This is a genomic window from Gordonia sp. BP-119 (assembly GCF_016924115.1).
Classification (GTDB): Bacteria; Actinomycetota; Actinomycetes; order Mycobacteriales; family Mycobacteriaceae; genus Gordonia; species Gordonia hongkongensis.
Window position 1 is genome coordinate 1 of record NZ_JAFFZF010000012.1, and the last position, 55916, is coordinate 55916.

Genomic DNA, 55916 nt, shown 5'->3' on the forward strand with positions numbered 1-55916 from the left:
ACGCACAGCAATGTGTTCAGGTGACTGGTACTAATCGGCCGAGGACTTACCAACAACACCCACAACATCACCAAACCTCAGGTTCGGTTGGTGTTCGCATCCACTATGTACTTCTGAAACAACACACAACAAAACAAACAAACACTGTTGTGCGACAGTTGTTTCACAAAGTTACGGCGGCTATAGCGGAGGGGAAACGCCCGGCCCCATTCCGAACCCGGAAGCTAAGCCCTCCAGCGCCAATGGTACTGCACCCTAATCAGTGTGGGAGAGTAGGACACCGCCGAACACAATTTCAGAAAGGCCCCGCAACCCTCGTGGTTGCGGGGCCTTTCTCATTGGTGATCAGCTCAGGTGGTGGACGTCCGCCAAGCCGTATACGGGCGTGGGGATTCCTTCATATCGCGCCTTCAGCTGTAGCGCGAGATACAGCGAATAGTGTCGCGATTGGTGCAGATTTCCGCCGTGGAACCACAGGCCCGGTTGCTGGGTGGGCTTCCACATGTTCCGCTGCTCGCCCTCCCAGGGGCCCGGGTCCTTGGTCGTCTCGGAACCGAGTCCCCACACCTTGCCGACACGGTCGGCGACCTCCTGGCCCATGAGGTCGGCGGCCCAGCCGTTCATCGATCCGTACCCTGTGGCGTAGACGACCACGTCGGCGTCGATCTCGGTCCCGTCGGCGAGCACCACCGAATTCTCGGTGAGGTGGTCCAGTTGACCGTGGACCAGCTTGATCGTTCCGTCGGCGATGAGTTCGCTCGCGCCCACGTCGATGTAGTAGCCGGATCCGCGGCGTAGGTACTTCATGAAGAGTCCGGAGTCGTCGTCGCCGAAGTCGAGCTCGAAGCCGGCCGCCTCGAGTCGTTCGTAGAATTCCTTGTCCTGCTCGCGGATCTGGTCGTACACCGGTACCTGGAACTGGTGCATGATCCGGTAGGGCAATGAGGCGAAGGTGAGATCCGCCTTCTTGGTCGTCATTCCGGAGGCGACCGCCTCCTCGCTGTACAGGGAACCGAGGGCGATCGACCGCAGCGAGTCGGATTTCACGATGTGGGTCGAGGAGCGCTGCACCATCGTGGCGTCGACGCCGTTGTCCACCAGCGCCTTGCAGATGTCGTGCGCGGAGTTGTTGGAGCCGATGACGACGACCTTCTTGCCGAGGTAGCCGTCCGGTCCGGGATGTGCGCTCGAGTGGTGTTGCTCGCCGGCGAACACATCCTGCCCGGGGACCGAAGGGACGGCAGGTTTGCCGGACATCCCGGTCGCAAGGACCAGCTGCGTCGGATGGAGCGTGAGGCGCTCACCGTCCCGGTCGACCTCAACCGTCCACCGTGACTCGGCCTCGTCGTACTCAGCGGACAGACACGTCGTCTTGCTCCAGTACGGAACCTCCATGACCTTGGTGTAGAACTCGAGCCAGTCGCCGATCTTGTCCTTGGGTGCGAAGACCGGCCAGTTGTCGGGGAACGGCAGGTACGGGAGATGGTCGTACCAAACCGGGTCGTGCAGGCACAGCGACTTGTAGCGTTTGCGCCACTGGTCCCCGGGACGGTCATGGCGATCGACGACGACCGACGGCACGCCGAGCTGGCGGAGTCGTGCGCCGAGCGCGATACCGCCCTGCCCGCCGCCGATCACCAGCACGTACGGTTGCGCCGACCGTCCGAGCGACAATTCCTCGTCGGCCTTCTTCTCCGCCCAGGAACGGGTGTCGGGATCGGAACCGTGCACCGCCCCGAGCGGTCGATTCGGGCCGGCCGACTCCTCGTGTCCCTTCAGTTCCTGCATTGTCGTCAACAGCGTCCAGGCCTTGTCCTCCCCGGCGTCGCGCCCGCCACCGTCGGTGCCGTCGTCGTCGCGACGGATGCGCAGGTGTCCCTCACACCGTCCGACGGCGGTCTCGAACGCGATGAACGCCGAGACGACGCCGTCCCCGTCGTCGGTGGCCGGTTCAGTGGTGGTGAAGTTCGACGGGCGGGTGTCCGCGAGACGCGCGGTCAGCATGTCGGCGATCTGCTCGTGGCCCTCCACCGTCTTGATGTTCCAGGTGAATGCTGTCAGGTCGCGCCAGTAGCTGTCGGTCAGAAACGCGTTCGTCGCGCGGGCGATGTCGTCTGCGGCGAGTGCGGATTCGAACTCACGCAGCCAGGCGTCCATCCGCTCCTGCGGGGTGCGGTCGAGATGGACCAGCGGTTCCAATGTCTGAGTCATGATGCCTCCTCGAGATGTGCCCCGCGAACGTGATGTGGAACACAGCGGGTTGTGGACAGCAGACGCCCCGGCGCCGGGTGGCGGCAAGGGTTGCAGGGGGTTGCGAGGGGCGAGGTACGTTGTCGTCGTCTGTGACGTGACGCACAATCGAAGAGATGAACGCTTACGAGTCGGCCTCCGAGCTGGAGCCCGCGGTCCACGCCGGCGACGATCCGCGCGAGTTTGCGTCCGTTCTCAGCGCGGTTCACGACGCGGCGATGTCGGGCGGGCGCATGCCGGCGCGTCCGCGGAGCGTCATCGACGACTCGTGGCGGCGACTCCGACGTGCCGGTCTCGACCCGGACGTGGACTGTGCCGGGGAACGGACGCTTCAGCTCGAGGAGCTCGAGGAACGCCGCCGACGCTCCGGCCTGGCGGAGGTCGTGGACGAGCTGGCACGTGGCCTCGACTCGCTGATCGCCGACGGCGACAACATCCTGGTCGTCTCGGATGCCGATGGGCACGTGCTGTGGCGGAGCGGATCGTCGAAGGTGCTCACGCGCGCGGACACTCTCGGATTCGTCGAGGGTGCCGACTGGGCCGAGGGCTCGGTGGGGACCAACGCGATTGGTACGGCACTGATGTCCGGTCGTTCGGTGCAGGTGTTCTCGGCCGAGCACTTCGTGCGCAGTCATCATTCGTGGACCTGTACCGGTGCACCGATCAAGGACCCGCGGACCGGTGAGATGTTGGGGGTGGTCGATGTGAGTGGTCCGGCCGCCACCATCCATCCGACCACCTTGGCGCTGGTGCATGCGGTCGCCCGGCTGGCCGAATCACAACTACGCGAGAGCCACCACCGACGACTCGATTCGTTGCGGGCGGTGGCCGCGCCGATCCTCGCCCGCATGCCCGGCCCGGCGTTGGCGGTCGACACCGACGGGTGGGTCGCCGCCGTGGACACCGTGTGTCCGCGATCGCGACTGATCCTGCCGCCGCGGCTCGGCCCCGGCCGGATCTTCGTGAATGCGCTGGGGGAGTGCGACGTCGAGGCGTTGCCCGGCGGATGGTTGGTGCGCGTCGCGGAGACCTCGGACGCATCCACCACACGGGTGATCGTGCGGGTACCGCCGGACGCGTCGGGTCTCCGAAATGTCGAGGTCACCGTCGAAGGCGCGAGCGGTGCCTGGACCCATCGCTGTTCGCCCCGGCATGGCGAGATCCTCACCCTCCTGGCGCGACGGCCCGCCGGCGTCACCGCGGCCCAGATGTCGATGCATCTGTTCGGCGTCGACGACCGGACGGTCACCGTGCGGGCCGAGATGTCCCGGCTGCGCAAGTACTTCGGTGGTCTGCTCGTGGCGGGCCCGTACCGGTTCGTCGATGGGGTCGACGTCGAGGTGATCGCCCCTGAGATCACCACCGTGCACGACTGATCTACACGGGCTCAGTCGTACTCGGCGACCACGAGCCCACGGTCGAAGGCGTATACGATCGCCGCCGCCCGGTCGCGGAGGTCGAGCTTCGTGAAGATGTGGTTGATGTGGCTCTTCACGGTCACCTGCGAGATGCCGAGGGCCGCACCGATTTCCGCGTTGGTGCGGCCGCGGGCGATCAGGCGGAGGACATCGGTCTCGCGGTCGGTGAGTCCGGGCACGGTGCTCACCTGCTCACGCCCCGACCGTCGGAAACCGTGGAGAACGCGTTCGGTCACCGCCGGGTCGAGGAACGCACCGTCACGGACCACCGCGCGGACCGCCCAGATCAGCGAGTCGGCCGGCGAGTCCTTGAGTATGAATCCGGCCGCTCCGGCGCGCAGGGCACGGGACAACAGGGCGTCGTCGTCGAAGGTGGTCAGGATCAGCACCGGCGGCGGCTCCCGCAGGGTGCGGACCATCGTGGTGGCGGTGATGCCGTCGACGTCGCGCATCCGCAGATCCATCAGGACGATGTCGGGCCGGTTTTCGGCGATCCCGGCGAGGACTCCGGAGCCGTCCGCGCACTCACCCACGATGTCGAAGCCGTCGCGCAGGCGCAGGATGCGACGCAGGCCCGTACGGATGAGCTCCTGGTCGTCGACGAGGAGAACCCGGATCGGGTCGGCCGCGGGATCGGTGGGTGCGGTCGTCGTCATGCGGGCACCCCCGCGGTGAGCGGTCGCGACGGCAGCGTCGCGTGGACCGACCAGGTGCCTGCGCGGTGCGCTGTCTGGAGCGTGCCGCCGAGCAGTGCCGCGCGCTGGGTCATTCCCTCGATACCGGTGCCGTCGCATTCTCGAGGCCGATCCTCGGTCGCCGGGTTCTCGACCGTGAGAGCCACTGCATCGGCCACCGACACCGAGACCGAGGCCTGCTTGGCCACCGAGTGTTTGACGACGTTGGCCAGGGACTCCTGGGTGATCCGATACAGCGCCGCACCGACCGGACGTGGCAGCTCGGTGAGGTCGCCGACGAGGCTGAAGTCGATGTCGACGCCGGCCTTGCGGTAGTCCTCGACGAGCCGGACGAGGTCTCCGGCGCCCGGTGACGGGGCCGTCGATCCCGTCGGCTCGGTCGTCCCCAGTACGTGGACGATGGTGCGGATCTCGGTCATCGCCTGTCGGCCTTGGCGTTCGGCGTCGGAGAGTGCCTCCAGTGCCTCCTCGATGTCACGGTCCTGTTCGAGCACGCGACGGGCGCCGGTGACGTTGAGCATGGTGATCGACAGGGAATGCGCGATGACATCGTGGATCTCGCGGGCGATCCGCTGTCGTTCGTCGCTCGCGGCGCGGTCGGCACGCTCGGCGAGCACCCGGGCCCGATTGTCGGCCAGACGCTTCTGGATCAGCATCATGTACCCGATCAGCCAACCGCACGCGACGCCGAGCGCGTAGATGGCCGGTGACTCGAGACCGCCGACGGCGCCGAACCACACGATGACGACGAGGCAGGCCGCCGTCACGATCAGTCCGCCGAGAAGGGGATACATCGCGGCGGCGATCGCCGCCACCAGGACGAGTTGGAGGGGGGCGGCGTCCGTGGGCGTCGGGACCATGAGGAAGCAGACCGTACTGGTGATCACGGCAGAGCACGGGTACGAGGTCGGCGGCAGGGTCAGGTCGAGCACCAGCGAGAGCACGGCGAGGACCAGCGCCGCGATCACCCACCCGATCTGATCGAACGAGAAACGTTGTGCCGTCGACACCAGGGTGACCACGACGCTCGACGACAGGATCACCGCGGGGTACAGAGGCGGGTAGTCGCCGCCCGCCCGTTCGATCCGCCGGCGCAGCCCCGCGCCCATCTCCGCTGTGAAGCCCGTCACCGTTCCAGGATAGTTCCGCAGAACTGCCGAACGTCCGCCTCACGGTGGATTCGGCTGTCCACCCTGGGGTGGAGAACCGGTCAACCCGCGGGATGGCGACTCGGGACTTTGGCCTCCATAGCGTTGTGAGCAGCCGATATCGCCGACCGAGGAGGACATCATGAGCACGCTGCGGACACGACCCCGGCGCTGGGAGCGCCTCGAGACCCGACCAGGGCCGACAGATCCCGCCCTGGCCCCGCCGATCGACGCGCGCGGCGTACCGGTGCCGGGCCACGCGGGGTTCGGCCGTCCGGTCGTCGTCGGAGTCGACGGGAGTGACGCCTCACTGCGTGCGGTGAAGGTCGCCGTTCGACTGCTCGGCGATTCCGGCGACCTGATCCTGATCTGCGCCACGCGGCGTCGTCGGAAAGAAGCGAGCACCACGCTGCACGACGCCCTCAAGGACGAGTCCTATCTGCTCTCCGGTCAGGCGGGAGTCGACGAGACCCTGCGGACCGCCGCCGAACTCGCGAGGTGGCACGGTGCACGGACGGTGTCGACCATGAGCGAGGTCGGCGACCCGACGTCGGTCCTGCACCGGGCAGCCCGACGTGTGGAGGCCGGCGCCGTCGTCATCGGAACCGGTGGGACACGACCGGGCTGGACCGCCCGACGTCTCGCCGGACGCCTCGACGCCGACGTCACGCTGATCGTCACCGACGGGTCGGTCCATCTGCGCCGACGGGCGGCGCGGGTCGACGATGTCCGCGACACCACCTGGACCTTCCCCTGGCCGGCGCCCGCACCGCGACCCGTGTAGCGACGGCCGCGTGACACGATGTGCAGATGCACATCACCGACGAGTCGAGGCTGCGGGAGATCGTCGGCCATCCGATGGAGCTCATCCGCGACAAGGCGCGGAACTCACTCGCCGACGTCGACCGGGAATGGCTCGCGGAGTCGCCGATGGTGTTCCTGGCGACCGCCGACGAACTCGGACGGATCGACGTGTCGCCCAAGGGCGACCCGGCCGGCAAGGTCGTCCACGTCATCGACGACCGGCACATCGCGATACCCGAGCGGCCGGGCAACCGTCGTGTCGACGGTTACCTGAACATCCTGCGAAACCCCCGAGCGGGCTCGATCTTCGTCGTGCCCGGTCGCGGCGACACCCTCCGGATCAACGGCCCGGCGCGCATCGTCGGCGACGCCGACTACTTCGACGACCTCACGGTCAGCGGTAAGCGGCCGATCCTCGCGGTGGAGATCACCGTCGACGAGGTGTTCTATCACTGTCCCAAGGCGTTTCTCCGATCCGATCTGTGGAAGCCGGACTCATGGCGACCCGACGCGCTGCCCTCGGTCGCGGAGATCACCCGGCGCGTGATGCCCGAAGCGGGCAACGAACGGTTCACCGAGGACAGCTTCCGTCCCTACCTGTACTGAACACGGAGACTACGTCGAGGCATCGTCGAGGGCGTCAACGAGCGCATCGGCGAGTTCATCCGCGGGCTCGAGGGGCAGTGTGTGGTGGGTGCCGCTGCCGAGGACGGCGACTGTCGCTGACGGCAACAGCTCTCGCACCCGCCGCGCCACGACGTTCGCTTTGTGCGCCCGGCTGTCCGGCGCGAGGATCACTGTGGCCGAAACACCTCCGTCGAGACGCGACAGCGCCTCGCGGGTGGGTCGTTTGGGCACGACGGTCGGCGGGGTGGGGAATCGGGCTCCCGCGCAGTACATGTCGTGCCATCCGGGGTCGAGTGCGGCCGCGCGAGTCTCCCATCGTAGGAATCGTCTCTGGCGTCTCGGATCGGGAGACAACAGGATCGGCAGAGCGCGCAGAAGGTAGGCCGGGCGCAGACCGGTGAAGCACGAAGTGGGGTCCACCAGGGCTAGTCGGCCCACCCGTTCCCGGGCGGGACCGACGGCGTAGGCAAGCGAGATCATGGCGCCGTAGGAATGTCCAGCGAGATCGACACGTGCCACTCCGAGTCCGTCGAGGACCGCCGACAGCCACTCGACGAGCTCGCCCATGGTCTGCGGAGGCCGGCTCACGCGGGAGCGTCCGGCGTCGCCGATGAGGTCGACGGCGTGAACCCGGCGTGTCTGCGCGAGACGATGGACGACGTTGACCCAGGACATCGAGGTCGCCCCGCCACCGGGGAGCAGGACCACCGGCGGTGCCCCCATCTGGCCGTAGTCATTGACCCGGGTGGTGCCGAAGGGGGTCTCGATGTCGAGTGGTGTTGCGCACGAACGTCGTGCCAGAGAGTCGTAGCGCGCGAAGAACATGGCGCCGTCGGGGGTAGCGGCGAAGTCGTCGATCGTCCGCTCAGGCATGCGGACCTCCCTCGGTAATATCTCGACTATCGAGAGACTAGACCATCAAACGATTCGTCGTATAGTCATCCCTGTGGCTGACGACGATCTGGTGCACCGATTGCGGTCGCTGACCATGGAACTCGATCTCTTCGGCGCCGGATTCGCCGCGCGAAACGGGCTGCACGCCACGGATGTCCGCGCCCTGGTAGCACTGCTCGACCGGCACCGGTCCGGCGACGTCGCATCACCTGGATGGTTGGCCGGACATCTCGGCCTCAACAGCGCGTCCACGACCGCTTTGATCGACCGCCTGGAAGCCAAGGGGCTGGTTTCCCGTGCGCGGGACGCGACCGACCGCCGGAGGGTCGCGTTGCAGGTCACCGATGCAGCGCACGAGATGGGGTGGTCGTTCTTCGGGCCGCTCATCGAGAAGGTGATCGAGGTGTCCGACGGCTACTCCGAAGACGAGTTGGACACCATCCGTAGTTTCCTCGATCGGATCACCGCCGCCGTCGCCGCCGCGGGAGACCGCTGACCGGCGAGCGTCTCGACCGCTCAGTGCGAAGCTCGGGCCGGTCACCACACGAGACGGGATCGCGCTTCGTGGTGACGGTCACACCGATACGCTCGAGTGGCGATGCGGCATCCGGGTGAGTTGGGTGCCGCTCACCGACGGCGAAGGGATGGCCATGGGCCGGTACATCGAAGCGTTCACACGGGCAGCTGACGATCGCGAGGGATTCTGGCTCGACGCAGCCGCCGCGGTGGACTGGGTGAAGCCGCCCACGTCGGCGCTCGACGACTCCGCCGCCCCGTTCTTCCGCTGGTTCCCGGATGCCACCCTCAACACGTGCGCCAATGCCCTTGATCGCCACGTCGCGGCCGGACACGACCGGACCGCGCTGATCTGGGACTCGGCGATGGTGGGCGAGGTCCGTCGGTACTCCTACGCCGAACTGCTCGACGAGGTCTCACGATTCGCCGGTGTCCTCACCGGGCAGGGGATCGGTTACGGCGATCGCGTGGTGATCTACATGCCGATGATCCCCGAGGCGGCCGTCGCGATGCTGGCGTGCGCGCGGATCGGCGCGGTGCACTCGGTGGTCTTCGGCGGTTTCGCTGCTCGTGAGCTCGCGACCCGTATCGACGACGCCGAGCCGGTCGCCGTCCTCACCGCCTCGGGCGGTCTGGAACCGGGCCGGGTCGTCGAGTATCTGCCGATGGTGGCCAAGGCCATCGAGTTGTCGGCGACGCCCCCGCGCGTCGTCATCGTCAAGGACCGTCCCGAGATCGGCAGTGTCGCAGCGGATCACGAGGGTTGGCTCGACTGGGACGACGTGCTCGCCGGTGCCGATCAGGTCGAGCCGGTTCCGGTCGAGGCCACCGACCCGCTGTACATCCTCTACACCTCGGGGACCACCGGGAAGCCCAAGGGCGTCGTCCGCGACAACGGCGGGCATGCGGTGGCCCTGACATGGTCGATGGCGAACATCTACGACATCTCTGCCGGCGACGTGTGGTGGACCGCCTCGGATGTGGGGTGGGTCGTCGGACACTCCTACATCGTGTACGGGCCCCTCCTCGTCGGAGCGACATCGGTGATGTACGAGGGCAAGCCGGTCGGTACCCCGGACGCGGGCGCGTTCTGGCGTGTCATCGGCGAACACGGGGTGAAGGCGTTGTTCACCGCACCCACCGCGATCCGCGCCATCCGCAAGGCGGACCCGGACGCCACCGAACTGAGCAAGTACGACGTGTCCTCGCTAGAGACGTTGTTCGCGGCGGGCGAGCGACTCGACCCGGACACGTTCACGTGGGCCTCGGAGGTACTCGGTGTCCCGGTCGTGGACCACTGGTGGCAGACCGAGACCGGTTGGGCGATCGCGGCGAATCTCCGTGGGCTGGAGCCGATGCCGATCAAGGCGGGCTCGCCGACGGTCGCCGTTCCCGGCTACCGCGTGGGCGTCGTCGACGCCGAGGGCAATTCGCTGGACCCGGGCGAGGAGGGCAACATCGTCATCGGTCTGCCGCTGCCGCCCGGAACCCTCGCCGGGTTGTGGCGCGACGAGGAGCGGTACCGCAAGTCGTATCTGTCGGCGTTCGACGGCTTCTACCTGACCGGTGACTCCGGCTACGTCGATGCCGACGGTTACGTGTTCGTTCTCGGCCGGTCCGACGACGTGATCAACGTTGCCGGACACCGGCTCTCGACGGGCAGTATCGAGGCGGTGGTGGCGTCGCACCCGGCGGTGGCCGAGTGCGCGGTCATCGGCATCCACGACGAACTGAAGGGCCAGCGTCCCAGCGGGTACGTGGTGCTCAAGTCCGGCGTCGACATCGACGCCGAGACTCTGCGCACCGAACTCGTGGCCATGGTGCGCGACGAGATCGGGGCCGTCGCGACGTTCCGCGACGTGACGGTGGTGCCGGCGCTGCCGAAGACACGGTCGGGCAAGATCCTCCGAAAGACCATGCGACAGATCGCCGACCACGAGGAGTACACCGTGCCCTCCACCATCGAGGACCCCGATGTCCTGACCGCGCTGGCCGCACAACTCGAGGGCTGAGTCGATGCTCGATGGTGTGCTTCGCACCGCGATCCGGCTGGTGCCGTTCGTCGGGCTGGTCGGCGCGATCATCACCACGATCGTCGACGTGTCGACCCCGGGTGGTGACCTGGGCCGGGATCTGCTCGAGAACTCCGTGTTGTGGATGATCGGTGTCCAGGGATGGATGACCGGGTGCGGCCACATGTTCTTCGGCGAGCCGATCGCCGAGTCGATCGGGTGGCCCCCGAAGACGCCGTGGCAATGGGAGGTCGGGCTCGCCAGCCTGGCGACGGGTGTCTTGGGCGTGATCGCATCGGGTTTCGGTGACGAGTTCACCCTTGCCACCATCATCGCGTTCTCGGTGTTCTACCTGGGCGCCGCGGTCGGGCACGTACGGGAGATGGTGACCCGGCGTAATTTCAAGGCGGGCAACGCCGGTCCCATCTTCTTCTTCGACGTGCTGGTACCGATCTACCTGATCGTGTTGTACGCGTCGGTCACGTAGCGGAGACTTGGCGCGTGCACCGAGACGAGCACCGCGAACTCCCGGTCGATCCGGACGAACGCCCTGTGCACCTGCGTGTGCAGGCCGTCGCCTGGGTGTTCGCCGGCGGGATTCTCGGCACCGGGCTCCGGCTGTGGGCCGAGAACTCGTTCCCGGTCGTCGAAGGGCAGTGGCCCTGGGCGACGTTCGGGGTGAACGTCGCCGGCGCGTTCGTGCTGGGAGCGTTGCTCGAGTTGCTAGTGCGTTCGGGACCCGACGACGGATGGCGCCAGCGCATCCGTCTCTTCGGCGGCACCGGCATCTGTGGGGCGCTGACCACCTACAGCACCTTCGCGCTGGAGATCACCGAACTGACACGGGCTTCGGCGGTCGTGACCGCAACCATGTATGCGGTGCTGAGCGTGGTGCTGGGGGTTCTCGCGGCGGGTTGCGGGATCGGAGTCGCATCGACGATCGCCGGGCGGAGGGAACGATCGTGATCGCGTTCGCCGTGATGGTGGCGGGAGCGCTCGGAGCCGTCACCCGGTTCGTCGTCGACGGAGCGATTCGACACCGATGGCCGTCGACGACGCCCTGGGGCACCCTCGCGATCAACGTCAGCGGGTCGGCACTGTTGGGTGTGCTCGCCGGTCTCGTCGTCTTCCACGGGGCGCCGCACGACTGGCAGCTGGTCCTCGGGACCGGATTCTGCGGTGGCTACACGACTTTCAGCACGGCTGCGTTCGAGACGGTGCGGCTGGGGCAGCAGGAGGACAGGTGGCGGTCCGCCGCGTACGCCGTCGGAACGCTGGTCGCGTCGGTGTTCGCGTGCGCGGCCGCCGTGTGGGTGGTGCGGCTCGTCTGATCGCCGGCCCACGAACGACTCGGCCCCGCGACGGAAGCTCCGTCGCGGGGCCGAGAGGCGTTGTGTCAGATGATCACTTGAGTTCGGCGCTGCTCTTGTTCAGCACCCGCCGGGCGATGATCAGATTCTGGATCTGCTGGGTGCCCTCGAAGATGTCGAGGATCTTGGAGTCGCGTGCCCATTTCTCCACCAGCAACCGCTCCGAGTAGCCGAGGGTGCCGGTGAGTTCGACGACCTTGTTGGTGACGTCGGTGGCGGTGCGGCCCGCCTTCGCCTTCGACATCGACGCCTCGGTCGAGTTCGGCTGCTTGTTGTCGGCCATCCAGGCGGCCCGCATGGTGTGCAGGTACGCGGCCTCGAAATCCGCCTCCATGCGCAGGAACTCGGCAGCGGCGGCGTGCTGGTCGGCGGCAGGCCGATCGTAGTCGACCTCGATGCCGGCCTCGTCGAGGATCGCGCGCAGTTCCTCGAGCGCGGCACGGGTCACGCCGACGGCCATGCCGGCCACCAGCGGACGGGTGTTGTCGAAGGTCTGCATGACCCCGCCGAAGCCCTTCTTGGTGTCGACCTCGGGTGAGCCGAGCAGGTTCTCCTTCGGGATCCGGCAGTTCTCGAAGCGGATCGCCGCGGTGTCGGAAACCTTGATACCGAGCTTGTGCTCGAGGCGTTCGACGGTGACACCCGGATGGGTACGCGGCACCACAAAGCTCTTGATGGCGGCGCGGCCGGCGCTCTTGTCGACGGTCGCCCAGACGACGATGTGGGTGGCGCGGGATCCCGCTGTCACGTAGATCTTCTCGCCGTTGATGACGTATTCGTCGCCGTCGAGGGTGGCGGTGGTCGAGACGGCGGCCGAGTCGGAGCCGAAGCCGGGCTCGGTGATGGCCATGGCGGCCCACACCTTGCCGAAGCGCTCGAGCTGCTCGTCGGTCGCGACGGCGGCGATCGCCGAGTTCCCCAGTCCCTGATAGGGAATCGAGAGCATGAGGCCGACATCGCCCCAGGAGGTCTCCATCACGTTGACGACGGACTGCATGTTGCCGCCGTTGACCACGGCGCCCTCGGCCTTGGGCTTGTCCTTCTTCTGTTGGCTACGTCCGCCGTCGGCGCCCGCACCGGCCTGTCCGGTCTCGGACAGACCGTCGTAAAGACTTGCCAGCGTGTCGAGTTCGACGGGGTAGTCGTGCTCGCGCAGGTCGTACTTGCGCGAGATGGGCCGGAAGATCTCCGCGGCCGCCTGATGGGCCTGGTCGACGGTGACGCGCAGCTTCTTCGGGAGTTCGAGATTGATGCTCATGAAAGGTTCTTTCGCTACGTTCGCAAAACGCGGTCAGAGGACGACGATGCCTTCGCCGATGCCGGCACCGCGGAGATCGCGGTACCACCGCTCGACGGGGTGTTCCTTGGTGAAGCCGTGGCCGCCGAGCAGCTGGACGCCGTCGAGGCCGATCTGCAGCCCCTTGTCGATGGTCAGCTTGCGGGCCAGTGCGGCTTCGCGGGCGAAGGACAGACCCTGCTCGGCGCGTGCGGCACCGCGCAGCGTGACGAGGCGGATCGAGTCGACCTCGGTCGCCATCGTGGCGACCATGAAGGCCACCGCCTGACGGTTGGAGATCGGCTCGCCGAACGCCTCGCGCTCGTTCACGTAGGGGATCACGTAGTCGAGGACGGCGCCCGCGGTGCCCGCGGCCAGCGCCGACCAGCCCAGCCGGGACAGGCGAACGACGTCGCGGTACGCCGACGTCGCGGCGTCGGCCTCGCCGCCGATGATGGCGGTCGCCGGTACGGCGACGTCCTGCAGCAGCAGACGACCCATGCCCGCGGCGCGCACACCCATGCCCGGGTCGGCCTCGACGATCAGGCCCTTGCTGTCGGATTCGACGATGAAGAGGGCCGGCTTGCCGTCGAGCTGGGCGCCGACGATGAACAGTTCCGACGAGCCGGCAGCCGGGACGAAGGACTTGACACCATTGAGACGGAACCCGCTCGGCACGCGAGTTGCCTTGGTGCTCAACGAGAAGGCGTCGAACAGCGGACGCGGCTCGGCGATGACGACCGCCGACTGGGGCACGTTCTCCCCGGCGAAGTCGGGCAGGTAGGTGCGCTGCTGCTCGTCGGTACCGAAGTTGGTCAGGGTGGTGGCCACGCCACTCGGCGCGAGGAGCGGAAGCGCCAGGCCCATGTCGCCGTAGGCCATCGCCTCGGCGACGAGCGCGTTGGTCACGACCCCGCGCTCGGAGGCGGCGCCCTCGAACTCCTCGGGGACGTTGATCATGGTGATGCCGAGCTCGGCAGACCGCTTGACCAGGTCTTCGGGGGCCGCCGCGGCGGCGTCGGCATCGTGTGCCGCCGGACGCAGGAGCTCGGTGGCGAACTCCTTCACCGTCTCGGCGATCATCTGCTGTTCGTCGTCGGGGGTGAGGTTGAAGTAGTCCTTGGGCGTGCTGGTGAGACGCTTGGCCAGGCCCGAGCCGCCGCCCTGAGCGGCCTTGAACGCTCGGTTCGCCGCCCCGAGGGTCTGGAATCCGGTCTTGGTGCCCTGGTAGGCGATGCGGTTGATCGGTTCGCGGATCTTGTACTTCTCGGCGAACTCGGAGCCCGTCACCGTGGTCAGGACGCGCATCGCGGTGCCGATGAAGTTGCGCGGGTGCGGGTTGCGGCCGACTGCGGAGGTGTCGCGCGGTTCGGTGTGGGTTGTCATGATCACCAGCCGTTTCTTTCCAGTCGCCCCGGTGGGGGTCTGTGCGTGGATCCACGTGTGGGTGGAGGGTCGATGCGACCTATCTTACTCAGTAGTAAGTCCATACCTTACTTCGGAGTAAGAAGTTTGTCACGCACTTGCCCGACACCACCGTTCCGCACACCCGCTACGCTGGCCGCATGACCCTCGATCACCGCCGCGAACAGGGCTTATCAGGCACTCAGGTGGTGGGCGCGACGACCGTCGCGGTGGTCGGTGCCGCCGCGCTCGGCGCCGCGTGTGTGTTCAGTCCGAGTGGTGTGGAGAGCGGACCGCCGCTGTGTCCGTTCGCGGTGATGACCGGCCTTCCGTGTCCCGGCTGCGGACTCACCCGGAGCTGGGTTGCCTTCATGCACGGCGACGTCGGGTCCGCGTTCACCTTCAATGCCTTCGGTCCGGTGTTCCTGGTGCTGACCGCGGTGACCGTCGTCGCGGCGACGGTCACCCTGGTGCGCCGTCGCGGGGCGCCGCTCGCCGGCTGGCGCGACCGCGTGCTCGGACCCGTCGGCGCCGTCCTGCTGGGGGTGTGGCTGACCTACGGTTTCGTGCGAATCCTCGACGCCGCGTTCGGGTGGGGGTTCTTCCCGGTCGTCGTGTGAACGGGCACAGTGGAGTCATGCAGATCACCCACTTCGGCCATTCCTGTCTGCTCGTCGAGATCGACGGGACCAAGGTGCTCTTCGACCCGGGGAACTTCTCCCACGGTTTCGACGGCCTCAGCGGTCTCGACGCCATCCTGATCACCCACCAGCATCCCGACCACTGCGACGTCGCGAAGCTCCCCGACCTCGTCGCCGCGAACCCCGACGCGATTCTCTACGCCGATCCCCAGACGACCAAGCAGCTCAACGACGACGACGTGGCCGGCACGTGGACGGCCGCCCGCAGCGGGGACCAGATCGAGATCGGTTCGCTCACCGCGCGTTTCACCGGCGGCCGGCATGCCGTCATCCATCCCGAGATCCCGGTCATCGACAACGTCGCCTATGTCCTCGGGACCGCCGACCAGCCGGGCCAATTCATGCATCCGGGGGACTCGTTCTACATTCCGTTCGAGCATGTCGATGTTCTCGCGCTGCCGTCGGCCGCGCCATGGATGAAACTCAGCGAATCGGTCGACTACCTCCGGGCGATGGCGCCGCGCGTCGCCGTCCCCATCCATCAGGCGGTCCTGTCCGACGCCGGCAGCGGCATCCACTACGGGCGACTCGCGGACATGAAGGACGACGCGACCGAGTTCACGGTGCTGGAAAAGGAGAGCGCCACGCAGGTGTGAGGGGCCGGGAGGTGGCTTCGACTCGGTTCGTCGCTGCGCTCCTCACCGGCTCAACCAGCGAGGGGGGCCTGCGAGCGGGCTCCCTCCGGTCCCTGAGGAGCGAGCTTGCGAGCGTCACGAAGGGTCGACGCGCAGCGCTCCCAGCACCTCGTCGTGCAGCAGTCCGTTGCTGGCGATCGCACTGCCGCCGGCGGGTCCGGGCGTGCCGTCGAGGGCGGTGAAGCGTCCGCCTGCCTCGCGTACCAGGATGTCGAGCGGCGCCAGGTCCCACAGCGAGACCTCGGGTTCGGCGGTCACGTCGACCGCGCCCTCGGCGACGAGGCAGTAGTTGAAGAAGTCGCCGTAGCCGCGCACGCGCCACACCCGGTCGGTGAGGTCGATGAACTTCCCGCGGATGCCGCGATCGGCCCAGCCCGACAGGCTCGAGAACGCGAGGCTCGCCGACCCTAGATCGGCCACCCCGGACACCGACAGGCGTCGGACATCCTCGTCGAAACGCACGTGCGCACCGAGACCTGTTGCCGCCCACCAGCGTCGGCGAAGTGCCGGTGCCGAGACAACCCCGACCGTGGGTACGCCGTCGATGAGGAGCGCGATCAGCGTGGCCCATACCGGGACGCCGCGGACGAAGTTTTTGGTCCCGTCGATGGGATCGACGACCCACTGCCGCCCGGAGAACACGGCGTCGCCGCCGAACTCCTCACCGAGCACGGTGTCGGCGGGACGACGGGCCGAAAGGCGTTCGCGGATCAGGGTTTCGCACGCCAGGTCGGCATCGGACACCGGTGTGAGATCCGGCTTGTCGTCCACCTTCAGGTCCACGGCGCCGAAGCGGTCCATGGTGAGCGCGTCGGCGGAATCGGCGAGGGAGAGCGCGAGCTCGAGGTCATCGCTGAACGTCGTCGGACCGGGAGGGACGGACATGCCCGGTAGGGTAGCTGTCATGGTGCTGACCGTGACGTTCACCCTGTTGATCGCGGCTCTCGTGGTGGTGCTGGTGGTGCAGTGGCAGCGCGGCCGCAACCCGCAGCCGATGTCGGCGGCCAAGGCCTCCCAGTTCGTACAGGGCACGTTCACGGTCGTCGGGGTCTCCGACCGCGACGACGAGCCGACCAAGAGCGCGGCCGACAAGGACGGAAACCGGTTCTGCACCATCTCCGGGACGATCGTCGGTCCCGAGACCAGTCCGACCGAGGTGTACGGGACGCTCGTGCTGGGCGCGGGCGACCCCTGGCCCCAGGTCGGCGACGATCTGCCGGTCCTCTACAAACCGCAGAAGGCCGCGACGTCGTGGCGGTTCGGGGTGATGCCCGAAGCCGGTCCCGGCCCAGTCTGATCCTCCCGGGCGCTCGCGTGCCCGTCTGTCGGTACTCTGGATCACCGTGCATCCCGACGTGACCGCAGACCTCGAATCCCTCGACGCCACCTTGACCACCGTGGAGAAGGTGCTCGACCTCGAGGAGCTCCGTCGTCGCATCGACGAGCTGGAGATGCAGGCCTCGGATCCCGACCTGTGGAACGACCAGGACCACGCCCAGAAGGTGACCAGCGAGCTCTCGCACGCGCAGTCCGAGTTCCGGAAGGTCTCGGAGTTGCGGCAGCGCCTCGAGGATCTACCCGTGCTCTACGAGCTCGCCGAGGCCGAAGAGGGTGACGACAAGACGGCTGCGCTGGCCGACGCCGATGCCGAACGTGAGAGCCTGCGGACCGACATCGAGGCGATGGAGGTCAAGACAATGCTCGCCGGCGAGTACGACTCGCGCGACGCGGTCGTCAACATCCGCTCCGGTGCGGGCGGCGTCGACGCGGCGGACTGGGCGCAGATGCTGATGCGCATGTACATCCGCTGGGCCGAGCAGAAGGGCTACGGCGTCGAGGTCTACGACACCTCCTACGCCGAAGAAGCGGGCCTCAAGAGCGCGACGTTCGCGGTGAAGGCCCCGTACATGTACGGCACGCTGTCGGTCGAGCAGGGCACCCATCGGCTCGTGCGTATCAGCCCGTTCGACAACCAGAGCCGCCGTCAGACATCGTTCGCCGAGGTCGAGGTGCTGCCCGTGGTGGAGACCACCGACCACATCGACGTCGACGAGAACGACATCAAGGTGGACGTGTACCGCTCGTCGGGCCCCGGCGGGCAGTCGGTCAACACGACCGACTCCGCGGTCCGGCTGACCCACATCCCCACCGGCATCGTCGTGACCTGTCAGAACGAGAAGAGCCAGCTGCAGAACAAGGCGTCGGCCATGCGCGTGCTGCAGGCCAAGCTGCTCGACCGCAAGCGCCAGGAGGAGCGCGCCGAACTCGACGCACTCAAGGGTGACGGCGGTTCGAGCTGGGGCAACCAGATGCGCTCCTACGTGCTGCACCCGTATCAGATGGTGAAGGACCTGCGGACCGGCGTCGAGGACAACAATCCGACGTCGGTGCTCGACGGGGAGCTGGACAAGTTCATCGAGGCCGGGATCCGCTGGCGGATGGCGACCGCCGAAGCGTGATGCGCGATCCCGGAGTCCTGCTGCTCGCCGCGCCGCCGAGCCCGACCGAGGTCCTGATCGGTCGGGTCTATGTGTGGATGGCCACCAACGGCTTGGAGATCCTCATCTGGATCCTGGGCGCGGTGCTGCTCGCCCGATTGATCCGGTGGGGCGCCGACAAGTACGCCTCCCGGGTGGACTCGCGGTTCTCCACCAGCGACCTCATCGTCCAGACCGAGGACGCCAAACACCGTCGCGCGCTGGTCGACGTGGTGGCGTGGACGCTGATCGTGGTGATCGGGATCATCGTCATCGTGCACACCCTGTCGGTGTTCGGGATTCCGCTGAGCGGATTGACCGGTCCGACCGCGGTGATCGGTGCCGCCCTCGGCTTCGGTGCGCAGCGCATCGTGCAGGACATCCTCGCCGGGTTCTTCGTGGTCGCCGAGAAGCAGTACGGCTACGGCGACGTCGTCAACCTGACTGTCACGGGCAACGCGCCGGCCGAGGGAACGGTTGAGGACGTGACCCTGCGGGTGACCAAACTGCGCACCGCCGAGGGTGAGGTCATCACCGTCCCCAACGGCCAGATCGTCAAGGCCACCAACCTGTCCAAGGACTGGGCGCGCGCGGTCGTCGACGTCCCGGTCCCGTCCGAAGCCGACATCGGGCTCGTCAACGACACGCTCGACCGGGTGGGCCGGGAGTTCTACGCCCTGCCCCGGTGGCACGACCTACTTCTCGACGCACCGTCGTCCCTCGGTGTCATCAGCCTCGAGCTCGACGCCATCACGGTGCGCATGGTCACTCGTACGCTTCCGGGCAAGCAGTTCGAGGTCGGGCGCGCGCTGCGTGTCCACATCATCCGAGCGCTGGCGCGTGAAGGTATCAATGTGCCCGCCCGCGAGGTCCGGTCCGCGGGTGGGCCGCCGGCGACACACGCCGATCAGGGCAATCGGGACGGGGGAGACTGATGGCTGAGACACCGAATTCCCCGCGCCGGAACGAGCCGGCTGGGGACAGGCCTGACGAGAGCCTGCCCCACGACGAGCAGCCCGGCGAGGGTGGGCCTGGTAGAGACATCCCCGCCGACGACGCCCCGACACAGATCATCCCGACGCAGGGCATCCCCCCCGAGGCCCCACCGCCGCAGCAGTCGCCGGACGAGTCCGACGGCAAGCGAGGGCACGACTGGCAGCACATCGCCCGCACCCGGATGCGGACCAGCACCGCGATCTTGGTTACGGTCTTCCTTGCCTGTTGCGTGCTGTACGGATACACCTCGCAGCGCTACGGTGTGGTGTACTCACCGGCACGGCCCGCGCCGACGACATCGCAGACGGTCGAACCGACGTACGAGCCGCCACCGTCGACGTCGTCATCCACGACCACCACCTCGACGGAACCGTCGACGACCGACTCGACCAGTGGCGTCGAGGGTACGGACGGCTCGTCGACGGACGGGGCCCCGGCGCCCGCGCCCGGTACGAGCCGCGAGACCATCCCGGGTCTGCCCAACATCCCGCTCCCGAATTTCGGCGGACAGACGCCGACCACCACGGTTCCGACACGCTGAACCGGCGGGGAATTCGCTGGTCAGGCGGGTGGCTGAGCTGGGGCGTCGTGCCTGAACGCACTCTCAGGAGTCGTCGTTACACTGGCACATCGTGATCAAGCTGGAGAACGTCACGATGCAGTACAAGGCGTCCAGTCGACCCGCTCTGCGAGATCTGAGCTTCGAGGTCGACAAGGGGGAGTTCGCGTTCCTGATCGGTCCGTCGGGATCAGGTAAGTCGACGTTCTTCCGTCTGCTCCTCAAGGAGGACCGCCCGACGAGCGGCGAGGTGTACCTCGGGGAGTTCCACGTCAACCGACTGAAGGCGCGCAGCGTGCCGAAGCTGCGGCAGTCGATCGGGTGTGTGTTCCAGGACTTCCGTCTGCTCCAGAAGAAGACGGTGGCCGAGAACGTCGCGTTCGCGCTCGAGGTGATCGGTCGGCCTCGCTCCACCATCCAGCGGGTGGTGCCGGAGGTGCTCGAGTACGTCGGCCTGGAAGGCAAGCACGATCGCATGCCGAACGAGTTGTCGGGCGGCGAGATGCAGCGCGTGGCCATCGCCCGCGCCATCGTGAACCGTCCGCTGGTGCTCCTGGCCGACGAGCCCACCGGCAACCTCGATCCCGAGACCAGCGAGGAGATCGTCGACGTCCTCGACCGGGTCAACCGCCGCGGCACCACGGTGGTGATGGCCACCCACGACCGCCACATCGTCGACGCGATGCGACGACGGGTTCTCGAGTTCGACAGCGGCCAACTCGTCCGCAACGACCCGCAGGGCGTGTACGGAATCGGCTGACGCGCAGCCCGACCCGACACACTTCCCCGAGACCCAAGGACTGTCTGAGCAGACATGCGAGCGAATTTCATCATCAGCGAGGTTCTCCATGGACTCCGCCGCAACGCGACCATGACCATCGCGATGATCATCACCACCGCGATCACGCTGGGAATGTTCGGCGGTGGGCTCCTGGTGATCCAGATGGCGGACAAGAGTCAGCAGATCTTCCTCGACCGGGTGGAGATGGAGTTCTATCTCAATCCCGAGGTGACCGAACGCGATCCGCAGTGCGAGTCCGACCCATGCGCCCAACTTCGCCGCGGGCTCGAGAACGAACCCGGCGTCACCTCGGTGACCTACCTCGACAAGGACGAGGCCTTCAAACGCGCGAAGGAGATCTTCGCGAACAACCCCGATCTCGCCGAGAACATCGTCGAGGGCACGCTACCGGCCTCGCTGCGCGTGCGGGTGTCCGATCCCGGCCAGTTCGACGCGGTGCTCACCAAGTACGCGACGCGGAAAGACCTGGGGGTGGACGCCTTCAAGGACGACCGCAAGCTCGTGCAGCGGATCTTCAGCGTCCTCGACGGCGTCCGCAACGCGACCTTCGCCATCGCCTCGGTCCTGGCGATCGCCGCCATCCTGTTGATCATCAACACGGTTCAGGTCGCGGCGTTCACCAGACGGACCGAGGTGTCGATCATGCGCCTCGTCGGCGCGACCCGCTGGTACACACAGTTGCCGTTCCTACTCGAGGCGGTGGTGTCGGCCTTTGTCGGCTCGATGCTGGCCATCGGCGGTCTGCTGTTGGCCAAGAAGTTCTTCTTCGACAATGCGTTACGCGAGCTGTACGGGGTCAGCTTCTTCGCCCGGATCGAGCTGACCGACGTACTGTTCGTCGCACCGTGGCTGGTGCTCGGCGGAATTGTGTTGGCGGGTGCGACCGCGTATGTCACGCTTCGTGTCTATGTCCGGGAATGATCGGTCCGTCCGGGCGGTTCGGATTGTCGGCGATCAGCAACCGGTCGGTCACCAACAGGGCGATCGACCACACTACGAGGAGGTGAGTGTATGCCGCAGGAAAAAGGACGCAATGTGATCGCGTCCAACCGCAAGGCGCGGCACAACTACGCCATCCTCGACGTCTACGAGGCCGGCGTCGTCCTGGTCGGCACCGAGGTGAAAAGCCTGCGGGCGGGCAAGGCCTCGCTGGTCGACGCGTTCGCGACGATCGACGACGGCGAGGTGTGGCTTCATGCCCTGCACATCGCCGAGTACGGCAACGGCTCCTGGACCAACCACTCGGTCCGCCGCAAGCGCAAACTGCTGATGCACCGACGCGAGATCGACAACCTCGTCGGCAAGATCCGCGACGGCAACCTCACGCTGGTGCCGCTGTCGATGTATTTCAACGACGGCAAGGTGAAGGTCGAGCTCGCGCTGGCCCGTGGCAAGCAGGCGCACGACAAGCGCCAGGACATCGCCAAGCGGACCGCTCAACGCGAGGTCGAACGTGAGGTCGGCCGCCGCGTGAAGGGCATGGGCTGACTCAGGCGCCGGTGTCGGCCTGGCCCGGTTGCTCTGTCGGCGTTCCCGGCGGTGTGTTCGGTCCGTTCTGGTCGTCGGATTCGGAGCCGCTCTCACCCTCCTGGTTCTGTCGGCCCGGCAGGCCGCCCATCCCGGGGCCACGCATCTGCGGTTCACCCATCTGTGGTCCACCCATCTGGGGACCGCCGCCCATTCCGGGCCCGTTGCCGCCCTGCTGCCAGACGGCGGCCGGCGACGGCCGCTCGGGCGTCGTGTTGTCCCCGGTGATGTAGCCGGCGCCGAAGCCGAGTGCGCCCGCGACGATGGCCAGCCCGGCTGCACCGGCGATCAGGGCCGACCGGGCCGGTGCGGTCTTCGGGGCCACCGGGCTCGGTTCGCCGACCGGGCCGCGTGAATCGGGTGAGTTGCCCGCGCCGATGGACTCGTGGGAGTTCGCTCCCGGGGTCGGCGCCGGGCCCATGGGAGTGGTCGCGGCGTCGTCGGATGTCGTGGGCGCCGGCGGGGCCGGGGAGGTGCGGTCGGGGTCGTGTCCGCCAGGGGTCGGGGAGGTCACGTGGTCTCGCTCTCGTCGGTCGGCCGAGTCCGTCCTCGGCTCACGAGGTCTCCACAATCCCGGCGGTGTCTTGGTCGACGCTGTCGGTCAGCTGTGAAAGCGCTGGTGATCGCGGCGAGCGGTAGGCGACCGGTAATGGGAATGAACTCTGAGTGACGAGTTGTTAGACTGAAGTGCCCGCTGACTCCGGTCGGCGGGTCCTACTCGGGGCTGATCGGTTTCGACTTCGTGCGTCGAGATAGGGGAAGCGTGTCGGTGCAGGCTGGAGACCACCGTGAGCGTCGCAGCAACCAATTAAGCGCCGATTCCAATCAGCGCGACTACGCCCTCGCTGCCTGAGTAGCGCCGGCTAGTCTGTCGGCCCGGGTTATGCTCCCAGACCCGGTTGCCGGCATCATCCATGGGAGCTCACCGTCCTCGCCGGTCGCGGGTGAGGTCGGAACATCAAACAGCGACTGGGATCGTCATCTCGGCTTGTTCGCGTGACCGAGAGATCCGAGTAGAGACATAGCGGACTGCACACGGAGAAGCCCTAACAACACGACGGAGGACCCGGGTTCAATTCCCGGCAGCTCCACGAGAAGGCGCCCCACCGGATTCGGTGGGGCGCCTTTCGTTTCGCGCCGGCCGGTTCGCTAACCGGTACTCAGCGCATCGAGCGTCGCGCTCTCGCGATGCTTGCGTCGTTTGGTGACGACGCCGTGGGTCGGGCTGAACAGGTAGACACCGAAGAACGCGATGCCCTGGACGAGGACGACCATCCCGCCGGGGGAGGTGTCCTGGTAGTAGGAGACGTAGAGGCCGATGACCCCGCAGATCGCCGAGATCGCGGGCGCGATGACGAGCATCCGGCCGAAGCGATCGGTGAGCAGTCGGGCCGTCGCGCCGGGGATGATGAGCATCGCGACCACGAGCACGATGCCGACCACCTGCAGCGCGGTCACCGCGGTGAGGGCGAGCAGCGCGAGAAGGGCCGCGCCGAGGAGTTTCGGGCTGAGTCCGATCGCGAAGGCGTGCGTGCGGTCGAAGGCGTAGAGGGTGAAGTCGCGTCTCTTGAGCAGCAGCAAGGTCGCCACGATCGCACCCAGGATCGCGATCTGCACGAGATCCGACGTCGAGACGCCCAGGAGGTTGCCGAAGATGATGTGGTTCAGGTCGGTCTGGCTCGGCGTCACCGAGATCAGCACCAGGCCGAAGGCGAAGAGGGTGGTGAAGACGATGCCGATGGCGGCGTCCTCCTTGACCCGGCCGCCGTCGCGGACAGCGCCGATCAGTGCCACCGCCAGGAAGCCGAAGATCACCGCGCCGATGGCGAACGGCACGCCGACGATGTAGGCGAGGACCACGCCCGGCAGCACCGCGTGCGAGACCGCGTCACCCATCAGCGACCAGCCGATCAGCACGAGCCAGCACGACAACAGCGCACACACGACCGAGGCGATCAGCGTCGCCCACAGGGCACGCGTCATGAACGCGTAGGCGAACGGGTCGAGAAGGATGTCGACGATGTTCACGAGACCTCCTCGTGGCGATCGGTGGCGAGGCGCCCGGACTCGAGGCGTTCGGACTCGAGGCGTTCGAACGTCGGTCGGGCGAGCGGATCGAGCCCGAACGCGCGGACGAGGTTGTCGGTGGTGATCACCTCGGCCGGCGCGCCCTGCGCGATCACGCGGCGCATCAGCAGGATCGCCTCGTCGGCCAGCTCGGGCAGGACCTGCAGATCGTGCGTGGACACCAGGATCGTCGTCCCGGCATCGGCGAGTTCGCGTAGCAGTGCGGTGATGGTCCCCTCGGTGCGTTTGTCGACGCCGGCGAACGGTTCGTCGAGCAGCAGGATCTCGGCTTCCTGTGCGATGCCGCGGGCCACGAAGGCCCGCTTGCGCTGCCCGCCGGACAACTGGCCGATCTGGCGGTCGGCGAAGTCGGTGAGCTCGACGCGTGCGAGGGCTTCGTCGACGGCGTCGTGGTCGGCCCGCTTGGGGCGGCGCGTGAATCCGAGATGGCCGTAGCGACCCGTCATCACGACGTCACGGACCGAGACCGGGAAGCTCCAGTCGATGTCCTCGGACTGCGGCACGTAACCGAGCGCGCCGGCCCGACGCGCCGCGGCGGGGGTCCGGCCGCCGAGCCGGACCGTGCCGGTCGTCGGGGTCACCGACCCCACGATCGTCTTGAACAGCGTCGACTTGCCCGATCCGTTCATCCCGACGAGGCCGCACACCTGGCCGGACGGTACTCGTACCGACGCGTGGTCGAGCGCGAGGATGTCGCCGTACCGTACGGTCACGTCCGTCACCTCGATGGCGGAACCGCTTGTCGCTGAGACGTTCACGTGTTGCTCCCGGTCAGGCCCGACACGATGGTCGCGACGTCGTGGCGGATGAGGTCGAGATAGGTGGGTACGGGGCCGTCGGCCTCGGAGAGCGAGTCGACGTACAGGGTGCCGCCGAACCGGGCGTCGGTCGCGTTCACGACTTGTCGCATCGGGGCGTCGGAGACCGTGGACTCGCAGAACACGCCGGGGACACGGTTCGCCCGGACGAAGTCGATCGTCTCGGCGACCTGTTGCGGCGTCGCCTGCTGTTCGGCGTTGACCGGCCAGATGTAGCGCTCGACGAGTCCGGCGTCGCGGGCGAGATACGAGAACGCGCCCTCGCAGGTGACGAGGGCCCGCTCGTTGGCGGGTAGTCCGGCGAGTGCGGAGGTGAGATCGGTCTGTACCTGCTGGAGCTGCCGCTTGTACGCGGTCGCGTTCGATTCGAAGGTGGCGGCGCCGTCGGGGTCGAGCTCGGTGAACGCGCGCACCATGTTGTCGACATAGATCTGCACATTCACCGGACTCATCCACGCATGCGGATTCGGCTTGCCCGCATAGGCATCCGACGCAATGTCGATCGGTTCGACACCCTCGCTGACGACGACGTGCCGGACGTCGAGGCCGTCGACGAACTGTGCGAACCAGGCTTCGAGGTTGAGACCGTTGTCGAGGACGAGCGACGCGGTCGCGGCCCGGCGGATGTCGCCGGGAGTCGGCTCGTAGCCGTGGATCTCGGCTCCCGGCTTGGTGATCGACTCCACCTGCAGACGGTCGCCGGCGACCTCCGAGGCGATGTCGGCGAGCACGGTGAACGTGGTGAGCACGACCTTCTCGTCGGGCAGCCGACTCGACAGCGTGCATCCTGCGAGGATCGTGCACACGGCAGCAAGCAGTGCCCCGACGGTGACGAACCGGCGACGCACGAGCTTGGGCATGCCGACACTATAGTTTCGGTTCGCCGAACTTTCTAGTTCGGGGGCTACGTGCCCGGGAGCAGCGTCATCGGCGTATCGCGAGGAGATGGAACTCGGCGAAGCGGTGGGTGTCGTCGGCACGCTTCACCGTGCGCCACTCCTCGTCGAAACCAGCGTCGGCCAGGGCCGCCGCCATCCGATCCGGGTGCCAACGCCAGGCGGGCGCCACCCGATGATCGAATTCGACGATCTCGTCGGTGTCGATCGTCTGCCCGGCGACCAGCACGCCGCCGCCGGTGGGCATCCGACCGGCCCAGCCGTCGAGAATGCCGGGAACGGACGCGGGTGGCACATGGATCAGGCTGAAGCGCGCCACGATTGCGGCGACGTCGATGTCGTCGAGCTCCGTCGAGGTCAAATGCGCGTCGTCGAGAACGAAGCGTAGGTCGGCATGCGACGATCTCGCGATCCGCAGCATCTCGGCGCTCGGATCGACGCCGATCACATCGAGACCGGCGGAAGCCAATTCCGCCGTCACACCGCCCGGTCCGCAACCCACGTCCAGCACGGTCCCGGGGATCCCGCTCCCGCGAACGTGGTCGACGAAGGACTCGATCACACGGCGCTGCAGCGCGTTCGAGAACGGCGAGGGGAATGTCTCGGCGTACAGGTCGGCGAGGGCGTCGTAACCGGGCTGATACCCGGCAGAGTCGTCGCCGGCACTCATGCGATCCGGACTCCGCGCGGCAGCTTGCCCGCAGGGATCCGCAGACGACGTGCCGCGGCACCGTATCCGAGTCCGCCGAGCGCCAGATAGATCCCCAGGCCGACGTACCACGAGTGGCCCATCTCGGACGTCTCATGTGCTGCTTCACGGGCGCGATGGCCGGTGGGGTCGCTCCCGTCGCTGTAACCGTAGGAGATGTCGGCACATGTCCGCGGGCCGATGTACGGACCCGCCCGGACTGCCGACAGAGTCCGTGCGATCTCCTGGGCTGCCGTGCTGTCGGAGGTCCTCATCGGGTTCTGCGGCGGCGAGGAGACGGCGTCGGCCACGATGAAGAACGGGTTCGGGGCGAGGAGCCACCAGATGCGTTCGTGGTGGTGGAATTCCTCTCCTCGGGTGACCTCGCGACACGTCCAGGTGGGCGTCGGGCTCGATGGATCGGTCACCGTCGTGTCGGTGCGGACCACCGAATGCGTCTGCGCGACTGTCGGATACAGCAGGCCGAACACCACCGGCAGGCCGAGCAGGAGGAAGAAGACGGCGGCTTGCGTCAGCACCGCGGACCCTGCCGGTCGCGCCGTCACCGCGGAGAACCCGAGTCCGATCCCCGCGTAGCAAGCGAAGACGAGCGCGAGGACGACCGCGCCGACCACCCCGCGCCAGATCGGCTGGGTCGCTTCGACCAAGCCCCAGATCACATACGGTGCGGCGACGGCGACCAAGGCCATCCCCGCCACCCAACTGCCGATGAGCTTGCCGAGTGCGAGTTGCCAATTGCTGATCGCGGTGTCCTGCACCACGGCCAGGGTCGCGTCCTTGCGGTCACCGTTGATCGTGGTCGCCGCCAGGGTTGGGGCCACGATGATCCCGAGTAGCACCAGGAATCCGATCAGGAGCCCGTACAGATTCGACGCCCACCCGGCGTAGGTGCCGCCGAATGCCCCGACGGCCAGGTACATCGATCCGAAGACGGCGAGGGAGGTCACGACGAAGGCGACGACGAGCGTGGCCTTCCATCTCGTCGTCCGTAGCCGTTGGCGGAGTTCGAGTTCGACGATGACCCCGACCATCCGCCACCACGACGAGAATCGGGCCCGCGGCGAGACATCTGCTTCGTGCGTCTCGGTGGTCATCGGCGCTCCGGGTCGAGTGCGAGGTAGGCATCTTCGATGCCGGAGGACACAGGAGCGAATTCGCTGACCGCCGCACCGGACGACACCACCTGCGCGAGGTGCCGCGCGGCAGCGGACTCGTCGTCGAAGCGAACTTCCCGCGCCTGCCCGGGCGGCTGCCCGACGAGCCGGATCCGCCACACCCCGCCGGCCGCACCGTGCGGTGTGCGGGTTCGGCCCCCGGTCATCAGCACGACGTCGTCGACCATCTCCTCCAGCTCGGAGAGGATGTGCGAGGACACCAGGATGGCGCACCCGTCGTCGGCGAGGCGGCGCAAGTGGCCGCGCAGCTCCATCCGTGACCGCGGGTCCATTCCGGATGCCGGCTCGTCGAGCAGCAGAATCCGGGGCCGGTGCACCAGGGCTCGGGCGAAGCCGAGGCGCTGTTTCTGGCCGCGCGACAGCTCGTGCGCCGGCCGTGTCGCGAAATCGGTGAGATGGACCGACTCGAGCAGTTCGGCGGCGCGTTGCCGCGCCTGGGTGGTGGGCATTCCGTACAGCTTGGCGAAGGTCGTCAGGATCTCGTGCGTCGTGAGGCTTTCCCAGGTGCCGAAGATGTCCGGCATCCACCCCGTCAGTCGACGCATGTCCGCCGGCTTCGCCGGCGCGTCGTCGACCACGATCGCACCGGTGTCGGGGGCGAGCAGGCCGGCGAGAAGCAGGAGCAGGGTGGTCTTGCCCGCCCCGTTGGGCCCCACGAGCCCGGTGATCCTGCCGGATCCGAGTTCGAGGCTCGCATCGGCGACGGCCGTGTGCCGGCCGAAGGTGCGCGAGAGCCCGGTCGCGACCAGTGACATGGCTCGACCGTAGCCGAGTGTCAGATGACCCCGGCCGTCCGCAACGCCGCGATCTCGTCTTCGGGCAGCCCGAGCAATCCGCCGTAGACGGCCTCGTTGTCGCAACCGGGGGCGGGGGGACCGGCGTTGCGGATGCCACCGGGGGTGTCGCTGAACTGTGGCACGACGCCGGGACCGAGGACGGTGCGGTGCGCACGCTCGTCGTAGTGTTCGGCGATCATCCCCCGTGCCTGTAGATGCGGGTCGGCGACCACCTCGGCGACGGAGTTCACCGGTCCGACAACGACTCCCGCGGCACCGAGTACTTCGGTCAGCTTCTCCGGTGTGTACTGCCGCGACCATTCGCCGATCAAATCGTCGAGCTCGTCCTGGTTGCGTCCGCGCGCGGCGTGATCGACGAAGCGGTCGTCGGTCGCGAGCTCGGGTTGTCCCATCGCCGCGCACAGCCGGGCGAACACCGAATCCTGGTTGGCGGCGATGATGACGTGAGTGCCCGCGCTGGTCGGGTAGAGGTTCGACGGTGCGATGCCGTCGAGCCGGGTGCCCGACGGGCCGCGGACGACGCCACCTGCGTCGTAGTCCGCGATGGCCGATTCCTGCACGGCGACACACGATTCGATGAGGGAGGTGTCGACGACCTGCCCCTCGCCGGTCACCGAACGCCGGTACAGTGCCGCGAGGGCGCCCTGCGCGGCGAACATACCGGCCAGGGTGTCGCCGAGTGACAGCGCCAGCCGGGGCGGGAGCTGTCCGGGGTAGCCGTTGAGATACCGCAGACCGCTGGCGGCCTCGGCGACGGAGGCGTACCCGGCTCGTGTCGAATCCGGGCCGGTCTGGCCGTAGCCCGAGACCCGCACCACGACGATGCCCGGGTTGCGAGCGGACAGTACATCCGGGCCGATGCCGAGCCGCTCGAGCGTCCCGGGACGGAAATTCTCGACGATGATGTCGGCCCGTTCGACGAGATCGAGGAACAGCTCGCGCCCTCGGTCCGCCCGCAGATCGAGGGTCACCGCCTTCTTGTTGCGGCCGTGCACCGTCCAATAGAAGCGGTGACCGTCGACCTCCGCCTGTCCCCAGGTGCGGATCGGATCGGGCTTGCCGGGCGGTTCGATCTTGATGACGTCCGCGCCCATGTCACCCAACAGCCGTGCCGCGTGTGGTCCGGCGATGAGCGTGCCCAGTTCGAGGACGGTGACGCCGTCGAGCGGGCCGGCGGGACGGTCGCTCATCGGTCTCGGCGAGGTGTCGGTCATCCAGACAGTGTGGCCGGTCACCCGGCGTGCGCCAAGGGTCGGCCCGGGTGGCCGGCCGATCGCGGTGCGGTCTCGCCTGCTGGCTCGACACACTCGGAACGTTTGAAACAAATCAACCCCGATGTGTCAATGAGTACGAGCCGACGCTAGGGTGTGTGTCGTCGAACACACCGAAGGGGCGGGCAGAACATGGTTGATCAGGCGCCGGGCACGGGACTGCTGCCGGACATCCGGTTGGCGGACATGGTGTCGGGAGTCGCGTCGTTGCGTCGTGACGCTGGCACGATCCTGCGGACCCTACCGGCGATGCTGCCCACACCGCCGACCACGAAGATGTCCATCGGCAAGCGGTTCCAGCAGAGTGCGCAGAAGTACCCCGACCGGGACTTCCTCCGGTTCGAGGGTGCGTCGATCACCTACCGCGAGGCCAATGCTCGGGCCAACCGGCTCGCGGATCTCCTCACTCGCGAGGGTGTCGGGCGCGATGACGTGGTCGCGGTGCTCTCGCGTAATCACCCCGATGTCGTCATCGCGATGTTCGCGATCGTCAAGATCGGGGCGATCTGCGGAATGCTCAACTTCAATCAGCGCGGCGCGGTGCTGGAACACAGTCTCGGACTCATCGAGCCGAAAGTGGTTCTCTATCAGTCCGATCTGCTGGAGGCGCTGGAATCGGTGCCGACCGGATGCCGACCGGAGAAGGAGTTCACCTTCGCCGAACTCGCCACACTGACCGCGCGCTGCTCACCGCTCGACCGGCCGGTCACCGACTCGATCGAGGTCGGGTCGACCGCGATCTACATCTTTACCTCGGGCACAACGGGTTACCCGAAGGCCAGCAAGATGAGTCATTACCGCTGGCTGGTGGCGATGAACGGCATCGGCGGGTTGGGAATCCGTCTGCGCGGCGACGACGTCATGTACACGGCGTTGCCCTTCTACCACAACAACGCTCTCACGATCTCGGTCTCGTCGGTCCTCGCATCGGGCGCCTGCCTGGCCATCGGCAAGCAGTTCTCGGCGTCGAAGTTCATCGACGAGATCATCGAGAACAACGCCACCGCGTTCGCCTGCATCGGTGAGCTGTGCCGCTATCTCCTCGCGCAGCCGCCGAAGCCGACCGATCGCGCGCACCGCCTCCGGCTCGCCGTCGGCAACGGTCTGCGCCCGGACATCTGGGATGCCTTCACCGAGCGGTTCGGTATCGACCGCGTCGTCGAGTTGTATGCGGCGAGCGAGGCGAACATCGGTTTCATCAACGTCTTCGGCTTGTCCAAGACGGCCGGGTTCTCGCCGTTGCCGTACACGATCGTCGAATACGACGACGAGACCGGCGAGCCACTGCGCGGTCCCGACGGGCGGGTGCGGCCGGTCGGGAAGGGTGGTACCGGATTGCTTCTCGCGCAGATCAATTCACGGGTACCGTTCGACGGTTACACCGACCCGGCCGCGACCGAACGAAAGATCGTCCGCGACGCGAAGCGCAAGGGCGACAAGTGGTTCAACAGCGGCGACGTCGTCCGCGATCAGGGCTTCTCGCACATCGGCTTCGTCGACCGCATCGGTGACACCTTCCGCTGGAAGGGCGAGAACGTGGCCACCACCGAGGTCGAGGCGGTGCTCGACGCGCACCCCGCCGTCGAGGAGGCGGTCGTGTTCGGTGTGCCCGTTCCGGGGGTCGACGGCAAGGCCGGCATGGCGGCGGTGAGCCTGCGCGACGGCGAGACCTTCGACGCCGACGGTCTCGCCCGACACGTTCGCGACGGTCTGCCCGCGTACGCCGTGCCGCTGTTCGTCCGGATCGTCGAGGCGCTGGAACACACCTCGACGTTCAAGAACATGCGCACCGAACTCCGCAAGCAGGCCTACGGGCAGACCGGCGACGATCCGCTCTACGTGCTCGTCGGGGAGAAATACGTCGAGTTCTATCCGGAGTTCGTCGAGGAGTTGGCCGGCCGGCCGACGCGCTGAGGTCAGGCACCGCGCAGCGCGGACAGGCGCTCGCCGACGAAGTCGAGCGCGCTGCGCTGCCAGAGCCCGATGTGATCGAGCATGGCGTGACCGCCGCCGGGGACCGGGATGAACTCGGCGTCGATTCCGAGTGCCGAGAGCTCGTCGATGCCCTTGCGGGTCCGTTTCGCGAGCGTGCGCGTGTCGGCGTCGCCGTGCACCGCGACGACCCGCGCGCCGGGCTGGATGTGTCGCCAGTCGGCGAACTGCCACCACGGCGCCAGGCCGAGGACGCCGATGACCCGGCGGTCGGCGGCGAGATGGGCGGCCACGCGTCCGCCCATCGAGTGTCCGATCGCGACCACCGGCACGCCCGGGTGCCGTCGGCAGATCTCGTCGAGTGCCGCACGGGCGGGGAGCAGAGGCGAGTTGTCGTCGCCGTTCCAGCCGTACACGCGGTAGCCGACCTGGTGGACGCGCACCGACCGGCCGAATCGCAGTCGCAGCGACCAGGTGAACGGGTACATGCGCAGGGCGGACGGCTGCCAGGGACTGAACGGTTTGTGGCTGTTGTCCGTGCCGCCCGGCAGGACGAGCACGAGCAGGCTGGGGGATCGGCGTCCGGGGGACAGCAGTCCCGACAATCCGGCGATCAGCATGTGTGCAGGCCCCTTCGATGCGACGTCGACGATCGTCCCACCGTAGCGATTCGGTATCCGGGTCCGGACGGATCGGTTCGTCGACCGGGCGAACGGCGTGTGGAGTGGCACAATCGCGGTCATGGCACATCCTCGCGCTGGTACCTTGGCCCTGCCCGAAGACCTCGTCGACGTGGACGCCCTGGCGCGTGCCTATTACGACAACACACCCGACCCGTCGGACCCGTTGCAGCAGGTCGTGTTCGGGACGTCGGGGCATCGCGGATCGAGCTTCGACAACGCGTTCAACGAGGCCCACATCCTCGCGACGACGCAGGCGATCGTCGACTACCGCCGCTCCGCCGGGATCTCTGGTCCGCTGTTCATCGGGTTCGACACCCACGCTCTCTCGGTCCCCGCCTGGCGCACCGCACTCGAAGTGCTCGCGGCCAACGAGATCACCGTCTACACCGCCGAGAGCGACTCGTTCACACCCACGCCGGCGGTCAGCCGCGCCATCCTCATGTTCAACCAGGACAACCCGGGGGTGCTGTCCGACGGCATCGTCGTGACGCCGTCACACAATCCGCCGCGGGACGGCGGATTCAAGTACAACCCGCCGACCGGCGGTCCCGCAGACACCTCGATCACCTCGGTCGTCGCGGCGCGGGCGAACGAACTGCTCGAGCAGAAGCTCGACGGTGTCGCGCGCATCCCGTTCGAGCGTGCGCGCGGCAGCGAGTTCGTGCACGACTACTCGTTCCTCCTCAACTACATCGACGGACTCGGCGATGTGGTCGACATGCGGGCGATCCGCGATGCCGGCATCCACATCGGCGCCGACCCGCTCGGCGGCGCGTCCGTCGGCTATTGGGCGCTGCTGGGCCTCCGATACAACCTCGAACATCTGACGGTCGTTAATCCGACGGTGGACCCGACGTTCTCGTTCATGACGCTCGACACCGACGGCAAGATCCGGATGGACTGTTCGTCGGCCAACGCGATGGCCTCGCTCATCTCCTCCCGTGATTCCTACGACATCGCGACCGGCAACGACGCCGACTCGGACCGGCACGGCATCGTCACGCCCGACGCCGGTCTGATGAACCCCAACCACTACCTGGCCGTCGCGATCGACTACCTCTTCACGCACCGGCCGCAGTGGTCGGAGTCGGCGGCCGTCGGCAAGACGCTCGTGTCGTCGTCGCTGATCGACCGGGTGGTCGCCGGGATCGGACGACCGCTGCTCGAGGTTCCCGTCGGCTTCAAGTGGTTCGTCGACGGCCTGCTGAACGGTCGCGTCGCCTTCGGTGGTGAGGAGAGCGCCGGGGCGTCGTTCCTGACCTTCGACGGCAGCCCGTGGTCGACCGACAAGGACGGCATCATCATGGCGCTGCTGGCGTCGGAGATCCTCGCGGTGACGGGCAAGTCGCCGTCGCAGCGCTACGCCGAACTCGCCGAGGAGTACGGGACGACGGCGTACGCGCGGATCGACGCGCCGGCCAGCCGGGAGCAGAAGGCGGTGCTGTCGAAGCTGTCGCCGGAGCAGGTGACGGCGACGGAACTGGCGGGCGAACCCATCTCGGCGATCATGACGACCGCACCGGGCAACGGCGCCCCGATCGGCGGCCTGAAGGTCACGACGGAGAACGCCTGGTTCGCGGCTCGTCCCTCGGGGACCGAAGACGTCTACAAGATCTACGCCGAATCCTTCAAGGGCGCAGACCATCTCGCGCAGGTGCAGAGCGAGGCGCAGCACGTCGTCGACGCGGCGCTGGGGGCGTGAGCGAGTAGCGGGACGGCGGTGGTGGTCACCGCCCCGGTCCGGCCGGACGTTCCCTCAGACAATTTTCAGCGCGGCGCCGTTATTGTCGGAATGTGAGCAAGAAGCGCAAGCCGGGAGCATCGGTGCCCCGCACCACCAACTCGAAGTATCAGCCGAGCGCGCCGTCGAACACGATGACCTACGTGCTCGGCGGCATCGCGGTCCTGGTGATCGCGGGCCTCGTGATCGGCGGGATCTGGTGGAGCGGACGCGATCAGGGTGACACCGATCAAGCCGCGCTGGCGTCGAGTTCGACGATGATCGTCGGTCCCGAGACCGCTCCGCTCATCGACGTCTTCGAAGACCCGATGTGTCCGGTGTGCAAGGTGTTCGAGCAGCAGTCCGGACCGGCCATCACCAAGGCCGTCACCGAGGGCAAACTCCGCGTGCGCTACCACACGCTGCACTTCTTGAACTCGCGGTCGGCGACCGGTGACTACAGCTCGCGGGCTGCCGGTGCGCTGACCTGCGTGGCCGACGAGCAGAACACCGATCTGTTCCTGCGATTCCACAGCGCGCTGTTCGCCGCCCAGCCGCCCGAGGACGGCACCGGCAACATCACCAGCCCCGAGCTCGCGCGTCTCGCCACCGAGCAGGGCGCGACGCCGGCCACCGCCACGTGCATCACCGACAATGCGAAGGTCGCCCAGGCCGAGGAGAACGCGCAGAAGTCGACCGACGAACTGTCGAAGGCGACCGGCGGCCAGGTCGGCACCCCGACCGTGCTGCACGACGGCGAGCCCGTCAACGGCGTCCTCGAGGGCACCGGTTGGCTCGACAGCATCCTGGGTGGTGGCAACTCCTGAGTCGCGTGACGCCGACTCGACACCGATCGGGTCGGCGTCCTGGCGATTTGGCTGGTATCGCCGAGATGGTGTAACTTCGCCAGTGCCCTTGAACAGGGCGGAACAACAAAATACGGGGCTATGGCGCAGCTGGTAGCGCACCACACTGGCAGTGTGGGGGTCAGGGGTTCGAGTCCCCTTAGCTCCACCGAACGAAGCCCGTTCCGACTGATGTCGGAACGGGCTTCGTCGTTGGTGGGATAGAGCCTGTCGAACCGAGTTGCGTAGTGACAGCTAGGCGCTCTACGGAGGCGGCGACGTGTTCTAGCTACCGGATTCGAAGTAGGGTGCGATATCCCTGACGAAATCGGTTGTGCCAGAGGCTGCGAGAGCATCGAGGAACTGTTCGGTGGTCACCGGTGGGCGACGACGCTTGTCGGCGGTTTGGGCTACAGAGGCCACCGCACGCGCCGGATTGCGGTGGAGTAGGTCCAACAGGAACTGGTCGGAGCTGCGTATGTGCAGCCCCAGCGGCTCCACAACTGCTTTGGGAAAATGCTGGATGTTGTCGGTGACGATCGCGGCCGCGTGGCCTCTCACGGCGGCTGCGACAACGTGTCGGTCGTCGGGATCGGGCATTCCTGAGATTGCCGTTTCAAGTGGTTCCCAGCCTTCGACGCACGCGTCCTCGAAGGCATCGTTCATTGCATCGACCCGCAAGCGTGCGGTCGTCTCTGAGACTCGTCCTTTTGTCGCCCGATTGATACCGCGCACCGTCTCGTCCATGATGCGGTTGCTCCACAGAGGGTAGAACGCCCGGTGCTCGGCGAAGGTGAGCAGCAGATCGGCCTTGTGGATCGGCACCAGGACACACGCGTCGAGCATCACGCGAAACCCCGCCACTACCGCTTGCGCTCCTCGGCAATCTCGCGGCGAGATGTGCGCATGGCTTCCCGGTAGTCCTCGGCGGGCACGTCGTACAGACCGCTGTCTTCGGCGTCATCGACGAGAGCTTGCAGTGCCCCGCGCCGCTCGATTGCGCGCTGTGACTGATACTCGAGTAGATCGCCCAACTTCACGCGCCGGTGTCGGCTGCCTTCTACGGTCTCGAAGGGGATTCTGCCGCTCTCCAGCAGTTTGATGAGAGTAGGGCGGCTGATGCCGAGGTAGTCGGCCGACTCCTGCGTCGAGAGTTTCTGGTCGACCGGAGCGACAACGACCGCGCGGTGCGCGCGCATCGCATCCACGATCTGTGTCAGCGTCCGATAGACCTCGAGTGGGAGAGGAACTTCTTCACCGTCGGGCCCGACGAGCGCGGCGGGCTCGTGGTGGTGATCGAGGAACCGCGACAAATCCATGAGGGCGTCGAGGTCGGGGGCGTCGGTCGGGGGGAAGAATGTTCCTGTTCTGCGCGGTGCGGTAGTCGGGCTCATCTGACAAGTTTGCCGACTAATCGAAATATCCGCAATCCCTTGGTGGCTGTATTGGCAGCTTGGGGTCAGCGGTTCGAGTCCCCCTGGCTCCACCGAACGAAGCCCGTTCCGACCGATGTCGGAACGGCCTTCGTCGTCGAACGGGTCCGGTCAGTCGTGCCCGATGCCCACGGGCATGGGGAGGATCTCGACGCGGGCGAGGCCCGAGGTGACGGCCGGGTCGGCGGCGCTGATGGCCCGGACATCGTCCTCGGAGTCGGCGCGCACCACGCCCAGGCCCCAGTTGCCGGCCGGGTCGAGGACGGGACCGAAGATCACGGCGGTGCCGTCGGCGAGCAGCCCCGACCAGTACGCGCCGTGGCGGCCCATGATGGCGGCCTCGTCGTCGGACATGTCGCCGGGACCGAAGGTGGGACGCGGCGGGACGAGTTTGTACACGAAGTGGGTCATGTTCTGACGCTCTCTCTTCAGGGGTGGGTCGATTCGATGACGTCGACGCAGGCCGCCAGGGCGGCGGCCCAGCCGCCGGAATACGCGCCGGAGCTGTAACCGCCTGGCGCGGCGCAGTCTTCGCGAAGCTGTTCCTCGCTCAGATGCTCCCAGCCGCGGTGTTCCACGGACACCCGCGTCAGAGCCGGACCGAGCGAGGTGAACGACAGCTCGACCTCGGTCGGCTCGGGAGTGTTCAGCCACGACATGACGAACCGACTCGGGGGTTCCCACACCGCCAATCGACCCCATTCGGCGGTCGTGCCGTCGTCCCAGGTCTCATAGACCCGGCCGCCGGTGAACTCGTCGATGGTCACCGTCCGTGCCCGGTCCCCGCCGATCGACATCGGCTGCAGCGGCCACCAGACCCCGATGGTCCGGACAAAGGTGGTGAAGACGTGGTCGAGATCGCTACGGACGGTGGTGGATTGACGTATCGGCGGCCGTCGGAGCGGGAGAACGGCACCGCCATCGCGACTTCCGGCGTCGGCGACCTCGCGTTCACCCGGCACGGTTCACCTCGTCGGCGTCGGTCAGTCCGCGTTCGGCCTCGACCAGTTGCCGCGCGACGTCGAGAGATGACGCCCACATGTCGTCGAGCAGGTCGCGTAGTCGGTCGATGCCCTCGGGTCGGGCGCGGTAGATGCGTCGGGTCCCCTCGCGGCGTTCGGCCAGCAACCCGGCGTCTTTCAACACCGTGATGTGCTGAGAGATCGCGGTGCGGCTGACGTCGAACCGGGCGGCGATGTCGCCCGCGGACAGCTCCTCGCCGGAGACGAGTTCGAGGATGGCGCGGCGGCGGGGCTCCGCCATCGCGCGCAGGGCCTCGTCGACGCCTGGGGACTTGTCGGTCACGCCCAGAGTCCGATCGAGTTGCCGTCGGGGTCGGCGAACATCGCGAATCTGCCGTACCCATCCGGGAGGTCCGTGGGCGGCACGAGTGCCTTGCCACCGAGCGTCTCGGCCCGGTCGAGGGACGCCTGCAGATCGTCGACGCGCATGTAGACACTCACCCCGCTGGTCCCGCCGGGTTCGGACACGGCGCCGATGCCGCCGGAGACGGCGCCGTCACCTGCGCCGGTGTCGACAAGCGAGTATTCCGGGCCGGAACTGTCGTCGATGGTCCAGCCGAACAGATCGCGATAGAACGCGGTGAGACGGGTGGGGTCATGCGAGGTGATCTCGAAGAATGCGACTGGTGCTCCCATGAGGACTCCTTGTGCCGGTATGTGTCGGTAATGGCTAACGTTAGCGATTGCTGACGGAACACGCAAGGGTGTGGAGAGCCATGACCGGTCTCGGCCTGTGCCCTAGAGTCCAGCCATGGGTGTCGCACTGTCGTCGGAGGTCGTATGCGGGATTCGGTGAGCCACGACCGGCCGTGGCGGCGCTCGGGTGCTTTCCGCTACGGCCTGCGGCGGGTGCGGAACGCCGTGCGCCCGCCGGTGACCGTCTACCCGGCACCCGATGACATGATCAAGGACGCCGATGTCCCGGTGGTGATGCGCGACGGGGTCGCCCTGCGGGTCAACGTGTATCGACCGGTGGGGGATGGTCCGTTCCCGGTCCTGCTCTCGGCGCACCCCTACGGCAAGGACGCGCTGCCGGTCCGGACGTGGTTCGGCTGGAAGATCAATTTCCAGTACCGGATCATGAACCAGCCTGCGCCGGTCCGCATCTCTAGTGAGACCGGTTGGGAGGCGCCCGATCCCGCGGTCTGGACATCGCGGAGCTACGTCGTCATCAATGCCGACCTGCGCGGCGCGGGGACCTCGGAGGGAACCGGATCGCTGCTCTCCGACGCCGAGGCCCTCGATGTCCACGACCTGATCGAGTGGGCCGGCCGGCAGTCCTGGTCGACCGGAGCGGTCGGCATGCTGGGCGTGTCGTATCTCGCGCTCTCGCAGTACAAGGCGGCAGCACTTCACCCGCCCCACCTCGCGGCGATCTGTCCGTGGGAAGGGTTCACCGACCTCTACCGCGACTTCATGAAGCCCGGTGGAGTCGACGAGAGAGGGTTCTCCCGCATCTGGGCTCTCGTCACCCGGAAGGCCGCCCGGTTGTCGGAGGACATCGGTGCCGAACGCCGCCGCCACCCCCTGCGAGATGACTGGTGGCAGAGCAAGACACCGAATCTTACGGCCATCGAGGTGCCGATGCTGGTGTGCGCCAGTTTCTCCGACAGCAATCTGCACAGCGCGGGTTCGATGCGTGCGTTCGAGCGGGCCGGGTCGGCTCACAAGTACCTGTACACCCACCGCGGACCGAAATGGGCGACGTTCTACAGCGACGACGCGGTGGCGACCCAGCACGCGTTCTTCGACCGACACCTGCGCGGGGACACGACCAGGACCCTGCCACGGGTCCGCCTCGAAGTCCGGGGGTCGCGGACCGAGGTCACCGATGTACGCGAGGAACATGAGTGGCCGCCGGCGGCGACCACGTGGACCGAACTGCTACTCGCCGACGGTGATCGTCTGACCCGGGTCACCGGGGGAGGCGTGGCGAGTGGTTCGTCGGTTCTCGACCTGCGCGGGGCCGGGCTGGCCTACGACCTTGCCATCGATTCTCATCTCGAACTCCCCGGACCGATGAGTGCTCGACTATGGGTCAGCCTGCCGCGCGGTGGGGATGCGACGTTGTTCGTGGCAGTGGAGAAATGGGCCGGAACGCGGTGGGTCCCGTTCGAGGGTTCATACGGATACGGCCGGGACCGCATCGTGACGGGTAGGCAGAAGCTCTCCCTGCGAGCACTGGACCGCGATGCATCGTCGGTGGCCCGGCCGGTGCACAGCTTCGACCGCGTTCAGTTGCTGGAGCCCGGTCAGATCGTGGAGATAGAGGTCGGACTCGGTTCGTCGGCAACATCTTTCATGCCCGGCGATCGCCTGCGGCTGGTGCTCGCGGGACGGAACATCGACCGGGGCAACCCGTTGACCGGACATTTCCCCGCCCGCTATCAGACCGGTCCCCGCGGAACGTGTCGGATTCATCGGGGCGGAGATCATCCCTCGATGCTGACGGTGCCGCTGATCGAGGCGACGAATCCGGCGGCCGGTCTGAATCCGTGACGACAGCTGAGGAGAGTACGTGGTGACGACCGAACCCCCGACCTGGCTGCTACTGCCGGGAACCCCGCTGTCGCCGGCGGTGTGGGACGGCGTGCGTGCCGAGCTGGCCGAGTACGGACACGTGATCACGCCTGCGATCAGCCCGCCGCCGGGTTATGCGGATGACGATCTACCCGCGCGGCTCGCCGCCGGGGTCGCGGAATCGGTTGCGTCCGAGGCGCCCTGGCATGTGGTGGGACATTCCTTCGGCGGACAGGTGGCCCTGGAACTCGCGATCCGGCGCCCCGAGCTCGTCTCCCGCCTGACGCTGCTGTGCACCCGAGACACGCCCTTCCCGGCATTCGACGCTGCGGCAGCCGCCGTCGAGGCCGACACCGTCGATGTCGACGGCACACTCGGACGCTGGTTCAGCGCAGACGAATTGCGCAACGATGGACCGGTCGTCCGCTACGCTCGCGAAGCCGTGGCCGCCGCGGACCACGCGTCCTGGGCGTCGGCGCTGCGCGCGATCGCCCACTTCGACTGTTCGCAACGCACCGCGTCGATCTCGTGCCCGGTGACCGTGGTCGCGGCCGAACACGACACGGTGTCCGACGTCGCCTCCATGAGAGCCATGCATCAGCGGATACCGGGATCGGACTTCATCGTCTGCGCCAGGGCCTGGCATATGAGCATCTTCGACGACCCGGCCGCGGTGGCGCGAATCCTCCTCTGACGACCGACGAATCTCGACCGTCGGGCTTCAGGTCGCGTCGGCGATGATCTGCCGCTGGGCCGTGAACATCTCGGCCAGATTGTTGCTGACCGTGGTGTCCATCGCGGGCGGTGCGTCGTCAACCGTGTTGTGCGTGACCGTGAACGATACGCCCCGCTCCTCGCCGACCACGATGATCCCGGCGAGGTGAACCTCGATCGCACCGACCTCGTACTCGCCGGTCATCCGGACCGCTTTGTAGTCACCGTCGATCGGCAGCTCGACCTTCTCGAGCGCGAGAGTGACCGGGACGTCGCCGTCCTCGAGGGTCAGCGTGAAAGACGAACAGGCGGAGACGATCTCGTCGAACTCGTCGTAACCGTTGTCGGCCGGCTTGGTCACGTCGGCACTGTAGTTGTCGAGACCGAAGAGTATCTCGTTGGAGGACGAGGTCTCGGTGAGCTCGCGCTCCGCGCGTTCGTTGCCGGTCTGCTGAGACTGGACCAGCGTCGCACACTTCTCGTTGTCCACGGTGCTGCCGTCGTCGTCGGTACTGCCCGTCTCCGTGCTGAATTCGCCCGTGATGTCCGGGAACTGGTCTTCGGGCAGCACCAGTTGGAGGGCCGAGGCGGTCGGGATCGACGGTTCGTCGTCGCCACCACCGCGCAGGGTCAGCGCCAGCACCACCGCCACCACGACGATCAGTACGAGGACCAGTCCGCCGCCGCCGATGAACCACCACTTCTTGCTCCCGCTCTTGGCCGGCGGGGGCGGTTGCTGACCGAACGGCTGGCCATACGGTTGTTGAGCGTACGGATGCTGGCCGTAGGGTTGCCCGCCATAGGGCTGTTGGCCGTACGGCTGCCCACCGTACGGGCCCGGGTTCGGCGGCTGGCCGGGAGCCGGCTGCGGACCGCCGGGTTGGTGACCGCCAGAAGGCGGCCATCCGGGTTGCTGCGGCCCCTGCGGACCCATGGCGGTCGGCTGGTTGGGGTCGTAGGGACTGCCCACGGTCGGCTCCTCTTGGTCGGTGACCTCGGGAGATTACCGCGCTTCGGTGGGGGCATCGCCGGGTTTCATGCGACCGAATGAGCGACGTCCGGCAGACGGGTCCGGACGTTCACAGGAGCGCGGGCGGTGAGTATCTCGGTTCGTACAGCGTGATCTCTCCGGCACCGGGGACCTTGACCCGGACAGTCACGCCCCAGCCCTCATCGGTCGGGGTGCCCGCGAACTCGGCGCCTCGGCCGGCGAGTTCGCGCATGGTGGAGTCGAGATCGTCGCACATGAACGACACGTCGAACTTCTGATCGGTGCGCCCGGCGCTTCCCTCGTGCTCCCAGGCATTCGGGTGGGCTCCGAGTTCGCTGGGACCGGTCTGGAAGATCAGCCAGCCGCCGCCCGTGTCGACGTGCGGGAAGCGCAACACGTTGCGGAAGAAGGCGCGGGCGGCGTCCGGGTCGTCGCAGTAGATCAGTGTGTGCACCGCGGTGATCATGGCGATCAGAGTAGTCCGGCCGCGGGAGTCGAACCGGCGTTGTTCGCAGAAGCCCGAACCGGCTCCCAGCGCTGAATCTCCGTCCCCGTGAGTCGGCGCGAAGGGCAATATACCCTTCAAACCTGTTGAGGGGGAGGCAAATTCGCTGGGAGGACGATCCCGCGCCGGTTGCTGGCCCTTCGTGGCTCGTCGCTAACGCTCCTCACACCTCCGGGAGCAGGGCTGGGACCTGCGGGTTTACAGTCTTTCGGATGAGGCAGTAAGGGGAAGGTCAGCTCACCGCCTTGGCGACCAGCGTCGCGATGGTCTTTTCCGCCTCGGTGTCCAGGGTGCTGACCGCGAACGACGTCGGCCAGAATCCGCCGTCGTCGAGGTTGGCGTTCTGGGTGAACCCGAAGGTGGAGTACCGCTCCTTGTCGTCGTGCCCGCTGCGGAAGAAACACACCACCTTGCCCTGCGACGCGTAGGCCGGCTGTCCGTACCAGAGTTTGGGCGCGAGGTCCGGCGCGGTCGCGGTGACGATCGCGTGGATGCGTTCGGCCATCGCGCGATCGGCCGGGTCCATGGTCTCGAGCTTCGCGAGCAGATCGAGTTCCTCGGCCGCCTTCTTGTTCCCGCGCCCGCGGGTCTTCTCCTTCTCGAGTTCCGCGGCGCGCTCCTTCATCGCGGCCCGTTCCTGATCGGAGAATCCTCCAGAGCTGCCCATTCGCGTTCCCTTCGCGGTCGACGGCCTCGGGGCCGAGGCAGCTCTCACGGTAGTGCGCGGCGGGTCTAGGGGCTTCTCGATTCCGAACCGGTCACAGGTCTCGACGCGGACTCACACCCGCCCTCGCAGGATCGCGTTCCAGTACAGGCGCGGGAGGGCATATCGGTCGAAGGCCCACGCACTCCGGCGCGGTTTGAGCGGGTCGATGACCGACGGCAACGACGACGTGACGGTCCCGTCGCGGTCGAACTCGGCGGCGATCAGATGATGTGCGTCCGTCGCGATCGGAGCGACGGTGTACCCGTCGTAGGCGGTGAGCTCCTCGCCGGCCCGCGCGGCCGCGATGTTGTCTGCGAGCACCGAGATCTGCCGTCGCAACCCGCCGCCCGACGGGTCGGTCGCGATCGCGGCGCCATCACCGGCTCCCCAGATGGACGGATGGGTGCGGTGACGCAGCGTGCGCGGGTCGATGTCGACGAGCCCCCGGCCGCGGGCGCCGGCCAGGTCCGAGTCGGTCACCAGGTCGGCACCTCGGAAGGGCGGGACGAGGTGCAGCATGTCGTAGTACACGTCCTGGGTGTCCGAGCCGGTGACCACGGTGACCCGGCGATCGACCGGATGCAGTCGTACGGAGCTGTCGAGCAGCACGCGGACGCCGAGTTCGTCGAGGCACTCCGAGAGGCGGGCGTCGAGGGCATCGACGCCGAGCAGGCGGGGCCGGTCTACGGTCAAGGTGATGTCGAGCGACTCGAGGATTCCTCGACGCCGCCAGTGGGCGGCGGCCAGGAAGAGTGGTTTGAGTGTGGTCCCGGTGCAGCTGACCGGCGGACGCGGGACGGTGAACACGGCCCGTCCACCCCGCGGCATCGAGGTGACGAGATCCCAGGTCTGTTCGGCCCGGTCGAGATAGTTGCTGGCCACCGCCGGGTCGGCGATCGCGAGCTCGATCCCCGGCATCGCGTCGTGATCCGGTACGAGTCCGACGGCCAGGACGAGGTCCCGGTAGCCGATGTCGGCGCCCGAGACGCAGCGGACCGTTCGCTTTCCCGCGTCGACGACGACGGCGGTGTCGCGCAACCACGTCACCCCGTCCGGCGTCACCGATCGCTGCGTGCGCTCGGCGTCCTGCAGCGTCGCCTGACCTCCGCCGACGTAGGAGAGCAGTGGGCGGTACGTGTGGACGGCCTGCGGTTCGATCACCGCGACATCGGTGACGCCCAGGCGCAGCAGTCGCGCCGCCGCGCTGAGGCCGGCGTTTCCGCCGCCGACGATGACGACGTCGAAGTGTCGGGTCTCGCGAGATGAGGTCATGCGGGTCAATACCCGGCCGGGCGCTCGGGAAAACCGGGGGAGTCGGCTGCCGCGTGCCGGAGCCGCCTCGGCCGGGTCCTCGTGGTCCGAGAGCTGGGTGCGACCATGGACCGATGACCGCCACGCTCGTCGCCAAGGACGTCGCCGGGGGATATGCCCACCGCGTCCTCTTCGACCACCTCGATCTCACGGTGGCACCCGGCGACGTGATCGGCGTGGTCGGTGCGAACGGTGCCGGGAAGACCACGCTGCTGCGGGTACTCGCCGGTGATCTCGCGCCCCTGGAGGGGACGGTGACCCGTGCACCGTCCGACGCTTTCGTCGGATGGTTGCCGCAGGAGCACGAACGGGTTCCCGGTGAGGTGGTGCGCGCGTACGTCGCCCGCCGGACGGGGTGCGCGGCGGCGACGACCGCGATGGACGCGGCGGCGGACGCGTTGGCCGACCCCGACGCCGCGGCGCCGGGAGATCCGGCCGAGACGTATGCGGCCGCGCTCGACCACTGGTTGGCCACCGGGGCGGCCGATCTCGACGAGCGGCTGCCCGCGGTCCTCGCCGACCTCGGGCTCGGTGACGGTGTCATCGACCCGGATGCCACCCTGATGGCGGATCTGTCCGGCGGCCAGGCCGCCCGGGTCGGGCTCGCCGCGCTGCTGTGCTCGCGCTTCGACATCGTGCTCCTCGACGAACCGACCAACGACCTCGATCTCGACGGTCTCGCGCGCCTGGAGGAGGTCGTGGCCGGCATGCGGGGCGGCGTCGTCCTCGTCAGTCACGACCGAGAGTTTCTCGCGCGCAGCGTCACCCGGGTGCTCGAACTCGACCTCGCGCAGCACACCAACACCGTGTACGGCGGCGGCTACGAGAGCTACCTCGAGGAGCGTGCCGTCGCCCGCCGTCACCGTCGCGAGGAGTACGAGGAGTTCGCGGCCAGGAAGGCCGACCTCGTCGCACGCGCTCGGACCCAGCGTGAATGGTCGAGCCAGGGTGTCCGCAATGCCATCCGGAAAGCGCCGGACAACGACAAGATCCGACGCCGCGCCGCCACCGAGTCCAGTGAGAAGCAGGCGCAGAAGGTCCGGCAGATGGAGAGCCGGATCGCTCGGCTCGACGAGGTCGCCGAACCGCGCAAGGAATGGGTTCTCGAGTTCACCATCGGGTCCGCGCCGCGCTCCAGCTCGGTGGTCGCCACCCTCAATGAAGCGGTCGTGCGACAGGGGGATTTCGTGCTGGGCCCGGTGTCGTTACAGGTGAACGCCGGCGAACGCATCGGCATCACGGGCCACAACGGTGCCGGCAAGACGACGCTGCTGCGGCTACTGCTCGGTCGCGTCGAACCCGACGAGGGGACCGCGCGACTCGGTGCCAACGTCGCGATCGGCGAGATCGACCAGGCGCGTGGCCTGTTCACCGGTCCCCGGCCGCTGGCCGAACGGTTCGAAGCGCTGGTCCCCGAATACTCCACCGCGGACGTGCGGACGTTGCTCGCCAAGTTCGGCCTGCGGGCCGATCACGTGGACCGGCCGGTCGGAGAGCTGTCACCCGGCGAACGCACGCGGGCCGGACTCGCCCTGCTGCAGGCGCGGGGCACCAATGTCCTTGTCCTCGACGAGCCGACCAACCACCTCGACCTGCCGGCCATCGAACAACTCGAGTCCGCTCTCGATTCCTACGACGGCGCAGTGCTTCTCGTGACCCACGATCGGCGCATGCTGCAGAACGTGCGCGTCGACCGGCACTGGGACGTCGACGGCGGCCGGGTCGGCGAGCGCTGAGTTCTCTCAGCCCGCGAGCCGGGTGTCTACCCCACGCACGTCCGCGGGCAGATCCTCCTCGGCGCTCCCGAGCCCGAGGTGCTCGCGCAGGGTCGTGCCCTCGTACTCCGTGCGGAACAGGCCGCGGCGCTGCAACTCCGGCACCACGTAGTCCACGAAATCGTTGAAGGTGCCCGGGGTTTGCGCACTCGACACGATGAACCCGTCGGCCTCACCGCCGGTGAAGGACTCCTCGATCTGATCCGCGACATCGGCGGCCGTGCCGACGAACTGCGGCAGCAGGACTCCCTGGGCGTAGAGCTTGCCGATGTCGCGGAGGGTGAGACTGTCCCGCTCGGAGAGGCGTCGGGCGACGTCGAACAGCCCCTGTGTGCCGCTCACCTGGACGTCTTCGACGGGAGCGTCGAGATCGTAGGCGGAGAAGTCGTGGTCGGTGTGAACCGACAGCGTGATCAGGCCGGAGATCGGATCGGCGAGTTCGTTGTGGAACGCCTGCTTCTCCCGGGCGATCGACTCGGTCTCGCCGATGAACGGGATGAACGCCGGGAAGATTGTGACGTGGTCGGGATTTCGGCCGAAGTTCACCGCCCGCGACTTCACGTCGTCGTAGTAGGCCCGGCGTCCCTCCGGGGTCGGGTCGATCTCGAAGATCGCCTCCGCCCACCGCGCGGCGAAGTCCTTGCCGGTGTTCGACGACCCCGCCTGGATGAGTACCGGGCGATGCTGCGGTGAGCGGGGCTGGTTGAGCGGACCCCGCGTGCGGTAGTGCGTGCCTTCGTGGTCGACGGTGTGGATCTTCGACGGATCCGCCCAGACGCCGGACTCCTTGTCGGCGGTGACGGCGTCGGCATCCCAGCTCGACCACAGCTTGATCGCCGTGCTGACGAACTCCTCGGCACGCACGTACCGCTCGTCGTGTCCGACGTGGTCGTCGAAGCCGAAGTTCTGCGCCTCGGCCTGCGACAGCGACGTCACGATGTTCCACGCGATCCGTCCACGGGTGAGGTGATCGAGGGAACCGAAGACGCGCGCGAGTTCGTAGGGGTGAAAGTAGGTGGTGGACTTGGTGACCGCGATACCGAGTCGCGTGGTGACGGCGGCGATGCTCGCCGCGACCAGGCTCGGATCGATCGTCGCGGCGGCCTGAGTGCCGCGCCGGAAGGGTTCGGACTGGTTACCGCCGAACCGGACCGGTGCGGCGAGCAGGTCGGCGAAGAAGGCGAAGTCGAACTTGCCGCGTTCGAGGATGCGGCCGACCCGGTGGTAGTGGTCTGGCCCGAAGTAGTCGGTCTCCGAGCCGGGATGACGCCATGCGGCGTGCGAATGGGTGACGGGGGAGGCGATCAAGAAACCACCGAGGTGGAGCTGACGGGTCACGAGTGGGGTCCTTCGGGTTCGGGATCGCGGAGTCGGTCCGGTGGCGGCGACGCGCGACGGGTGCAGCGAGACGGTCGGGACAAGTCAAGGCGCAGGGTCCGCCGGAGGCCAGGGTTGAGCCCGTCGTGATCGCAACAGACCCTTGACATACAACCAATTGGTTGTATGTTTGAGGCGTGGCCGAGAATGCAGGCGAACCGACAGACGAGGATCGGGCCGACGCCCTGTTCCACGCGTTGTCGGACCGCACCCGTCGTGACATCCTGCGACGCGTGCTCGCCGGCGAACACTCGGTCTCGGTGCTCGCCGCGAAATACGACATGAGCTTCGCGGCGGTACAGAAGCACGTCGCCGTCCTGGAGAAGGCCGGTCTGCTCACCAAGCGTCGTTCCGGACGCGAGCAGCTGGCCAGCGGCGATGTCGCGGCAGTGCGTTCGGTGGCCTCGATGCTCACCGAGCTCGAAGCGGTGTGGCGTGGTCGTATCGCCCGCATCGACGATCTACTCACGCTCGAATCACCCTCACCCACAATCACACCGGAGGAATGACCAATGCCTGTCATCGATGTGACACCCGACCTGGACGCCCGGACGATCACCATCAACGCCGAGTTCGCGGCCCCGATCGAACGGGTGTGGCAGATCTACGCCGATCCGCGTCAGCTCGAGAAGATCTGGGGCCCGCCCACCTATCCGGCGACCGTCGTCGACCACGACCTGCGCCCGGGCGGCAAGGTCACGTACTACATGACCAGTCCCGAGGGCGAGAAGTTCGGCGGCTACTGGAAAGTCGAATCGGTGGACGAGCCCACCGGCTTCACCTTCCTGGACGGCTTTGCCGACGGGGACCTCAACCCGATCACCGACATGCCCGAATCCCGCAATTCCTACGCATTCACCGAGACGGACGGTAAGACCGTCGCCACCTTCATCAGCACCTACGACTCGGCCGAGGCGTTGCAGAAGGTGCTCGACATGGGAGTCGTCGAAGGTGCGTCGTCGGCGATCAACCAGATCGACGAGTTCCTCGCGGCCTGAGGGTCACAGGTTCGAGTTGAGTGTCGGAAACCCCTCGGGCAGTTCGGCAGCCGGGCCACCGGCGCCGGACCCCGTGGGCTCGACCTCCAGCCCGTGCGTGTAGGCGGCCATCGAGATCGACCCGGCGGCATGGCCGTCCACGAGCAGATTCAGCGGGGCGTCCCCGGCGAGTCCGGCGATGTACAGCATCGGCAGATAGTGGTCCGGGGTCGGCACGGACTTGTCGAAGTCGGGATGTCCGTCCAGACTCAGCACACTCGACGGCTTGTCCAGCAACACCTCTCGGGCCGCATCGTCGAACCGGTGGGCCCAGTCGAATCCGCTGTCGGGCTTCGCGAAGTCGACCGCGCGTAGGTTGTGCACGATGTTGCCGCTGCCGATGATCAGCACACCCTGGTCGCGGAGCGGGGCGAGCCGGCGGCCCAGTTCGTAGTGGTGTTCGTAGTCCTTGAAAGCGTTGAGCGACAACTGGAGTACGGGTACGGACGCATCCGGGAACGTGTGCACCAGCACCGACCACGTGCCGTGGTCGATACCCCAGCTGTCGACGTCGTGACCGCACCACGTGGGTTTGACGACATCGGAGACCATGTCGGCGACATCCGGGTCGCCCGGGGCAGGGTACTCCACGTCGAAGAGGTCCTGCGGGAAACCGTAGAAGTCGTGGATGGTCCGTGGCCGTGGCATCGCCGTCACGGCGGTGGCGTTGGTGTACCAGTGCGCCGAGATCACCAGGATCGCTCGCGGTTTCGGCACCGATGCACCCAGAGCGGCCCAGGCCTCGGTGTACTTGTTGCGCTCCAGGGCGTTCATCGGGTTGCCGTGACCGATGAACGCGACCGGCATCGTCCCCGAGCTCGTCGCGTCTACCGCTGACATCGTCGCCTCCTCCGGCCGATTGCGGACGGAGTCGACGCTACTCCGGAATCGACGAAGTCGCCGACAGGGGTTCGGCGCCCGTGAAAATTCGACAATGCACAAGCGCTGGTCAATGCTGATTGCCGCGGTCCTCGCGATCGTTCTGGCGGCGTGCGGCACCGGGGGCGGTGCCGAACCCGCGTCCTCGTAGGCGTCGTCGTCCAACCCGCAGCAGGCGGCGCAGATCGAGTAGATCGTCGAAGGACTGATGGAGTCCCAACACCTCAAGTCGGTGATCGTGCGTGTCACCGACGACGGCCAGGAGGTGACCACCAAGGCGTTCGGCGAGTCGCAGACCGGTGTGCCCGCCACCGCGGACATGCACTTCCGCAACGGGTCGGTCGCCATCGCCTACGTCGCGGCGGTGCTGTTGCAACTCGTCGACGAGAAGGCGGTCGCCCTCGACGACATCATCGCGACATGGGTGCCCCAGATCCCCAACAGCGACCGGGTCACCCTCCGGCAACTGGCGACGATGACGTCGGGGTATCAGGACTATGTGCTCGGCAACGACGCGTTCGAGATCGAGGAGCTGACGAACCCGTTCAAGGCGTGGACGACCGACGAGATGTTGTCCTACGCGGTGAACAAGCCGCTGCTCTACGCGCCGGGGACGAACTGGAACTACGCGCACACCAACTACGTGATCCTCGGCCTCGTGCTGGAGAAGATCACCGGTGAATCGGTCGCGGATCTACTCCGGCAGCGGATCTCCGAGCCGCTCGACCTCGACAAGACGGTGTCGGATCTGACGGCGGTGATCCCGGAACCCGCCCTGCATGCCTACTCGTCGGAATGCCGCGGGATTCTGAACCCTCCACCGTCGACGCCGTTCTACGAGGAGACGACCGGCTGGAACCCGTCGTGGAGCATCACCCACGGTGCGATCCAGACGTCGAACATCTACGACGTCGAGGCGACGGCCCGGAAACTCTTCGCGGGGGAGACGCTGTCGGCCGAGGGCTACGACACCATGGTCTCCACCCGGCTCCGCGGCGTGGCGCGTCCGCTGGCCGGTTGCTCGACGTGCCGGCCGATGAACGAGGAGTACACCTACGGCATGGGAGTGCTGACCGGCGGCTGGATCGTGCAGAACCCGTTGTTCAACGGCTACGCGGCGGTCGTCGGGTATCTCCCGTCAGAGAAGATCGCCATCGCGGTGGCGGTGACCTACGACGCCGAGGCGTTCGGTCCGGACGGCTCGTACGCCAACGGCGGCAATCCGATCTTCGCGCAGATCGGCGCCCTGATGGCCCCCGACTCCGCGCCACCGATCCCGCGGAACTGACGCCGCCGCGAGCCCCGGCCGTCGTGCTGCGAAAACCCACCCAGCGCGGGTGCCATAAGGTGGCAGGTATGGTCGACCGCCTCCCCGACGACGATCTACGGGTCGGAAACCCGGAACGCGAACGGGCCGTGACTCTTCTCAACGACGCCTTCTCGTCGGGATATCTGGAGATCGCGGAGTTCGAGGACCGGTCCGGTCTGGTGTACGCCGCCAAGACCCGCGCAGACCTGCGAGCCGTCCTGGAACACCTGCCGAACGCCGGTCGCCTGTTCAACGAGCCGGGCCAGGCCGTAGCCGCGACCCCGGCCGTCGCCGTCCCTTCGACCGGGCCCGTGCACCTCGCGGCCGAGTGGGAGACGGTTCGACGCAAGGGCACGTGGCATGTTCCGCCGTCGACGCTGGTCACCGGCAGCATGGGCACCGTCGACATGGACTTCACCCATGCGACGTTCCCCGGCCCGTCGACGATCCTGCAGCTGCAGGTCTCCATCACCACGGTGAAGCTCCGGATCGGCCCCGATCAGGAGATAAGGTACGGCGACCTGCAACTCTCCGGATGGTCGAAGGTGAAGGACAAGGCCGGCGCACCGACGCGTCCGGGCGGACCGGTGATCGAGCTGACGGGTTCGGCGTCGGGAATGAACCGGCATCGTCATCAAACGGAGCTGACGCACCGAACCGTATCGACCGGGGCTGACCGCTCGCCGTTACGCGAACGCTGGGCGGGTGGCCTACTTGTGCTCACGCTGAACTCAACGGTGTCGCGAGTGTTTCCCGATTCGTAACGTTGCCGCACGTGGCCGACCGAACACTCAGTATCAGCGCGCCCGGCGATCCGCGGGCGGTGGACCCGGGGTCGTCCGACTCCCCATCGGCCAAGGCGGACCGGTCGTCCCGGCTGCACACCATCCTGCGCGCGCTGTCACCCATCGCCGTTCTCGTGCTCTGGCAGGTGGGCAGCGCACTGGGGATCATCCCGCAGGACAAGCTGCCCGCACCGTCGCTGATCGCCGAGGCCGGGTGGGAGGTCCTGAACAACGGACAACTCCTCGACGCGATCGCGGCGTCGGCGCAGCGGGTCGCGATCGGACTGACGATCGGCGTCGCGGTCGGGATCGGTCTGGGCTTGCTGGTCGGCCTGAGCAAGTTCGCCGACTCGGCCATCGACCCGAACATGCAGGCTATACGCGCACTTCCGCTCTTCGGTCTGATCCCGTTGTTCATCCTGTGGTTCGGCATCGGCGAGATGCCCAAGGTGCTGCTCGTGTCCCTCGGCGCGCTGTTCCCCCTCTACCTGAACACCTCCGCCGCGATTCGCCAGATCGACGGCCGCCTGGTGGAAAGCGCTCGCGTGCTGGGCTTCTCGCGGCTCACCACCATCCGCGATCTCATCATCCCGGGTGCCATGCCGCAGATCCTGGTCGGTCTGCGCCAGGCCCTGGCGATCGCATGGCTCAGCCTCATCGTCGCCGAGCAGATCGCGGCCACGTCCGGGCTGGGATACCTGATCAACAACGCGCGCGACTTCCTGCGCACCGACATCATCTTCTTCGGCCTGATCGTCTACGCCGCAATGGGTTTGATCACCGACGCCATCGTGCGCGCGCTGGAGCGCTACACGACCCGATACCAGAACCGGTGACGCCCCCAACCCGCACATCCCGAGTCCAGGAGGCCCGACCATGACCGCCATCGCCACCCGAGATCTCGAGGTCCCGTCCCCCGACGACCTGGTCGACCCCGCCGGATACGCCGCGGAAGTCGAGAACGCAAGCCTGAGCTACGGGGACAATCTCGTGTTGCGGGACGTGACCCTACGGGTCGGGGCGCACGAGATCGTCGCGCTCATCGGACGCAGCGGCAGTGGCAAGTCGACGCTGCTTCGCCTGCTGGCGGGCCTGTCGCAGACCGAGTCGGGCAGCGTCCGGACCGCCGGTCACCCGGCGGTGTCCTTCCAGGAGCCGCGACTCTTCCCCTGGCGCACCGTCTTACAGAACGTCGCCTTCGGCCTCGTGCGCGAGAAGGTCGGCAAGTCACAGGCCCGCGAACGCGCGTGCCGCACCCTCGGCGAGGTCGGCCTGAGCGACAAGACGGCTGCGTGGCCCGCGCAACTCTCGGGTGGTCAGGCGCAACGGGTCTCGCTCGCCCGTGCGCTCGTGGCCCGTCCGCAACTGCTGCTGCTCGACGAGCCGTTCGGCGCACTCGACGCCCTCACTCGGCGCACGATGCACGAACTGCTCATCTCGCTGTGGCGCGACAACGGGTTCGGTGCACTCCTCGTCACCCACGACGTCGACGAGGCGTTGCGGCTGGCCGACCGCGTCGTCGTCCTGGCCGGTGGCGAGATCGTCGAAGACCTCACCGTGCCCCGTCCACGTCAGACCGGCGACGCCGATGATCCCGACTCCGAGATCCCGCGCCTGCGAGCCGAATTGCTGACCGCACTCGGCGTCACCGATTCGGCGCGCTGACCCTCCCGTTCCCTGACCGAAAGCCGATCTCGATGACACACCACCATCTTTCCGTGCGCGCATCCCGGCCCCGACGGCGCCGCGTGCTCGCCGCCGTGCTGGCCACCGCCGCCCTGACCCTGGGCCTCGCGGGCTGTGTGCAGCGGGAGGACACCGCCGAATCGATCGCGAACGAGACGGTCGACGTCGCCTCACTGCAGGACCTGACCCTCCGAGTCGGAGACCAGAAGGGCGGCACCGAAGCCCTACTGCGCGCCTCGGGCGAACTCGAGAAGCTCCCGTTCACCATCGAATTCTCCACCTTCACCTCCGGCCCGCCGCAGATCGAGGCCGCCACCGCAGGCAAGATCGACTTCGCGGTCACCGGGAACACGCCGCCCATCTTCGGCGCCGCGGCGAACGCGAAGGTCAAGATCGTCACCGGGTACGCGAACAACGCCAGCGGCGACGCGATCCTGATCCCGGGAACGTCGTCACTGGCCTCGGTCGCCGACCTCAGGGGCAAGAAGGTCGCCGTGGCGAAGGGCAGCTCGGCCCACGGACATCTGCTGCTGCAACTGAACAAGGTGAATCTGACCCTGGGGCCCGGCAAGGACGTCGAGCCGGTCTTCCTGCAGCCCGCGGATGCGTTGTCGGCGTTCACCTCCGGGAACGTCGACGCATGGGCGATCTGGGACCCGTACACCGCGATCGTCCAGCTCGAGAACAACCCGAAGACGCTCGTCACGGCCGAAGGCGTATCGAACGGTTACGGTTTCGGGATCGCGGGCGACGAGGCGCTTGCCGACCCGCGTCGCAACACCGCAGTACGGGAACTGGCGCTCGGGATCGCGCGGGCCGCCAACTGGGCCAAGGCCAACCCGGAAGAGTGGGCCGAGCAGTACTCCGCCGAGGTCGGGATCGACCCGCGGGCCGGCGCGATCGCCCAGGGCCGCAGCCTCCGACCCGCGATCGCACTCGACGACAGCGTCGTGGCGTCGGAGCAGGAGCTCGCCGACGCCTTCGCCGACTCCGGGCAACTCCAGGGGCAGGTCGACTTCGCGACGTTCGTCGACAACCGCTACGACGAGGCCCTGGCACCGCTGTTCGGCACGCCCCAGTCCTAGAGGTGCGAGAAAGGGACCACGCCCATGAGCCATTTCCATTGGTTTCTGCCGACCGCCGGTGACAGCCGCGGGATTGTCGGAGCCTCACATGCATCGGCGACGAAACGGCACCCTCCGGGTTACCGTGCGCCAGACCTGCCGTACCTGATCGATGTCGCACGCACCGCCGATCGGCTCGGCTACGAGAGTGTCCTGACCCCGACCGGAACCTGGTGCGAGGACGCGTGGCTGACCACGGCCGCCGCGATCACCCACACCGAGCAGTTGACCTTCCTCGTCGCATTCCGCCCCGGGCTGATCTCGCCGACCCTGGCCGCACAGCAGGCGGCGACGCTCCAGCGATTCTCGGGTGGACGGATCGCGGTCAACATCGTGACCGGCGGTGACGAGGTCGAGCAACGCCGGTTCGGTGACTGGGTCGACCACGACCGCCGTTACGCGCGCACCGACGAGTTCGTGCAGATCGTCGACCGGCTCTGGTCCGGTGAGACCGTCGACTTCGACGGAGAGTTCTACCGGATCGCCGGGGCGTTCCTCGCGGATCCGCCGACCGATCCACCGCGGATCTACTTCGGCGGGTCGTCGGACCCGGCACTGACCGTTGCGGCCTCGCGTGCCCAGGTCTACCTCACGTGGGGCGAGCCGCCGGCGGTGGCCGGAGAGAAGATCGCGGAGGTGGCGCGACGCGCCGAGACGGTCGGCCGGTCGCTCGAATACGGTGTGCGGCTGCATGTCATCGCCCGCGAGACCTCCGAGGAGGCGTGGCGGGTCGCCGACACACTGCTGCAGGGGATCTCCGACGAAGAGATCGAGACCGCGTTCGCCCTGCACTCGGTCTCGGACTCGACCGGTCAGCGCCGGATGGCCGAACTCCACGGCGGACGTCGCGATGCGCTCGAGATCCATCCCGGCTTGTGGGCGGGGGTCGGGCTCATCCGTGGGGGAGCCGGCACCGCGCTCGTCGGCAGCTACGACGAGGTCGCGGCGCTGATCGGCGAGTACGAATCCGAGGGCTTCTCCCACTTCATCCTGTCGGGCTATCCGCACATCGAGGAAGCGCACTGGTTCGCCGAAGGCGTGCTGCCGGTGATCCGAGACCGCGTCGACGCCCTGAGCTGACAGCACGTTCTGGGCCGCTCGGGCCCAGCGGGACAGGTCAGCGGGCGAGCCACTCCGACAACCGGTCCGACGACCATGTCGTGACGATCCGGTCGGGGTCGATGCCGTGGTCGACGGCCCGCCGCGCGCCGAGGATCTTGAAGTCGAGTTGCCCGGGTGCGTGGGCGTCGGAGTCGATCGCGAACAGGCAGCCCGCGTCGTCGGCGATCTCGATCAGTTCGTCGGGCGGGTCGACCCGCTCCGGACGGGAGTTGATCTCCACGATGGTGTCGTGGGCCGCGCAGGCGGCGAACACGGCCTCGGCGTCGAAGGTCGAGGGTGGGCGGTGGCCCCGGCCGCTCAGCACTCGCCGGCCTGTGCAGTGGCCGAGGACGTGCACCCGTGGATCGGAGACCGCGGCGATGAGCCGGTCGGTCATGGCGTCGTGCGCCATGCGCAGATTTGAGTGCACGGATGCGGTCACGACGTCGAGTCGGGCGATCATCTCGTCGGTCTGATCGAGCGTGCCGTCGTCGAGGATGTCGATCTCGATTCCACGGAAGAGACGAAAGTTGCTGCTGTGACCGGTGTTCCAGTTGTCGATCGCCTCGATCTGGGCGGCGAGCCGTTCCGGGCTC

Annotated in this window: 58 protein-coding genes, 1 tRNA gene, 1 rRNA gene, 1 other RNA gene and 2 pseudogenes (1 of these 63 running past the window's edge); 34 read left to right on the plus strand and 29 right to left on the minus strand. The window is 67.5% G+C overall.

Features of this window, described 5'->3' with window-relative positions:
• Nucleotides 1-172 precede the first annotated feature (172 nt).
• Nucleotides 173-289 (plus strand): 5S ribosomal RNA (gene rrf, locus JW364_RS09270).
• A 56-nt stretch (nt 290-345) separates the two neighbouring features.
• Here the strand turns inward: rrf and JW364_RS09275 are convergent.
• Nucleotides 346-2211 (minus strand): NAD(P)/FAD-dependent oxidoreductase, encoded by a 1866-nt coding sequence (locus JW364_RS09275; protein WP_205333519.1) that lies wholly within the window; start codon nt 2209-2211, stop codon nt 346-348.
• 155 nt (nt 2212-2366) lie between these two features.
• Between JW364_RS09275 and JW364_RS09280 the strand changes: the two genes are divergently transcribed.
• Nucleotides 2367-3626, plus strand: coding sequence for a helix-turn-helix domain-containing protein (locus JW364_RS09280; RefSeq protein WP_205333520.1), 1260 nt, complete (start codon nt 2367-2369; stop codon nt 3624-3626).
• Nucleotides 3627-3637: 11 nt separating this feature from the next.
• Here the strand turns inward: JW364_RS09280 and JW364_RS09285 are convergent, their stop codons facing one another.
• Both JW364_RS09285 and JW364_RS09290 read right to left on the minus strand, forming a co-directional pair.
• Nucleotides 3638-4324, minus strand: coding sequence for a response regulator transcription factor (locus JW364_RS09285; RefSeq protein ID WP_205333521.1), 687 nt, complete (start codon nt 4322-4324; stop codon nt 3638-3640).
• On the minus strand, nt 4321-5493 hold the full coding sequence (locus JW364_RS09290; protein WP_307814765.1) for a histidine kinase: 1173 nt from the start codon (nt 5491-5493) through the stop codon (nt 4321-4323). Before JW364_RS09290 ends, JW364_RS09285 begins: the two co-directional genes overlap by 4 nt.
• 160 nt (nt 5494-5653) lie before the next feature.
• Here JW364_RS09290 and JW364_RS09295 point away from each other — a divergent pair, with 160 nt between their 5' ends.
• The gene (locus JW364_RS09295; protein ID WP_205333522.1) at nt 5654-6295 is read left to right on the plus strand and encodes a universal stress protein; all 642 of its coding nucleotides are present in this window, start codon (nt 5654-5656) and stop codon (nt 6293-6295) included.
• Nucleotides 6296-6321: 26 nt separating this feature from the next.
• Nucleotides 6322-6921 (plus strand): MSMEG_1061 family FMN-dependent PPOX-type flavoprotein, encoded by a 600-nt coding sequence (locus JW364_RS09300; RefSeq protein ID WP_068971892.1) that lies wholly within the window; start codon nt 6322-6324, stop codon nt 6919-6921.
• A gap of 9 nt (nt 6922-6930) precedes the next feature.
• Here JW364_RS09300 and JW364_RS09305 read toward each other — a convergent pair whose 3' ends face one another.
• Nucleotides 6931-7815 carry an alpha/beta fold hydrolase gene (locus JW364_RS09305; protein WP_205333523.1) on the minus strand — a complete coding sequence of 295 codons (885 nt, stop codon included), beginning with the start codon at nt 7813-7815 and terminating at the stop codon, nt 6931-6933.
• Between the two features lie 73 nt (nt 7816-7888).
• On the opposite strand from JW364_RS09305, the gene JW364_RS09310 reads away from it, so the two are divergent.
• The 5 genes from JW364_RS09310 to crcB all read left to right on the plus strand — a co-directional run bounded on the left by JW364_RS09310 (nt 7889) and on the right by crcB (nt 11695).
• The gene (locus JW364_RS09310; RefSeq protein ID WP_307814766.1) at nt 7889-8332 is read left to right on the plus strand and encodes a MarR family transcriptional regulator; all 444 of its coding nucleotides are present in this window, start codon (nt 7889-7891) and stop codon (nt 8330-8332) included.
• Between the two features lie 154 nt (nt 8333-8486).
• Nucleotides 8487-10364: a propionyl-CoA synthetase gene (locus tag JW364_RS09315; RefSeq protein WP_205333548.1), complete on the plus strand. Its 1878-nt coding sequence runs from the start codon at nt 8487-8489 to the stop codon at nt 10362-10364.
• Between the two features lie 4 nt (nt 10365-10368).
• Nucleotides 10369-10851, plus strand: coding sequence for a DUF6790 family protein (locus JW364_RS09320; RefSeq protein WP_159371260.1), 483 nt, complete (start codon nt 10369-10371; stop codon nt 10849-10851).
• Nucleotides 10852-10865: 14 nt separating this feature from the next.
• Nucleotides 10866-11330, plus strand: a complete 465-nt coding sequence (locus tag JW364_RS09325; RefSeq protein WP_068971865.1) for a CrcB family protein — start codon at nt 10866-10868, stop codon at nt 11328-11330.
• Complete coding sequence (crcB, locus tag JW364_RS09330; protein ID WP_175401157.1) at nt 11327-11695, plus strand: fluoride efflux transporter CrcB; 369 nt, start codon at nt 11327-11329, stop codon at nt 11693-11695. The genes JW364_RS09325 and crcB overlap by 4 nt, the downstream gene beginning before the upstream one ends.
• Nucleotides 11696-11768: 73 nt before the next feature.
• Here the strand turns inward: crcB and JW364_RS09335 are convergent, their stop codons facing one another.
• Both JW364_RS09335 and JW364_RS09340 read right to left on the minus strand, forming a co-directional pair.
• A complete protein-coding gene (locus tag JW364_RS09335; protein ID WP_068971866.1) occupies nt 11769-12992 on the minus strand; it encodes an acyl-CoA dehydrogenase family protein in 1224 nt (407 codons plus the stop codon).
• Nucleotides 12993-13025: 33 nt separating this feature from the next.
• The gene (locus JW364_RS09340) at nt 13026-14396 is read right to left on the minus strand and encodes an acyl-CoA dehydrogenase family protein (RefSeq protein WP_205333525.1); all 1371 of its coding nucleotides are present in this window, start codon (nt 14394-14396) and stop codon (nt 13026-13028) included.
• Between the two features lie 179 nt (nt 14397-14575).
• Between JW364_RS09340 and JW364_RS09345 the strand changes: the two genes are divergently transcribed.
• Both JW364_RS09345 and JW364_RS09350 read left to right on the plus strand, forming a co-directional pair.
• The gene (locus JW364_RS09345; protein WP_058253673.1) at nt 14576-15034 is read left to right on the plus strand and encodes a DUF2752 domain-containing protein; all 459 of its coding nucleotides are present in this window, start codon (nt 14576-14578) and stop codon (nt 15032-15034) included.
• A 17-nt stretch (nt 15035-15051) separates the two neighbouring features.
• The gene (locus JW364_RS09350) at nt 15052-15711 is read left to right on the plus strand and encodes an MBL fold metallo-hydrolase (RefSeq protein ID WP_205333526.1); all 660 of its coding nucleotides are present in this window, start codon (nt 15052-15054) and stop codon (nt 15709-15711) included.
• 114 nt (nt 15712-15825) lie between these two features.
• On the opposite strand, the gene hisN is transcribed toward JW364_RS09350, so the two are convergent.
• Nucleotides 15826-16635 (minus strand): histidinol-phosphatase, encoded by an 810-nt coding sequence (gene hisN / locus JW364_RS09355; RefSeq protein ID WP_068971867.1) that lies wholly within the window; start codon nt 16633-16635, stop codon nt 15826-15828.
• 19 nt (nt 16636-16654) lie between these two features.
• Between hisN and JW364_RS09360 the strand changes: the two genes are divergently transcribed.
• From JW364_RS09360 to smpB, 7 genes are all read left to right on the plus strand, one after another.
• Nucleotides 16655-17047, plus strand: a complete 393-nt coding sequence (locus JW364_RS09360) for a hypothetical protein (RefSeq protein WP_205333527.1) — start codon at nt 16655-16657, stop codon at nt 17045-17047.
• Between the two features lie 46 nt (nt 17048-17093).
• Nucleotides 17094-18209 carry a peptide chain release factor 2 gene (prfB, locus tag JW364_RS09365; RefSeq protein ID WP_137810754.1) on the plus strand — a complete coding sequence of 372 codons (1116 nt, stop codon included), beginning with the start codon at nt 17094-17096 and terminating at the stop codon, nt 18207-18209.
• The gene (locus JW364_RS09370) at nt 18209-19162 is read left to right on the plus strand and encodes a mechanosensitive ion channel family protein (protein ID WP_068971895.1); all 954 of its coding nucleotides are present in this window, start codon (nt 18209-18211) and stop codon (nt 19160-19162) included. Before prfB ends, JW364_RS09370 begins: the two co-directional genes overlap by 1 nt.
• A complete protein-coding gene (locus JW364_RS09375) occupies nt 19162-19764 on the plus strand; it encodes a hypothetical protein (protein WP_083229449.1) in 603 nt (200 codons plus the stop codon). Before JW364_RS09370 ends, JW364_RS09375 begins: the two co-directional genes overlap by 1 nt.
• Before the next feature lie 91 nt (nt 19765-19855).
• Nucleotides 19856-20542 carry a cell division ATP-binding protein FtsE gene (gene ftsE, locus JW364_RS09380; RefSeq protein WP_058253667.1) on the plus strand — a complete coding sequence of 229 codons (687 nt, stop codon included), beginning with the start codon at nt 19856-19858 and terminating at the stop codon, nt 20540-20542.
• A 54-nt stretch (nt 20543-20596) separates the two neighbouring features.
• A complete protein-coding gene (gene ftsX / locus JW364_RS09385) occupies nt 20597-21505 on the plus strand; it encodes a permease-like cell division protein FtsX (protein WP_058253666.1) in 909 nt (302 codons plus the stop codon).
• 90 nt (nt 21506-21595) lie between these two features.
• Entirely contained in the window at nt 21596-22072 is a 477-nt protein-coding gene (gene smpB, locus JW364_RS09390) for an SsrA-binding protein SmpB (RefSeq protein WP_068971869.1), read from the plus strand.
• A gap of 1 nt (nt 22073) precedes the next feature.
• Here the strand turns inward: smpB and JW364_RS09395 are convergent, their stop codons facing one another.
• Nucleotides 22074-22625: a hypothetical protein gene (locus JW364_RS09395; RefSeq protein WP_137810755.1), complete on the minus strand. Its 552-nt coding sequence runs from the start codon at nt 22623-22625 to the stop codon at nt 22074-22076.
• Between the two features lie 206 nt (nt 22626-22831).
• Here JW364_RS09395 and ssrA point away from each other — a divergent pair.
• Nucleotides 22832-23205: a transfer-messenger RNA gene (ssrA, locus tag JW364_RS09400) on the plus strand.
• Between the two features lie 55 nt (nt 23206-23260).
• On the opposite strand, the gene JW364_RS09405 is transcribed toward ssrA, so the two are convergent.
• The 7 genes from JW364_RS09405 to JW364_RS09435 form a co-directional block, all read right to left on the minus strand.
• The gene (locus tag JW364_RS09405) at nt 23261-24139 is read right to left on the minus strand and encodes a metal ABC transporter permease (protein ID WP_058253663.1); all 879 of its coding nucleotides are present in this window, start codon (nt 24137-24139) and stop codon (nt 23261-23263) included.
• Nucleotides 24136-24957, minus strand: coding sequence for a metal ABC transporter ATP-binding protein (locus JW364_RS09410; RefSeq protein ID WP_065631559.1), 822 nt, complete (start codon nt 24955-24957; stop codon nt 24136-24138). The genes JW364_RS09405 and JW364_RS09410 overlap by 4 nt, the downstream gene beginning before the upstream one ends.
• Entirely contained in the window at nt 24954-25877 is a 924-nt protein-coding gene (locus JW364_RS09415; protein ID WP_065631558.1) for a metal ABC transporter substrate-binding protein, read from the minus strand. Before JW364_RS09415 ends, JW364_RS09410 begins: the two co-directional genes overlap by 4 nt.
• A gap of 64 nt (nt 25878-25941) precedes the next feature.
• Complete coding sequence (locus JW364_RS09420; protein ID WP_068971871.1) at nt 25942-26583, minus strand: class I SAM-dependent methyltransferase; 642 nt, start codon at nt 26581-26583, stop codon at nt 25942-25944.
• Nucleotides 26580-27716, minus strand: coding sequence for an ABC transporter permease (locus JW364_RS09425; RefSeq protein ID WP_205333528.1), 1137 nt, complete (start codon nt 27714-27716; stop codon nt 26580-26582). Before JW364_RS09425 ends, JW364_RS09420 begins: the two co-directional genes overlap by 4 nt.
• Nucleotides 27713-28552 (minus strand): ABC transporter ATP-binding protein, encoded by an 840-nt coding sequence (locus tag JW364_RS09430; RefSeq protein ID WP_065631555.1) that lies wholly within the window; start codon nt 28550-28552, stop codon nt 27713-27715. The genes JW364_RS09425 and JW364_RS09430 overlap by 4 nt, the downstream gene beginning before the upstream one ends.
• A 20-nt stretch (nt 28553-28572) precedes the next feature.
• Nucleotides 28573-29808, minus strand: a complete 1236-nt coding sequence (locus tag JW364_RS09435) for a CaiB/BaiF CoA-transferase family protein (protein WP_068971896.1) — start codon at nt 29806-29808, stop codon at nt 28573-28575.
• A gap of 189 nt (nt 29809-29997) precedes the next feature.
• On the opposite strand from JW364_RS09435, the gene JW364_RS09440 reads away from it, so the two are divergent.
• Nucleotides 29998-31779, plus strand: coding sequence for a long-chain-acyl-CoA synthetase (locus JW364_RS09440; protein ID WP_068971873.1), 1782 nt, complete (start codon nt 29998-30000; stop codon nt 31777-31779).
• Between the two features lie 2 nt (nt 31780-31781).
• Here JW364_RS09440 and JW364_RS09445 read toward each other — a convergent pair whose 3' ends face one another.
• Nucleotides 31782-32540 (minus strand): alpha/beta hydrolase, encoded by a 759-nt coding sequence (locus tag JW364_RS09445; protein ID WP_137810756.1) that lies wholly within the window; start codon nt 32538-32540, stop codon nt 31782-31784.
• Here JW364_RS09445 and pgm point away from each other — a divergent pair.
• The 3 genes from pgm to JW364_RS09460 all read left to right on the plus strand — a co-directional run bounded on the left by pgm (nt 32539) and on the right by JW364_RS09460 (nt 35214).
• Nucleotides 32539-34182 (plus strand): phosphoglucomutase (alpha-D-glucose-1,6-bisphosphate-dependent), encoded by a 1644-nt coding sequence (pgm, locus tag JW364_RS09450; RefSeq protein WP_068971897.1) that lies wholly within the window; start codon nt 32539-32541, stop codon nt 34180-34182. The genes JW364_RS09445 and pgm overlap by 2 nt on opposite strands.
• Nucleotides 34183-34274: 92 nt before the next feature.
• Nucleotides 34275-35027: a DsbA family protein gene (locus JW364_RS09455; RefSeq protein WP_065631552.1), complete on the plus strand. Its 753-nt coding sequence runs from the start codon at nt 34275-34277 to the stop codon at nt 35025-35027.
• Nucleotides 35028-35141: 114 nt separating this feature from the next.
• Nucleotides 35142-35214: transfer RNA gene (locus JW364_RS09460), tRNA-Ala, on the plus strand.
• A 116-nt stretch (nt 35215-35330) separates the two neighbouring features.
• Here JW364_RS09460 and JW364_RS09465 read toward each other — a convergent pair.
• The 6 genes from JW364_RS09465 to JW364_RS09490 form a co-directional block, all read right to left on the minus strand.
• Nucleotides 35331-35909, minus strand: coding sequence for a PIN domain-containing protein (locus tag JW364_RS09465; RefSeq protein WP_083207433.1), 579 nt, complete (start codon nt 35907-35909; stop codon nt 35331-35333).
• Nucleotides 35909-36439, minus strand: a complete 531-nt coding sequence (locus JW364_RS09470) for an excisionase family DNA-binding protein (protein ID WP_137810757.1) — start codon at nt 36437-36439, stop codon at nt 35909-35911. The genes JW364_RS09465 and JW364_RS09470 overlap by 1 nt, the downstream gene beginning before the upstream one ends.
• Before the next feature lie 150 nt (nt 36440-36589).
• Nucleotides 36590-36889: a YciI family protein gene (locus JW364_RS09475; RefSeq protein ID WP_137810758.1), complete on the minus strand. Its 300-nt coding sequence runs from the start codon at nt 36887-36889 to the stop codon at nt 36590-36592.
• 17 nt (nt 36890-36906) lie between these two features.
• Nucleotides 36907-37440 (minus strand): SRPBCC domain-containing protein, encoded by a 534-nt coding sequence (locus JW364_RS09480; protein ID WP_205333529.1) that lies wholly within the window; start codon nt 37438-37440, stop codon nt 36907-36909.
• Nucleotides 37430-37783 (minus strand): helix-turn-helix transcriptional regulator, encoded by a 354-nt coding sequence (locus JW364_RS09485; protein WP_078113706.1) that lies wholly within the window; start codon nt 37781-37783, stop codon nt 37430-37432. The genes JW364_RS09480 and JW364_RS09485 overlap by 11 nt, the downstream gene beginning before the upstream one ends.
• Nucleotides 37780-38136, minus strand: a complete 357-nt coding sequence (locus JW364_RS09490; RefSeq protein WP_065631726.1) for a VOC family protein — start codon at nt 38134-38136, stop codon at nt 37780-37782. Before JW364_RS09490 ends, JW364_RS09485 begins: the two co-directional genes overlap by 4 nt.
• Before the next feature lie 144 nt (nt 38137-38280).
• Between JW364_RS09490 and JW364_RS09495 the strand changes: the two genes are divergently transcribed.
• Together JW364_RS09495 and JW364_RS09500 are read left to right on the plus strand one after the other, a co-directional pair.
• Nucleotides 38281-39999, plus strand: coding sequence for a CocE/NonD family hydrolase (locus JW364_RS09495; RefSeq protein ID WP_058252452.1), 1719 nt, complete (start codon nt 38281-38283; stop codon nt 39997-39999).
• Nucleotides 40000-40021: 22 nt separating this feature from the next.
• Complete coding sequence (locus tag JW364_RS09500) at nt 40022-40714, plus strand: alpha/beta fold hydrolase (protein ID WP_231742481.1); 693 nt, start codon at nt 40022-40024, stop codon at nt 40712-40714.
• Between the two features lie 27 nt (nt 40715-40741).
• Here the strand turns inward: JW364_RS09500 and JW364_RS09505 are convergent, their stop codons facing one another.
• The 4 genes from JW364_RS09505 to JW364_RS09520 all read right to left on the minus strand — a co-directional run bounded on the left by JW364_RS09505 (nt 40742) and on the right by JW364_RS09520 (nt 44208).
• Nucleotides 40742-41704: a hypothetical protein gene (locus JW364_RS09505; protein ID WP_058252454.1), complete on the minus strand. Its 963-nt coding sequence runs from the start codon at nt 41702-41704 to the stop codon at nt 40742-40744.
• 109 nt (nt 41705-41813) lie between these two features.
• Complete coding sequence (locus tag JW364_RS09510; protein ID WP_205333530.1) at nt 41814-42191, minus strand: VOC family protein; 378 nt, start codon at nt 42189-42191, stop codon at nt 41814-41816.
• Nucleotides 42192-42462: 271 nt separating this feature from the next.
• On the minus strand, nt 42463-42897 hold the full coding sequence (locus JW364_RS09515; protein ID WP_165629763.1) for a DUF1801 domain-containing protein: 435 nt from the start codon (nt 42895-42897) through the stop codon (nt 42463-42465).
• A gap of 111 nt (nt 42898-43008) precedes the next feature.
• Nucleotides 43009-44208, minus strand: coding sequence for an NAD(P)/FAD-dependent oxidoreductase (locus JW364_RS09520; protein WP_058252456.1), 1200 nt, complete (start codon nt 44206-44208; stop codon nt 43009-43011).
• A 113-nt stretch (nt 44209-44321) separates the two neighbouring features.
• On the opposite strand from JW364_RS09520, the gene JW364_RS09525 reads away from it, so the two are divergent.
• Nucleotides 44322-45983: an ABC-F family ATP-binding cassette domain-containing protein gene (locus JW364_RS09525; RefSeq protein ID WP_058252457.1), complete on the plus strand. Its 1662-nt coding sequence runs from the start codon at nt 44322-44324 to the stop codon at nt 45981-45983.
• 6 nt (nt 45984-45989) lie between these two features.
• On the opposite strand, the gene JW364_RS09530 is transcribed toward JW364_RS09525, so the two are convergent.
• Nucleotides 45990-47360 (minus strand): LLM class flavin-dependent oxidoreductase, encoded by a 1371-nt coding sequence (locus tag JW364_RS09530; RefSeq protein WP_058252458.1) that lies wholly within the window; start codon nt 47358-47360, stop codon nt 45990-45992.
• Between the two features lie 176 nt (nt 47361-47536).
• Between JW364_RS09530 and JW364_RS09535 the strand changes: the two genes are divergently transcribed.
• A complete protein-coding gene (locus tag JW364_RS09535) occupies nt 47537-47908 on the plus strand; it encodes a helix-turn-helix transcriptional regulator (protein ID WP_058252459.1) in 372 nt (123 codons plus the stop codon).
• 3 nt (nt 47909-47911) lie between these two features.
• On the plus strand, nt 47912-48397 hold the full coding sequence (locus tag JW364_RS09540; RefSeq protein WP_058252460.1) for an SRPBCC domain-containing protein: 486 nt from the start codon (nt 47912-47914) through the stop codon (nt 48395-48397).
• A gap of 3 nt (nt 48398-48400) precedes the next feature.
• Here the strand turns inward: JW364_RS09540 and ygiD are convergent, their stop codons facing one another.
• Nucleotides 48401-49243 (minus strand): 4,5-DOPA dioxygenase extradiol, encoded by an 843-nt coding sequence (gene ygiD / locus JW364_RS09545; RefSeq protein WP_374100809.1) that lies wholly within the window; start codon nt 49241-49243, stop codon nt 48401-48403.
• Nucleotides 49244-49370: 127 nt separating this feature from the next.
• Here ygiD and JW364_RS09550 point away from each other — a divergent pair.
• The 6 genes and pseudogenes from JW364_RS09550 to JW364_RS09575 all read left to right on the plus strand — a co-directional run bounded on the left by JW364_RS09550 (nt 49371) and on the right by JW364_RS09575 (nt 55299).
• Nucleotides 49371-50603: pseudogene (locus tag JW364_RS09550) on the plus strand (serine hydrolase domain-containing protein).
• 68 nt (nt 50604-50671) lie between these two features.
• Nucleotides 50672-51272, plus strand: a pseudogene (locus JW364_RS09555) (DUF1707 domain-containing protein).
• Between the two features lie 127 nt (nt 51273-51399).
• On the plus strand, nt 51400-52245 hold the full coding sequence (locus JW364_RS09560) for an ABC transporter permease (RefSeq protein WP_137810931.1): 846 nt from the start codon (nt 51400-51402) through the stop codon (nt 52243-52245).
• A 40-nt stretch (nt 52246-52285) separates the two neighbouring features.
• On the plus strand, nt 52286-53074 hold the full coding sequence (locus JW364_RS09565) for an ABC transporter ATP-binding protein (protein WP_137810930.1): 789 nt from the start codon (nt 52286-52288) through the stop codon (nt 53072-53074).
• A 32-nt stretch (nt 53075-53106) separates the two neighbouring features.
• Nucleotides 53107-54180 (plus strand): ABC transporter substrate-binding protein, encoded by a 1074-nt coding sequence (locus JW364_RS09570; RefSeq protein WP_137810929.1) that lies wholly within the window; start codon nt 53107-53109, stop codon nt 54178-54180.
• Between the two features lie 24 nt (nt 54181-54204).
• Nucleotides 54205-55299 (plus strand): LLM class flavin-dependent oxidoreductase, encoded by a 1095-nt coding sequence (locus JW364_RS09575; protein WP_137810928.1) that lies wholly within the window; start codon nt 54205-54207, stop codon nt 55297-55299.
• Between the two features lie 37 nt (nt 55300-55336).
• Here JW364_RS09575 and JW364_RS09580 read toward each other — a convergent pair whose 3' ends face one another.
• Nucleotides 55337-55916, minus strand: the 3' portion of a protein-coding gene (locus JW364_RS09580; RefSeq protein WP_137810927.1) for a PHP domain-containing protein. Its footprint extends 467 nt past the window's final position; 580 of the gene's 1047 nt are visible here — the last part of the coding sequence; its start codon lies off the right edge, out of view; it ends in the stop codon at nt 55337-55339.

Coding starts and splice junctions, on each gene's coding strand:
- JW364_RS09570 (WP_137810929.1), top strand. CDS start 53,107: ATGACACACCACCATCTTTCCGTGCGCGCATCCCGGCCCCGACGGCGC.
- JW364_RS09340 (WP_205333525.1), bottom strand. CDS start 14,396: ATGACAACCCACACCGAACCGCGCGACACCTCCGCAGTCGGCCGCAAC.
- JW364_RS09315 (WP_205333548.1), top strand. CDS start 8,487: ATGGGCCGGTACATCGAAGCGTTCACACGGGCAGCTGACGATCGCGAG.
- JW364_RS09375 (WP_083229449.1), top strand. CDS start 19,162: ATGGCTGAGACACCGAATTCCCCGCGCCGGAACGAGCCGGCTGGGGAC.
- JW364_RS09370 (WP_068971895.1), top strand. CDS start 18,209: ATGCGCGATCCCGGAGTCCTGCTGCTCGCCGCGCCGCCGAGCCCGACC.
- JW364_RS09300 (WP_068971892.1), top strand. CDS start 6,322: ATGCACATCACCGACGAGTCGAGGCTGCGGGAGATCGTCGGCCATCCG.
- JW364_RS09515 (WP_165629763.1), bottom strand. CDS start 42,897: ATGGGCAGCTCTGGAGGATTCTCCGATCAGGAACGGGCCGCGATGAAG.
- JW364_RS09360 (WP_205333527.1), top strand. CDS start 16,655: ATGGTGCTGACCGTGACGTTCACCCTGTTGATCGCGGCTCTCGTGGTG.
- JW364_RS09345 (WP_058253673.1), top strand. CDS start 14,576: ATGACCCTCGATCACCGCCGCGAACAGGGCTTATCAGGCACTCAGGTG.
- JW364_RS09430 (WP_065631555.1), bottom strand. CDS start 28,552: ATGTCACTGGTCGCGACCGGGCTCTCGCGCACCTTCGGCCGGCACACG.
- JW364_RS09305 (WP_205333523.1), bottom strand. CDS start 7,815: ATGCCTGAGCGGACGATCGACGACTTCGCCGCTACCCCCGACGGCGCC.
- JW364_RS09445 (WP_137810756.1), bottom strand. CDS start 32,540: ATGACCGCGATTGTGCCACTCCACACGCCGTTCGCCCGGTCGACGAAC.
- pgm (WP_068971897.1), top strand. CDS start 32,539: ATGGCACATCCTCGCGCTGGTACCTTGGCCCTGCCCGAAGACCTCGTC.
- ygiD (WP_374100809.1), bottom strand. CDS start 49,243: ATGCCGGTCGCGTTCATCGGTCACGGCAACCCGATGAACGCCCTGGAG.
- JW364_RS09470 (WP_137810757.1), bottom strand. CDS start 36,439: ATGAGCCCGACTACCGCACCGCGCAGAACAGGAACATTCTTCCCCCCG.
- JW364_RS09415 (WP_065631558.1), bottom strand. CDS start 25,877: ATGCCCAAGCTCGTGCGTCGCCGGTTCGTCACCGTCGGGGCACTGCTT.
- JW364_RS09575 (WP_137810928.1), top strand. CDS start 54,205: ATGAGCCATTTCCATTGGTTTCTGCCGACCGCCGGTGACAGCCGCGGG.
- JW364_RS09435 (WP_068971896.1), bottom strand. CDS start 29,808: ATGACCGACACCTCGCCGAGACCGATGAGCGACCGTCCCGCCGGCCCG.
- JW364_RS09510 (WP_205333530.1), bottom strand. CDS start 42,191: ATGATCACCGCGGTGCACACACTGATCTACTGCGACGACCCGGACGCC.
- JW364_RS09540 (WP_058252460.1), top strand. CDS start 47,912: ATGCCTGTCATCGATGTGACACCCGACCTGGACGCCCGGACGATCACC.
- JW364_RS09565 (WP_137810930.1), top strand. CDS start 52,286: ATGACCGCCATCGCCACCCGAGATCTCGAGGTCCCGTCCCCCGACGAC.
- JW364_RS09275 (WP_205333519.1), bottom strand. CDS start 2,211: ATGACTCAGACATTGGAACCGCTGGTCCATCTCGACCGCACCCCGCAG.
- JW364_RS09420 (WP_068971871.1), bottom strand. CDS start 26,583: ATGAGTGCCGGCGACGACTCTGCCGGGTATCAGCCCGGTTACGACGCC.
- JW364_RS09280 (WP_205333520.1), top strand. CDS start 2,367: ATGAACGCTTACGAGTCGGCCTCCGAGCTGGAGCCCGCGGTCCACGCC.
- JW364_RS09285 (WP_205333521.1), bottom strand. CDS start 4,324: ATGACGACGACCGCACCCACCGATCCCGCGGCCGACCCGATCCGGGTT.
- JW364_RS09475 (WP_137810758.1), bottom strand. CDS start 36,889: ATGACCCACTTCGTGTACAAACTCGTCCCGCCGCGTCCCACCTTCGGT.
- JW364_RS09520 (WP_058252456.1), bottom strand. CDS start 44,208: ATGACCTCATCTCGCGAGACCCGACACTTCGACGTCGTCATCGTCGGC.
- JW364_RS09440 (WP_068971873.1), top strand. CDS start 29,998: ATGGTTGATCAGGCGCCGGGCACGGGACTGCTGCCGGACATCCGGTTG.
- JW364_RS09425 (WP_205333528.1), bottom strand. CDS start 27,716: ATGACCACCGAGACGCACGAAGCAGATGTCTCGCCGCGGGCCCGATTC.
- JW364_RS09335 (WP_068971866.1), bottom strand. CDS start 12,992: ATGAGCATCAATCTCGAACTCCCGAAGAAGCTGCGCGTCACCGTCGAC.
- JW364_RS09495 (WP_058252452.1), top strand. CDS start 38,281: ATGCGGGATTCGGTGAGCCACGACCGGCCGTGGCGGCGCTCGGGTGCT.
- smpB (WP_068971869.1), top strand. CDS start 21,596: ATGCCGCAGGAAAAAGGACGCAATGTGATCGCGTCCAACCGCAAGGCG.
- JW364_RS09295 (WP_205333522.1), top strand. CDS start 5,654: ATGAGCACGCTGCGGACACGACCCCGGCGCTGGGAGCGCCTCGAGACC.
- JW364_RS09525 (WP_058252457.1), top strand. CDS start 44,322: ATGACCGCCACGCTCGTCGCCAAGGACGTCGCCGGGGGATATGCCCAC.
- JW364_RS09320 (WP_159371260.1), top strand. CDS start 10,369: ATGCTCGATGGTGTGCTTCGCACCGCGATCCGGCTGGTGCCGTTCGTC.
- ftsX (WP_058253666.1), top strand. CDS start 20,597: ATGCGAGCGAATTTCATCATCAGCGAGGTTCTCCATGGACTCCGCCGC.
- hisN (WP_068971867.1), bottom strand. CDS start 16,635: ATGTCCGTCCCTCCCGGTCCGACGACGTTCAGCGATGACCTCGAGCTC.
- JW364_RS09490 (WP_065631726.1), bottom strand. CDS start 38,136: ATGGGAGCACCAGTCGCATTCTTCGAGATCACCTCGCATGACCCCACC.
- JW364_RS09350 (WP_205333526.1), top strand. CDS start 15,052: ATGCAGATCACCCACTTCGGCCATTCCTGTCTGCTCGTCGAGATCGAC.